This window comes from Paucilactobacillus kaifaensis (assembly GCF_005405145.1).
Taxonomy (GTDB): domain Bacteria; phylum Bacillota; class Bacilli; order Lactobacillales; family Lactobacillaceae; genus Paucilactobacillus; species Paucilactobacillus kaifaensis.
In genome coordinates, this window is sequence record NZ_BJDM01000003.1 from 1 (window position 1) to 55,765 (window position 55,765).

68 protein-coding genes, 19 tRNA genes, 1 rRNA gene and 2 pseudogenes (1 of these 90 cut by a window edge) are annotated in these 55,765 nt (G+C 38.3%); 82 read left to right on the forward strand and 8 right to left on the reverse strand.

Annotation, left to right across the window (positions count from 1 at the left end):
• Window positions 1-94 precede the first annotated feature (94 nt).
• The 20 genes from rrf (at window position 95) to FFM51_RS02640 (ending at window position 1,910) form a co-directional block, all read left to right on the forward strand.
• Window positions 95-211, forward strand: a 5S ribosomal RNA gene (gene rrf / locus FFM51_RS02545).
• Between the two features lie 6 nt (window positions 212-217).
• Window positions 218-290, forward strand: a tRNA-Val gene (locus FFM51_RS02550).
• A gap of 2 nt (window positions 291-292) precedes the next feature.
• Window positions 293-365 (forward strand) — tRNA-Lys (locus tag FFM51_RS02555).
• A 34-nt stretch (window positions 366-399) separates the two neighbouring features.
• Window positions 400-472: transfer RNA gene (locus FFM51_RS02560), tRNA-Thr, on the forward strand.
• A gap of 8 nt (window positions 473-480) precedes the next feature.
• Window positions 481-552, forward strand: a tRNA-Gly gene (locus FFM51_RS02565).
• A gap of 19 nt (window positions 553-571) precedes the next feature.
• Window positions 572-657: transfer RNA gene (locus tag FFM51_RS02570), tRNA-Leu, on the forward strand.
• Between the two features lie 5 nt (window positions 658-662).
• Window positions 663-736 (forward strand) — tRNA-Arg (locus tag FFM51_RS02575).
• Window positions 737-740: 4 nt separating this feature from the next.
• A tRNA-Pro gene (locus FFM51_RS02580) sits at window positions 741-814 on the forward strand.
• Window positions 815-852: 38 nt separating this feature from the next.
• Window positions 853-926 (forward strand) — tRNA-Met (locus tag FFM51_RS02585).
• A gap of 22 nt (window positions 927-948) precedes the next feature.
• Window positions 949-1,022, forward strand: a tRNA-Ile gene (locus FFM51_RS02590).
• Window positions 1,023-1,059: 37 nt separating this feature from the next.
• A tRNA-Ser gene (locus FFM51_RS02595) sits at window positions 1,060-1,149 on the forward strand.
• A 7-nt stretch (window positions 1,150-1,156) separates the two neighbouring features.
• Window positions 1,157-1,230: transfer RNA gene (locus FFM51_RS02600), tRNA-Met, on the forward strand.
• A gap of 4 nt (window positions 1,231-1,234) precedes the next feature.
• A tRNA-Asp gene (locus FFM51_RS02605) sits at window positions 1,235-1,309 on the forward strand.
• Window positions 1,310-1,313: 4 nt separating this feature from the next.
• Window positions 1,314-1,386, forward strand: a tRNA-Phe gene (locus FFM51_RS02610).
• Window positions 1,387-1,415: 29 nt separating this feature from the next.
• A tRNA-Gly gene (locus tag FFM51_RS02615) sits at window positions 1,416-1,486 on the forward strand.
• Between the two features lie 6 nt (window positions 1,487-1,492).
• Window positions 1,493-1,566: transfer RNA gene (locus tag FFM51_RS02620), tRNA-Ile, on the forward strand.
• A 7-nt stretch (window positions 1,567-1,573) separates the two neighbouring features.
• Window positions 1,574-1,661: transfer RNA gene (locus FFM51_RS02625), tRNA-Ser, on the forward strand.
• A 6-nt stretch (window positions 1,662-1,667) separates the two neighbouring features.
• Window positions 1,668-1,739, forward strand: a tRNA-Glu gene (locus FFM51_RS02630).
• An 18-nt stretch (window positions 1,740-1,757) separates the two neighbouring features.
• Window positions 1,758-1,831: transfer RNA gene (locus tag FFM51_RS02635), tRNA-Met, on the forward strand.
• Window positions 1,832-1,835: 4 nt separating this feature from the next.
• Window positions 1,836-1,910, forward strand: a tRNA-Asp gene (locus tag FFM51_RS02640).
• A gap of 175 nt (window positions 1,911-2,085) precedes the next feature.
• On the opposite strand, the gene FFM51_RS02645 is transcribed toward FFM51_RS02640, so the two are convergent.
• Window positions 2,086-2,574: a hypothetical protein gene (locus FFM51_RS02645; protein WP_137597108.1), complete on the reverse strand. Its 489-nt coding sequence runs from the start codon at window positions 2,572-2,574 to the stop codon at window positions 2,086-2,088.
• A 93-nt stretch (window positions 2,575-2,667) separates the two neighbouring features.
• Between FFM51_RS02645 and FFM51_RS02650 the strand changes: the two genes are divergently transcribed.
• The 3 genes from FFM51_RS02650 to FFM51_RS02660 all read left to right on the forward strand — a co-directional run bounded on the left by FFM51_RS02650 (window position 2,668) and on the right by FFM51_RS02660 (window position 4,956).
• A complete protein-coding gene (locus FFM51_RS02650; protein ID WP_137597109.1) occupies window positions 2,668-3,408 on the forward strand; it encodes an MBL fold metallo-hydrolase in 741 nt (246 codons plus the stop codon).
• 307 nt (window positions 3,409-3,715) lie between these two features.
• Window positions 3,716-4,117, forward strand: coding sequence for a transcriptional regulator SpxA (spxA, locus tag FFM51_RS02655; RefSeq protein ID WP_137597110.1), 402 nt, complete (start codon window positions 3,716-3,718; stop codon window positions 4,115-4,117).
• Window positions 4,118-4,251: 134 nt separating this feature from the next.
• Window positions 4,252-4,956: an adaptor protein MecA gene (locus FFM51_RS02660; protein ID WP_137597111.1), complete on the forward strand. Its 705-nt coding sequence runs from the start codon at window positions 4,252-4,254 to the stop codon at window positions 4,954-4,956.
• A gap of 196 nt (window positions 4,957-5,152) precedes the next feature.
• Here the strand turns inward: FFM51_RS02660 and FFM51_RS02665 are convergent, their stop codons facing one another.
• The 5 genes from FFM51_RS02665 to FFM51_RS02685 all read right to left on the reverse strand — a co-directional run bounded on the left by FFM51_RS02665 (window position 5,153) and on the right by FFM51_RS02685 (window position 8,586).
• The gene (locus FFM51_RS02665; protein WP_137597112.1) at window positions 5,153-6,322 is read right to left on the reverse strand and encodes a tyrosine-type recombinase/integrase; all 1,170 of its coding nucleotides are present in this window, start codon (window positions 6,320-6,322) and stop codon (window positions 5,153-5,155) included.
• 180 nt (window positions 6,323-6,502) lie between these two features.
• Window positions 6,503-7,129: a hypothetical protein gene (locus FFM51_RS02670; protein ID WP_137597113.1), complete on the reverse strand. Its 627-nt coding sequence runs from the start codon at window positions 7,127-7,129 to the stop codon at window positions 6,503-6,505.
• A 117-nt stretch (window positions 7,130-7,246) separates the two neighbouring features.
• On the reverse strand, window positions 7,247-7,759 hold the full coding sequence (locus tag FFM51_RS02675; RefSeq protein WP_041093995.1) for an Ltp family lipoprotein: 513 nt from the start codon (window positions 7,757-7,759) through the stop codon (window positions 7,247-7,249).
• 97 nt (window positions 7,760-7,856) lie between these two features.
• Window positions 7,857-8,261, reverse strand: coding sequence for an ImmA/IrrE family metallo-endopeptidase (locus FFM51_RS02680; RefSeq protein WP_137597114.1), 405 nt, complete (start codon window positions 8,259-8,261; stop codon window positions 7,857-7,859).
• A 1-nt stretch (window position 8,262) separates the two neighbouring features.
• The gene (locus FFM51_RS02685) at window positions 8,263-8,586 is read right to left on the reverse strand and encodes a helix-turn-helix domain-containing protein (RefSeq protein ID WP_137597115.1); all 324 of its coding nucleotides are present in this window, start codon (window positions 8,584-8,586) and stop codon (window positions 8,263-8,265) included.
• Window positions 8,587-8,861: 275 nt separating this feature from the next.
• Between FFM51_RS02685 and FFM51_RS02690 the strand changes: the two genes are divergently transcribed.
• From FFM51_RS02690 to FFM51_RS02910, 51 genes and pseudogenes are all read left to right on the forward strand, one after another.
• Window positions 8,862-9,044 carry a hypothetical protein gene (locus tag FFM51_RS02690; RefSeq protein ID WP_041093989.1) on the forward strand — a complete coding sequence of 61 codons (183 nt, stop codon included), beginning with the start codon at window positions 8,862-8,864 and terminating at the stop codon, window positions 9,042-9,044.
• Window positions 9,045-9,055: 11 nt separating this feature from the next.
• On the forward strand, window positions 9,056-9,211 hold the full coding sequence (locus FFM51_RS08755) for a hypothetical protein (protein ID WP_157869568.1): 156 nt from the start codon (window positions 9,056-9,058) through the stop codon (window positions 9,209-9,211).
• A 51-nt stretch (window positions 9,212-9,262) separates the two neighbouring features.
• Window positions 9,263-9,976 (forward strand): phage regulatory protein/antirepressor Ant, encoded by a 714-nt coding sequence (locus tag FFM51_RS02695; protein ID WP_137597116.1) that lies wholly within the window; start codon window positions 9,263-9,265, stop codon window positions 9,974-9,976.
• A gap of 37 nt (window positions 9,977-10,013) precedes the next feature.
• Window positions 10,014-10,301, forward strand: a complete 288-nt coding sequence (locus FFM51_RS02700; protein ID WP_041093986.1) for a hypothetical protein — start codon at window positions 10,014-10,016, stop codon at window positions 10,299-10,301.
• Window positions 10,302-10,589: 288 nt separating this feature from the next.
• Complete coding sequence (locus FFM51_RS02705; protein WP_137597117.1) at window positions 10,590-10,790, forward strand: hypothetical protein; 201 nt, start codon at window positions 10,590-10,592, stop codon at window positions 10,788-10,790.
• Window positions 10,790-11,425, forward strand: a complete 636-nt coding sequence (locus FFM51_RS02710; RefSeq protein WP_137597118.1) for a DUF1351 domain-containing protein — start codon at window positions 10,790-10,792, stop codon at window positions 11,423-11,425. Before FFM51_RS02705 ends, FFM51_RS02710 begins: the two co-directional genes overlap by 1 nt.
• Window positions 11,426-12,145, forward strand: coding sequence for an AAA family ATPase (locus FFM51_RS02715; protein ID WP_170999557.1), 720 nt, complete (start codon window positions 11,426-11,428; stop codon window positions 12,143-12,145).
• A 2-nt stretch (window positions 12,146-12,147) separates the two neighbouring features.
• Entirely contained in the window at window positions 12,148-12,756 is a 609-nt protein-coding gene (locus FFM51_RS02720; protein ID WP_137597120.1) for a DUF669 domain-containing protein, read from the forward strand.
• Window positions 12,757-12,772: 16 nt separating this feature from the next.
• Window positions 12,773-13,612, forward strand: coding sequence for a conserved phage C-terminal domain-containing protein (locus FFM51_RS02725; RefSeq protein ID WP_137597121.1), 840 nt, complete (start codon window positions 12,773-12,775; stop codon window positions 13,610-13,612).
• A 66-nt stretch (window positions 13,613-13,678) separates the two neighbouring features.
• Window positions 13,679-14,914 (forward strand): replicative DNA helicase, encoded by a 1,236-nt coding sequence (locus FFM51_RS02730; RefSeq protein WP_137597122.1) that lies wholly within the window; start codon window positions 13,679-13,681, stop codon window positions 14,912-14,914.
• Complete coding sequence (locus tag FFM51_RS02735; RefSeq protein WP_137597123.1) at window positions 14,914-15,318, forward strand: hypothetical protein; 405 nt, start codon at window positions 14,914-14,916, stop codon at window positions 15,316-15,318. Before FFM51_RS02730 ends, FFM51_RS02735 begins: the two co-directional genes overlap by 1 nt.
• Window positions 15,319-15,321: 3 nt before the next feature.
• Window positions 15,322-15,462 carry a hypothetical protein gene (locus FFM51_RS08760; RefSeq protein ID WP_170999549.1) on the forward strand — a complete coding sequence of 47 codons (141 nt, stop codon included), beginning with the start codon at window positions 15,322-15,324 and terminating at the stop codon, window positions 15,460-15,462.
• A gap of 180 nt (window positions 15,463-15,642) precedes the next feature.
• The gene (locus tag FFM51_RS02740) at window positions 15,643-15,870 is read left to right on the forward strand and encodes a YopX family protein (RefSeq protein WP_223875879.1); all 228 of its coding nucleotides are present in this window, start codon (window positions 15,643-15,645) and stop codon (window positions 15,868-15,870) included.
• Between the two features lie 193 nt (window positions 15,871-16,063).
• Window positions 16,064-16,648, forward strand: coding sequence for a DUF1642 domain-containing protein (locus FFM51_RS02745; protein ID WP_137597124.1), 585 nt, complete (start codon window positions 16,064-16,066; stop codon window positions 16,646-16,648).
• On the forward strand, window positions 16,635-16,955 hold the full coding sequence (locus FFM51_RS02750; RefSeq protein WP_137597125.1) for a hypothetical protein: 321 nt from the start codon (window positions 16,635-16,637) through the stop codon (window positions 16,953-16,955). Before FFM51_RS02745 ends, FFM51_RS02750 begins: the two co-directional genes overlap by 14 nt.
• Window positions 16,939-17,637: a hypothetical protein gene (locus FFM51_RS02755; RefSeq protein WP_223875880.1), complete on the forward strand. Its 699-nt coding sequence runs from the start codon at window positions 16,939-16,941 to the stop codon at window positions 17,635-17,637. Before FFM51_RS02750 ends, FFM51_RS02755 begins: the two co-directional genes overlap by 17 nt.
• Window positions 17,637-17,789: pseudogene (locus FFM51_RS02760) on the forward strand (DNA-methyltransferase); the annotation flags it as partial. The gene FFM51_RS02755 and the pseudogene FFM51_RS02760, both read left to right, overlap by 1 nt.
• A gap of 359 nt (window positions 17,790-18,148) precedes the next feature.
• The gene (locus FFM51_RS08765) at window positions 18,149-18,313 is read left to right on the forward strand and encodes a hypothetical protein (protein ID WP_170999550.1); all 165 of its coding nucleotides are present in this window, start codon (window positions 18,149-18,151) and stop codon (window positions 18,311-18,313) included.
• Window positions 18,297-18,470 (forward strand): hypothetical protein, encoded by a 174-nt coding sequence (locus tag FFM51_RS08770; protein ID WP_170999551.1) that lies wholly within the window; start codon window positions 18,297-18,299, stop codon window positions 18,468-18,470. The genes FFM51_RS08765 and FFM51_RS08770 overlap by 17 nt, the downstream gene beginning before the upstream one ends.
• 3 nt (window positions 18,471-18,473) lie before the next feature.
• Window positions 18,474-18,929 carry a RusA family crossover junction endodeoxyribonuclease gene (locus tag FFM51_RS02765; RefSeq protein ID WP_137597126.1) on the forward strand — a complete coding sequence of 152 codons (456 nt, stop codon included), beginning with the start codon at window positions 18,474-18,476 and terminating at the stop codon, window positions 18,927-18,929.
• Window positions 18,929-19,174 (forward strand): hypothetical protein, encoded by a 246-nt coding sequence (locus tag FFM51_RS02770; RefSeq protein WP_041093414.1) that lies wholly within the window; start codon window positions 18,929-18,931, stop codon window positions 19,172-19,174. Before FFM51_RS02765 ends, FFM51_RS02770 begins: the two co-directional genes overlap by 1 nt.
• A gap of 89 nt (window positions 19,175-19,263) precedes the next feature.
• Window positions 19,264-19,710 carry a hypothetical protein gene (locus FFM51_RS02775; RefSeq protein WP_137597127.1) on the forward strand — a complete coding sequence of 149 codons (447 nt, stop codon included), beginning with the start codon at window positions 19,264-19,266 and terminating at the stop codon, window positions 19,708-19,710.
• A gap of 213 nt (window positions 19,711-19,923) precedes the next feature.
• Complete coding sequence (locus tag FFM51_RS02780) at window positions 19,924-20,130, forward strand: hypothetical protein (protein WP_137597128.1); 207 nt, start codon at window positions 19,924-19,926, stop codon at window positions 20,128-20,130.
• Window positions 20,131-20,394: 264 nt separating this feature from the next.
• Window positions 20,395-20,679 carry an HNH endonuclease gene (locus FFM51_RS02785; protein WP_137597192.1) on the forward strand — a complete coding sequence of 95 codons (285 nt, stop codon included), beginning with the start codon at window positions 20,395-20,397 and terminating at the stop codon, window positions 20,677-20,679.
• 3 nt (window positions 20,680-20,682) lie between these two features.
• Window positions 20,683-21,201: a hypothetical protein gene (locus tag FFM51_RS02790; RefSeq protein WP_137597129.1), complete on the forward strand. Its 519-nt coding sequence runs from the start codon at window positions 20,683-20,685 to the stop codon at window positions 21,199-21,201.
• A 314-nt stretch (window positions 21,202-21,515) separates the two neighbouring features.
• Complete coding sequence (locus FFM51_RS02795; RefSeq protein ID WP_137597130.1) at window positions 21,516-21,836, forward strand: P27 family phage terminase small subunit; 321 nt, start codon at window positions 21,516-21,518, stop codon at window positions 21,834-21,836.
• Window positions 21,833-23,515 (forward strand): terminase TerL endonuclease subunit, encoded by a 1,683-nt coding sequence (locus FFM51_RS02800; RefSeq protein ID WP_041093419.1) that lies wholly within the window; start codon window positions 21,833-21,835, stop codon window positions 23,513-23,515. The genes FFM51_RS02795 and FFM51_RS02800 overlap by 4 nt, the downstream gene beginning before the upstream one ends.
• A gap of 18 nt (window positions 23,516-23,533) precedes the next feature.
• Window positions 23,534-24,682: a phage portal protein gene (locus FFM51_RS02805; RefSeq protein WP_137597131.1), complete on the forward strand. Its 1,149-nt coding sequence runs from the start codon at window positions 23,534-23,536 to the stop codon at window positions 24,680-24,682.
• Window positions 24,669-25,433 carry a head maturation protease, ClpP-related gene (locus tag FFM51_RS02810; RefSeq protein WP_137597132.1) on the forward strand — a complete coding sequence of 255 codons (765 nt, stop codon included), beginning with the start codon at window positions 24,669-24,671 and terminating at the stop codon, window positions 25,431-25,433. Before FFM51_RS02805 ends, FFM51_RS02810 begins: the two co-directional genes overlap by 14 nt.
• Window positions 25,408-26,649 carry a phage major capsid protein gene (locus tag FFM51_RS02815; protein WP_223875883.1) on the forward strand — a complete coding sequence of 414 codons (1,242 nt, stop codon included), beginning with the start codon at window positions 25,408-25,410 and terminating at the stop codon, window positions 26,647-26,649. The genes FFM51_RS02810 and FFM51_RS02815 overlap by 26 nt, the downstream gene beginning before the upstream one ends.
• 27 nt (window positions 26,650-26,676) lie before the next feature.
• Complete coding sequence (locus FFM51_RS02820; RefSeq protein WP_041093429.1) at window positions 26,677-26,883, forward strand: hypothetical protein; 207 nt, start codon at window positions 26,677-26,679, stop codon at window positions 26,881-26,883.
• Between the two features lie 11 nt (window positions 26,884-26,894).
• The gene (locus tag FFM51_RS02825) at window positions 26,895-27,200 is read left to right on the forward strand and encodes a phage gp6-like head-tail connector protein (protein WP_137597134.1); all 306 of its coding nucleotides are present in this window, start codon (window positions 26,895-26,897) and stop codon (window positions 27,198-27,200) included.
• A complete protein-coding gene (locus tag FFM51_RS02830; protein ID WP_137597135.1) occupies window positions 27,190-27,582 on the forward strand; it encodes a hypothetical protein in 393 nt (130 codons plus the stop codon). The genes FFM51_RS02825 and FFM51_RS02830 overlap by 11 nt, the downstream gene beginning before the upstream one ends.
• On the forward strand, window positions 27,579-27,986 hold the full coding sequence (locus tag FFM51_RS02835; RefSeq protein WP_137597136.1) for a hypothetical protein: 408 nt from the start codon (window positions 27,579-27,581) through the stop codon (window positions 27,984-27,986). The genes FFM51_RS02830 and FFM51_RS02835 overlap by 4 nt, the downstream gene beginning before the upstream one ends.
• Window positions 27,983-28,375, forward strand: coding sequence for a hypothetical protein (locus FFM51_RS08775; protein ID WP_223875881.1), 393 nt, complete (start codon window positions 27,983-27,985; stop codon window positions 28,373-28,375). The genes FFM51_RS02835 and FFM51_RS08775 overlap by 4 nt, the downstream gene beginning before the upstream one ends.
• Before the next feature lie 18 nt (window positions 28,376-28,393).
• Entirely contained in the window at window positions 28,394-29,005 is a 612-nt protein-coding gene (locus FFM51_RS02845; RefSeq protein WP_137597137.1) for a major tail protein, read from the forward strand.
• Window positions 29,006-29,076: 71 nt separating this feature from the next.
• The gene (gpG, locus tag FFM51_RS02850) at window positions 29,077-29,391 is read left to right on the forward strand and encodes a phage tail assembly chaperone G (protein ID WP_137597138.1); all 315 of its coding nucleotides are present in this window, start codon (window positions 29,077-29,079) and stop codon (window positions 29,389-29,391) included.
• Window positions 29,392-29,426: 35 nt separating this feature from the next.
• Window positions 29,427-29,588, forward strand: a complete 162-nt coding sequence (locus FFM51_RS08780; RefSeq protein WP_170999552.1) for a hypothetical protein — start codon at window positions 29,427-29,429, stop codon at window positions 29,586-29,588.
• Window positions 29,589-29,621: 33 nt separating this feature from the next.
• Entirely contained in the window at window positions 29,622-34,142 is a 4,521-nt protein-coding gene (locus tag FFM51_RS02855) for a phage tail tape measure protein (RefSeq protein ID WP_170999553.1), read from the forward strand.
• On the forward strand, window positions 34,142-36,253 hold the full coding sequence (locus FFM51_RS02860; protein ID WP_137597140.1) for a distal tail protein Dit: 2,112 nt from the start codon (window positions 34,142-34,144) through the stop codon (window positions 36,251-36,253). The genes FFM51_RS02855 and FFM51_RS02860 overlap by 1 nt, the downstream gene beginning before the upstream one ends.
• A gap of 14 nt (window positions 36,254-36,267) precedes the next feature.
• Entirely contained in the window at window positions 36,268-38,931 is a 2,664-nt protein-coding gene (locus FFM51_RS02865; RefSeq protein WP_170999554.1) for a phage tail spike protein, read from the forward strand.
• A 13-nt stretch (window positions 38,932-38,944) separates the two neighbouring features.
• A complete protein-coding gene (locus tag FFM51_RS02870; RefSeq protein ID WP_137597142.1) occupies window positions 38,945-39,244 on the forward strand; it encodes a hypothetical protein in 300 nt (99 codons plus the stop codon).
• Window positions 39,237-39,551: an XkdX family protein gene (locus tag FFM51_RS02875; protein ID WP_137597143.1), complete on the forward strand. Its 315-nt coding sequence runs from the start codon at window positions 39,237-39,239 to the stop codon at window positions 39,549-39,551. The genes FFM51_RS02870 and FFM51_RS02875 overlap by 8 nt, the downstream gene beginning before the upstream one ends.
• Window positions 39,552-39,666: 115 nt before the next feature.
• Window positions 39,667-40,116: a hypothetical protein gene (locus FFM51_RS02880; protein ID WP_137597144.1), complete on the forward strand. Its 450-nt coding sequence runs from the start codon at window positions 39,667-39,669 to the stop codon at window positions 40,114-40,116.
• Window positions 40,106-40,411 carry a hypothetical protein gene (locus FFM51_RS02885; protein WP_137597145.1) on the forward strand — a complete coding sequence of 102 codons (306 nt, stop codon included), beginning with the start codon at window positions 40,106-40,108 and terminating at the stop codon, window positions 40,409-40,411. The genes FFM51_RS02880 and FFM51_RS02885 overlap by 11 nt, the downstream gene beginning before the upstream one ends.
• Window positions 40,408-40,644, forward strand: a pseudogene (locus FFM51_RS02890) (phage holin); the annotation flags it as partial. The gene FFM51_RS02885 and the pseudogene FFM51_RS02890, both read left to right, overlap by 4 nt.
• 20 nt (window positions 40,645-40,664) lie before the next feature.
• Window positions 40,665-41,513: an N-acetylmuramoyl-L-alanine amidase gene (locus tag FFM51_RS02895; protein WP_137597147.1), complete on the forward strand. Its 849-nt coding sequence runs from the start codon at window positions 40,665-40,667 to the stop codon at window positions 41,511-41,513.
• Window positions 41,510-41,656: a hypothetical protein gene (locus tag FFM51_RS08785; RefSeq protein ID WP_170999555.1), complete on the forward strand. Its 147-nt coding sequence runs from the start codon at window positions 41,510-41,512 to the stop codon at window positions 41,654-41,656. The genes FFM51_RS02895 and FFM51_RS08785 overlap by 4 nt, the downstream gene beginning before the upstream one ends.
• 737 nt (window positions 41,657-42,393) lie before the next feature.
• Complete coding sequence (locus FFM51_RS02900) at window positions 42,394-43,227, forward strand: homoserine O-succinyltransferase (RefSeq protein ID WP_223875884.1); 834 nt, start codon at window positions 42,394-42,396, stop codon at window positions 43,225-43,227.
• Between the two features lie 20 nt (window positions 43,228-43,247).
• Entirely contained in the window at window positions 43,248-44,522 is a 1,275-nt protein-coding gene (locus FFM51_RS02905; protein ID WP_137597149.1) for an O-acetylhomoserine aminocarboxypropyltransferase/cysteine synthase family protein, read from the forward strand.
• An 87-nt stretch (window positions 44,523-44,609) separates the two neighbouring features.
• The gene (locus FFM51_RS02910; protein WP_137597150.1) at window positions 44,610-45,641 is read left to right on the forward strand and encodes a competence protein CoiA; all 1,032 of its coding nucleotides are present in this window, start codon (window positions 44,610-44,612) and stop codon (window positions 45,639-45,641) included.
• A gap of 42 nt (window positions 45,642-45,683) precedes the next feature.
• Here the strand turns inward: FFM51_RS02910 and FFM51_RS02915 are convergent, their stop codons facing one another.
• The gene (locus FFM51_RS02915; RefSeq protein ID WP_137597151.1) at window positions 45,684-46,319 is read right to left on the reverse strand and encodes a DsbA family protein; all 636 of its coding nucleotides are present in this window, start codon (window positions 46,317-46,319) and stop codon (window positions 45,684-45,686) included.
• Between the two features lie 271 nt (window positions 46,320-46,590).
• Between FFM51_RS02915 and yjbM the strand changes: the two genes are divergently transcribed.
• From yjbM to mgtE, 4 genes are read left to right on the forward strand one after another with little or no spacing between them, the layout of a single operon-like run.
• Complete coding sequence (yjbM, locus tag FFM51_RS02920) at window positions 46,591-47,280, forward strand: GTP diphosphokinase (RefSeq protein ID WP_137597152.1); 690 nt, start codon at window positions 46,591-46,593, stop codon at window positions 47,278-47,280.
• Window positions 47,281-47,292: 12 nt separating this feature from the next.
• On the forward strand, window positions 47,293-48,102 hold the full coding sequence (locus tag FFM51_RS02925; protein ID WP_137597153.1) for an NAD kinase: 810 nt from the start codon (window positions 47,293-47,295) through the stop codon (window positions 48,100-48,102).
• A complete protein-coding gene (locus tag FFM51_RS02930) occupies window positions 48,099-48,983 on the forward strand; it encodes an RluA family pseudouridine synthase (protein ID WP_137597154.1) in 885 nt (294 codons plus the stop codon). The genes FFM51_RS02925 and FFM51_RS02930 overlap by 4 nt, the downstream gene beginning before the upstream one ends.
• Before the next feature lie 21 nt (window positions 48,984-49,004).
• Entirely contained in the window at window positions 49,005-50,351 is a 1,347-nt protein-coding gene (mgtE, locus tag FFM51_RS02935; protein ID WP_137597193.1) for a magnesium transporter, read from the forward strand.
• 161 nt (window positions 50,352-50,512) lie between these two features.
• Here mgtE and FFM51_RS02940 read toward each other — a convergent pair whose 3' ends face one another.
• On the reverse strand, window positions 50,513-51,544 hold the full coding sequence (locus tag FFM51_RS02940) for a lactonase family protein (RefSeq protein WP_137597155.1): 1,032 nt from the start codon (window positions 51,542-51,544) through the stop codon (window positions 50,513-50,515).
• Window positions 51,545-51,746: 202 nt separating this feature from the next.
• On the opposite strand from FFM51_RS02940, the gene FFM51_RS02945 reads away from it, so the two are divergent.
• From FFM51_RS02945 to FFM51_RS02960, 4 genes are all read left to right on the forward strand, one after another.
• The gene (locus FFM51_RS02945; RefSeq protein ID WP_137597194.1) at window positions 51,747-52,826 is read left to right on the forward strand and encodes an AI-2E family transporter; all 1,080 of its coding nucleotides are present in this window, start codon (window positions 51,747-51,749) and stop codon (window positions 52,824-52,826) included.
• A 10-nt stretch (window positions 52,827-52,836) separates the two neighbouring features.
• Window positions 52,837-53,685: a methyltransferase domain-containing protein gene (locus FFM51_RS02950; RefSeq protein ID WP_137597156.1), complete on the forward strand. Its 849-nt coding sequence runs from the start codon at window positions 52,837-52,839 to the stop codon at window positions 53,683-53,685.
• Window positions 53,686-53,878: 193 nt separating this feature from the next.
• The gene (locus FFM51_RS02955) at window positions 53,879-54,391 is read left to right on the forward strand and encodes a tRNA (cytidine(34)-2'-O)-methyltransferase (RefSeq protein WP_137597157.1); all 513 of its coding nucleotides are present in this window, start codon (window positions 53,879-53,881) and stop codon (window positions 54,389-54,391) included.
• Window positions 54,392-54,455: 64 nt separating this feature from the next.
• Window positions 54,456-55,765 carry the 5' portion of an FtsK/SpoIIIE family DNA translocase gene (locus tag FFM51_RS02960; protein ID WP_137597158.1) on the forward strand. The gene runs 982 nt beyond the window's last position, so only the first 1,310 of its 2,292 coding nucleotides appear in the window; it begins with the start codon at window positions 54,456-54,458; its stop codon lies beyond the right edge, outside the window.

Genomic DNA, 55,765 nt, shown 5'->3' on the forward strand with positions numbered 1-55,765 from the left:
GGACTTAACCACAAAGTGGTGTAACGGTTGGATGTAGAAAATTCGATATTATTTAGTTTTGAGAGCGCAAGTTCTCACGCACGTGAGTGCATAGTGTGGCGGCGATGGCCAGAAGGATACACCTGTTCCCATGCCGAACACAGAAGTTAAGCTTCTGAGCGCCGATAGTAGTTGGGGGATCGCTCCCTGCGAGGGTAGGACGTTGCCATGCTTCAATGGAGGATTAGCTCAGTTGGGAGAGCGTCTGCCTTACAAGCAGAGGGTCACAGGTTCGAGCCCTGTATCCTCCATTGAGCCGTTAGCTCAGTTGGTAGAGCATCTGACTTTTAATCAGAGGGTCGACAGTTCGAGACTGTCACGGCTCATTGCCGATTTTTATTGGCAGGCATTATGTGTAATGCCGACTTAGCTCAGTTGGCAGAGCATCTGTCTTGTAAACAGGGGGTCGAAGGTTCGAATCCTTTAGTCGGCATTAGTAATGCGGAAGTAGTTCAGTGGTAGAACATCACCTTGCCATGGTGGGGGTCGCGGGTTCGAATCCCGTCTTCCGCTTTGCCAATTCTATAATTATGCCGGGGTGGCGGAATTGGCAGACGCACAGGACTTAAAATCCTGCGGTCAGTGATGACCGTACCGGTTCGATCCCGGTCCTCGGCATTTTTGCACCCATAGCGCAACTGGATAGAGTGTCTGACTACGAATCAGAAGGTTGTAGGTTCGACTCCTACTGGGTGCATTTTCGGGAAGTAGCTCAGCTTGGTAGAGCACCTGGTTTGGGACCAGGGGGTCGCAGGTTCGAATCCTGTCTTCCCGATTGAAACGTTTTGTTTATTCATTAGTTTCTTTGTTTTTCGCGGTGTAGCTCAGCTGGCTAGAGCGTCCGGTTCATACCCGGGAGGTCGAGGGTTCGATCCCCCCCGCCGCGATAGGCCGGATATATGCGAGTTTGGACCTTTAGCTCAGTTGGTTAGAGCAGACGGCTCATAACCGTCCGGTCGTAGGTTCGAGTCCTACAAGGTCCATAGGTTACTTGGACGCTGTAGCATATTTGGTTTTTATGGAGGATTACCCAAGTCTGGCTGAAGGGAACGGTCTTGAAAACCGTCAGGTGGGTCAAACCACGCGAGAGTTCGAATCTCTCATCCTCCTTTATTATCGCGGGATGGAGCAGTCTGGTAGCTCGTCGGGCTCATAACCCGAAGGTCGCAGGTTCAAACCCTGCTCCCGCAATTTTGGTCCGTTGGTCTAGTTGGTTTAGGACGCCTGCCTGTCACGCAGGAGATCACGAGTTCGAGTCTCGTACGGACCGTTATGGCTCGGTAGCTCAGTCGGTAGAGCAACGGATTGAAGCTCCGTGTGTCGGCGGTTCGATTCCGTCCCGCGCCATTGGTTTTTCTTTATTTTATAGACTTTATGCGGGTGTAGTTCAGTGGTAAAACCACAGCCTTCCAAGCTGTTGTCGCGAGTTCGATTCTCGTCACCCGCTTTTTATGGGCCTATAGCTCAGCTGGTTAGAGCGCACGCCTGATAAGCGTGAGGTCGATGGTTCGAGTCCATTTAGGCCCATATTTTTGGAGAAGTACTCAAGTGGCTGAAGAGGCGCCCCTGCTAAGGGTGTAGGTCGCGTAAGCGGCGCGAGAGTTCGAATCTCTCCTTCTCCGTTTTATGACCCGTTGGTCAAGTGGTTAAGACACCGCCCTTTCACGGCGGTAACATGGGTTCAAATCCCGTACGGGTCATTTTCAATTTTATATTATCGCGGGATGGAGCAGTCTGGTAGCTCGTCGGGCTCATAACCCGAAGGTCGCAGGTTCAAACCCTGCTCCCGCAATTTTGGTCCGTTGGTCTAGTTGGTTTAGGACGCCTGCCTGTCACGCAGGAGATCACGAGTTCGAGTCTCGTACGGACCGTCTATTTATTAGTCTTACACTTTGCTGTAAGGCTTTTTTATTAAAAAAAAAGCAATAGGCACTCGTCTTTTGAAATAAAAGATCGTACAAATGTTAATACAAAAGCAGCTTTCCACTAAAGTCCGGTGTAACACGACTCTGATGGAAAGCTGCTTTCTTAAAAAATAATTTGCTGCTATTGTACAATACTGTAATTTTGCTGATAAAAATGATTTTGACTATCATTGAATAAGTTTATTTTTTGATAGCTTTTGCTCTTTATCCATTGATCTAAGCTACTTGATGTCCTCCAAATGGTTAATAGCAAACTTTCGTTGGTACGGACCTTATTTTCGCATAAATAAGCAGCTAGCATTCCTGAGGGCAGGATGGAGGTCAAAATATTATGATTAACGGCAGCGTACCAAATTTTTTGATTATCATTGTCCAATTTTAAAAATTCAAAGTGAAATAATCCAGTAAATTCATCGTTACCGATATGACCTAATAGGCGATAGTTAATTGGTGTTTTAAATATGGATGGTTTGCCGGATATATCAATTAATTGTAATTGGTTGTCTTGTGGAGTTGCTTGCAATAGCCTGAAGTTACGATCAGTATTTTGGGCCATTATTTTGGTTAATAACTCTTCACTGCCAAAGGTTGCGCTAATTTGTTTTAACATTATAATCATCCTCCTAACCAGATTATAGGAGTTTTATAAGTTAAAATAAAATGATACTATCTAGGTGTGTCAACAATATAAATGGAGGAAAATATGAAAATTACAATTTTAGGATTTTATGGCGGCTATCCATATGATAACCAAGCAACGTCGGGTTATTTGATTCAAACAGAAAACTATAATTTATTACTAGACTGTGGCAGTGGCGTACTGCTGAAATTAGAACAAGTTCTCGATCCACTTCAATTGAATGCCGTTATTTTATCACATTATCATGCTGATCACATCGCAGACGTGGGTGTTTTACAACACTACTGGCAACTAAATAATGGAATAAAGCAACAACCTATTTTACCAATTTATGGACATAAAGAAGATCAAGCTAATTTTTCAAAACTGAATTGGACCAACGCTACTGTTGCAAAAGCTTATGATCCAGATTTAACTTTAAAATTGGGACCCTTTGATGTTAATTTTTTGGCAACCAAACATCCTGTAACTGCTTATGCAATGAGGTTTACTGAAAGGAAAACAAATCATAGTTTTGTTTTTACGGCAGATACTGCTTATATGGATGCTCTGGTTGCATTTGCTAGTCACGCAGATTTATTAATCACAGACACTAATTTTTTAGCGGAACCGACAGGTGCAAAGTGGCACTTGACTGCGGAAGAATCAGGCAGAATTGCTTCTGAAGCGGAAGTTAAACAATTATTGCTATCACATCTACCTCAAAATATTGATCCTAAAAAGTTAGTTACTAGTGCTAAAAAAGTTACAAATAGTAAGCTGATTGTGAAATATGCTGCTACTGGAAAGGTGATTGAAATCTAGTTTTTAAGTTATTTAAGTAATAATTGAAATAAATTCACAAAAAAATCATAATTAAAATCTTTTTGAATCAATTAGTGAATAAACGATTGTAGTCAACTGAATAATGGACAAAAACACGTTAATGAATGCATATAAATAGCTTATTATACATTATTCAATAAAAAGTGTTTTAAAAAGTTTGACTTTCATTTCAATGATTTTTAAAATCAACTATCTTTTTTTTTCTTTTTGTTGTATAATTAAAAGCGTAGCAGGGAATTACATCATAGTTAATTACAGCTATGGTGGTTGAAGGAGGCAAACTGATATGGTTACACTTTATACATCTCCAAGTTGCACATCGTGTCGTAAAGCACGTGCTTGGCTGCAAGAACACAATATTCCTTATAGAGAACGGAACCTTTTTTCAGAACCATTGTCAATGGATGAAATTAAAACAATTCTTCGAATGACAGAAGATGGCACTGAGGAAATCATTTCAAAACGTTCAAAGGCTTTTCAAAAATTACACGTTAATTTAGATGATTTACCAATGAAAACATTATATGAATTGATTCAAAAGAATCCGGGCTTGCTTCGTCGCCCAATTATTATTGATGATAAGCGATTGCAAGTTGGCTATAATGAAGATGAAATTCGACGATTCTTGCCACGTGAAGTGCGGGCGCTAGAGTTGGCAGAAGCACAACGACAAGCCAATTTATTTTAAATGATAAATGTCTGATGCATGATTATGTGTGTCAGACATTTTTGCTTGTGCTTTCCTTTACTTTTTAGTAAAAACGGTTAGAATATACAATAAATAAGAAGCATTTTGTGCGGATCGAAAGGGGTGCTAGTTCAATGGAAATGGAACGAATTAACGAAAACACGATTCGTGTGTTGATCGGAAATGATGATTTGACACAACGAGGGATTACTGTCCTTGATTTGTTGGGAAATCATCAGCAGATCGAAAGCTTCTTTTACAGTATTTTAGAAGAAGTTGATACTGAACATCAGTTTCAGGACAACGACTCGGTTACTTTCCAAGTTTTACCAAATCGAAACGGGTTAGAATTGTTTATTAGTAAGAATGGGATTGATGAAGAAGTCATTGCTGACCAAACTGATGACGATCAAAATTTGCAAACAGATGACATTTCTGATTTTCTAAAACGGCAATTAGAACAAACCGATGCTAAGCATTCAGATCAACGTAAAAGTGCAATTGGTGCTGATGAGTTGGATGAGGCAGTTAATAACCAAGAATTAGAGAAGAGTATTACAGTTATTAAGTTGTCTGACTTTGAAAATATGGTCCAAATTGCGCGTGTATTACATTTAGAAAATGCGATTTCCAATTTATATACGTATCGCGACGACTATTATCTAGAGATTATTTTCTTTGTTGATCAAACAACACCTGAAACAATTAAAGATGAACTAGCAATTGCTTATGAGTACGGTGATAAGGCAAATGTCACTGCGGATGTTTTAAATGAACATGGTAAGAAGGTTATGGATAACTCAGCCCTTGAGCTGACGCGATTTTATTTTTCTAAGTGATTTGGGAATTATCTGGAGTCACAAGGATTGATATACCGCGGTTTATCAATAGTCAATAATTCCAAATAGTTCCACTTTTTCACCTATAAAGTGAGAAGTTGGTGGGGAACGTAAACTTTTACACACTTTCTTACTCACCTTAGTCGCTCAATCCTTTTTCATGGAAGGGATTGAGCGATTTTTTTGTTAGCAAAAATTACCCAAACACGGACATATTTTTTACTATTTCCTTCGCTCGTTTTTCCGTACCTGTGTCATATTTGAGTGTCATATCAAGATGAGAATGTCCCATAATATTTTGAACATCAACCGGATCAGCAGCTTGTGGCATTGCAAAAGTAGCAAATGCATGTCGCATTAAATGTGGATAGATGTGGAACCCAATTTCATCAGAGACTAAATCAAAATGATGGTTGATAGTTGTATAGTTCATTGGTCTGGCATCACGATTAACAAAAATAAAGGAGTCTTTTTTTAATTGCTTATCACACTCCGAATAAATTTGACGTGAAGCATTAATCGCATTCTGTAAAATCTTGTGTACTTTGGGGGTAATTGGAACATCACGGTATGAACGCTTATTTTTTAGTGTATTCCCGTCTGGTGCTGCAAGGGTTCTGGATATTTCTACTTGAACGTGGTCCAAGAATACATATTGAGGTTGCATACCCATAATTTCACCGTGTCTAAGTGCCAATAGGGACAGGTAAAACATTCCAAGACCAATTGGGTCTAATACCCGATTGGCTGCGTCTATGGCCTCAAAATACTTATCTTCGGTAATCGATAAGTTGCGTTTGTGTTTATCAGTATCTTTGACACGACAACGCTTAATTCGATTGATTGGAATTAACTCATCTTCTACTGCTTCGTTTAGCATAATACTAAAATTATGTTTGATAGTACTAATTGTCTTAGACGAGTAGCCAATCTTGGTTGACGATTTACCAACACGTTCGATTTCGTATAATGAATTCAAATATTCTTGGAACTCATTACGATTAATGTCTTCCAATTTAGTATTACCATATCGTGGCAAAATGTGATTATTAAAAATCATGTCATAGTCACGGATAGTATCTGGTTTCCAATCGTTTACGTCTGTATGCCGTTTTCGCCAAAGATTAAAGTATTCTTGAACACTGACATGTTTGGCGGTTCCATTGTTTAACATTGCCTGATGAATTGCTTCATCAGCCCATTGGGTAGCTAGTCGTGAATTTTTTAAACCTTGTTTTTCGAATAAAAGTTGATTGCCTAGAATTGTTTTCTTAAATCTAACACGATAACGTTTGTCACCATCTTTAGTTTTATAGCTTCTAACTCGTGGATCACGTTTCAATTTTTGTTCATCTAAATATTTCATTTTATTTATCCTTTCAAATTAGACCGAGCTAAGGCAATTTTTTTGGATAAATGTTTGTCAGGTCACTTCCTTTCAGGTATACTAAATAAGTCAGAATCAGATACTCTTGTAGTGTCAGGTTTGTAAGCACACTCTCAAAACTTTGGTCGGGGATGAGGGTGTGCTTTTTTTATTGGTGAATTAATTGTTTGCCATATTATCGTACTGATTTGAAACAGTTTTATCAGCATCAGAATAATCAGATGCAAAATCATTATAGCTACCAGATGGAGAAGTAACGGTATCGCTAAAAGATTTCAAATCGGTATATGCTTTTTTATACGCCGTGTAATTATATTTATCGTTCTTGTGCTTTTCCATGGTATCAAGCAGTTTCTTTTCTGATTTGACATCACTATCAATTGAATAAACATCATCAATGTTGTCAGTCATTATATTGCTGACTGTATCAGTGGGGTCATAATCATCACCAGAGTTATCAATAGCAGTGCCCCATGCTTTATAAACTGTATTTCCTAAGTCCTCACAATTAGATCCAATTACTGCATATTTTGATGTAAACTTATCCGACGCAGCTTTAAAGGCATGCTCATCCTGTTTTTCCTGAGCTTGTGCTACCCGTTCTTGATGTAACTCAACGGCACCAGCCCCAAGAAATCCAACGATGCCAACCGTAATACCTGTGCCTAAGACGATTAGTGAAGTTTTAATTTTTCTTTCTTTTGCATAATCAATTATCAACATTACAGTACCGACAATAGTAACAACAATCCCAATAACACAAATAAATCCTAAAAACGTAGACATAAATTTCACTCCCAATAGTTTCACCGAGTTTAATGTCGTCTGTGTTAGGGACAATAAATAGATTTTAATAATGAGTGAATGCATATGTAAATCCACCATAGTGGTGGAATGAATAATTTAATTTCCTAAATGTTGAATAGCATAATCCGCTTGTTCTGCTGTAAATTGTTCACCAGCAGTTGAAGTTAATTGTTCACGGATTGCATCTACAGACATAGCTTGATCATCTTGATAACTCTTTGCTTTGGCAAGAGCATTTTTATCCCAATTAACACCCTTCAAATTCTTCATTGCATAATTAGCAGCGTCTTCTGAAAAGCCTTCACCAGAGTCAGAAGTTAATTGTGCTTTAACAGATGCTTCCGACATATCCATTGTTGTTGCATAGGATTGAGCTTTGATTAGAGCATTTTTGTATTCTGTTGGCACTTTTTCTGATGAGGATGATGATTTTGCAGATGATGATTCGCTAGAGGATGAGCTACTGGATGTTGAACTTGATCCATTTCCCATTTGTGAACCCACACCAATAACGATAATAATAATTAAAACCCAGAACCAGAAACGTTTGTAGAATGGTTTCTTTTGTACATAAGTTTTTCCATCTTCACCCTGAATTTTTTTAGACATAATATACCTGACTCCTTGAATTTTATTTAACCAATGAGACCACTTCATTAATTAGGTAGGCGGCTTTTATTGTCGTCAGCCATTCGGACAATACATATTAATCATTACTATATAAAACTTGTTCAGCAGCATCTCGTAGATGCTCAGGAACGGCGAACATTTCCATAAATGAATCGACGTCCACGTACTCATCTGGTTTATCTTCTAAATAATAGGATGCTAATAAATTTAATGCAGTAATGTTAGCTTTTAATTCAATACCATATCTTGATGGTGTAAAATACAAAGCTCTCATTGAATGATCACCATTAACAATGTGCCCAATTTCATGAGCAAACTGTAATGGTATCTGTCGTTTATCCTTGTAATTCGTATTAACTATTATGGTACGTGACTCTGTGTTGGCAGCAGCTACAGTACTAGAATCTAAATGCTTTGTTAGAATAAACCCTATATTATGTTTCATAGCATAATTACATAAATCTATTACGATATCGTCCATATTATTTACCTCTTAACAGCCGTTTAATTAGTTCTTTGTCTTCATCGGGTATTGGTTTCCCATCAAATGTCATGATTACATCATCTGAATCATCTAGAGCAGCACCTAGGTCGATTTTAGTTGGTTCAATATTTTCTTTTTCACCAGTTAATTCCTCATATGTTGATCCGACTATCCGTGCTACTTCTTTTATAGTTGCCTTGGTGGGAACATGTGTCTTCCACCCATAGATAGCATTTTCGCTAAGTCCGGCTTTAATCGCAACTTCTTTTACATTCATTCCATGAATTTTTGCAAGTTTTTGAACTCTTTCAAATAGTGTCATTTGGGCATTCCTCCAAATAACTGAAAATAAAAAGTATTATATTCGTACAAATGTATTGACATAAAGTACGAACGTCGTTATACTTTATTCATCAGCTAAGGTTATTAGCTAATAAGCAAAACAAAACGAACATGTTTAAACGTTGGCAGACGTGAGTTACATGACTTTTAATTGCTTATTTAACTGTGCACTAATTGTACGACGATAATACTTTTTAGTCAATAACTTTTATAGCTGAAATTATTAATTAAAAAAGGAAGTAGGTGAACACATACATGTCAACACTTGAGAAACGGTTTAAGAAACGATTAATTGACAAAGAAATGAAGCAAGTTGAGGTTGCTAGACATTTTGAATGGTCGGATCAATATCTACGTCAATTAGTTACCGGAACAACTATGGGACCAGCAGCCGAGAAAAATTTGCAGAAGGTCAAAGAATATTTAGGAATGAAGTAGGGGGAATGGATGTGAAAAAAGTAATTACAGTTGAAGAAGAAAATGAATTAGCAGCATCACTGGTTGAATTTGTACAAGAACACGAATTGACCACGTCACTATGGCAACATTTATCAACTTTGGTAATTAAAGAATTTCAGCAAAACGCAACAATAAAAAAAGAATGACCACCAATATTTTGGAGTAACTAATTATCTCAAATAGAAAGGAGCACCACAATGAACGATTTAGTAATTATGAAAGAACAGCAAGCAGTAACAAGCAGCTTGCAGGTATCGGAAACGTTTGGAAAGAATCATCATGATGTCTTAGATGCCATCGACAATCTCACTCAGGAAAATCACGGAGTGAAAAATATGTTTTCAGAATCCCTATATACGAATAGCCGTGGCAGACAATATCGGCAAATCTTTATGAATCGCGACGGTTTTACATTATTGGCTATGGGATTCACTGGTACACGGGCATTAGGATTCAAACTTAAGTACATTGATGCATTCAATCAAATGGAACGACAGATTGAACAAACAGGTGGTTACCAAGTACCAACAAATATGGCTGAGGCATTAAGACTTGCAGCTGATCAGGCTGAAAAAATTGAAGTATTGAAGCCTAAAGCATTATTCGCTGATGCAGTAGCAACTAGTCACACATCAATTTTAGTTGGCGATCTAGCCAAGATTTTAAAACAGAACGGAATTGAAACAGGTGCACGTAGATTATTCAACTGGTTACGAGAACAGCATTACTTAATTAGTCGCAAGGGCGCTGATTATAATTCACCGACACAACGTTCGATGGAATTAGGGTTATTTGAAATTAAAGAATCAACACACATCAATGGTGATGGAGTAACAGTTACTACTAAGACACCAAAAGTTACTGGCAAAGGGCAAAGCTACTTTATCAACAGATTTTTACAGGCAAACTAGGTGAGACATATGGGCAGAAATAAAGAAGGTGATTTAAATGTTCAACATTGAGTTCAATGATCAAGCAAGTAAATCATTTTTAGAAACATTTACTCAGCAACTATTGGACAGTATGAAACCCCTAATCGACAAACAACGTGACCATGATGAAATTGTTAATCAAACTTATTTACAAAAAAATGTATTTCACTGTCGTGCTGAGACTATGGCAGCAATTGTGAACACAGCAGGGTTTCCACGAATGCAGTTAGGCGACAAAGAAAATTACAGCTACTCCCTTAAAGCAGTTGATGAATGGGTTAAGAACAATCAACTGCGAAATTAAACAAATGACCGAGCTAAGGCAATATAGGGGGAATTAATTATGTACGTGTTAATCGGAATATATTTACAGAAAATTATAGCAACAGGTGTATGGATTGCTGTTGGATATGGAATTGGAAAGGTTGGAAAAGATAAATTGTTTGGAGAAGGTGAAAAATGATTAACGAAAATTATTATCTTATTCAAACAAATTTAATCTACAAAAAAACCGACTTGAGCGGCAACTCAAATCGGCTAGATATGAAAAATATGATTAACAGAATCTTAGCACGATTGGGGATGTCACGCAATGGGACTCGATAACCCAATTACAAAAGGTGTTGCCGATGAGTTCTGGGATGGTAACGGTCAACCAGCAAACAACAAGCGGGAACTAGCTGACGGAACGTCGTTCTACGAAGATGACTGGATCGATGGCGCACGCGATTATATTGCAAAGAACGGATTAACAGATTTTTTAGATTTGTGGTCAGAAAGGGTGAATAAATAATGAATTTAGAACCAGTAGTATTTGATCGATTTGAAGCGACTAAGAAGAACTTAGGAAGTGTGTTAGATAAGTACCGGGATTTAGTTGTGACTGACGCTAAGCAGGCTAAAAAAGTAAGAGCTGGGTTAAACAAGCTTACTAAAGATATTGATGATCGAAAAAAGGAGCTTAAAAAGCCTTACGTTGACGCATACAAGGGTATGGAACAGCAAGTAAACGAACTCAAATCAATGATTCATGAAGTTAAAGAACCAATCGATGCACAAATCAAAACAATTGAGATGGGCGAAAAGCTACGCAGGGAAACGAGAGTTAAAGATTTGATTGCCGATATGGCATTTAGTTACCAAATCGACCCAGATAAGGTCGAGGTTAAATCGAAATGGTTAACCAAATCAATAAGTGATATTGAGCTTAAACGTGAAATTAGCGAGCAGTTAACGCTCATGAACCGGTTTAGTGTTGGCAAGCTACCAGACGGCATAAACAAGCAGTCAGGACAGTTTATTAATGATGATGGTGAGATTGTTTATAAATACAGTGTCAGCCTTTACGTCACCGATGATGAGCTAGAAACGGTAGCTAGTTGTTTAGATGAAAATGAGATCCATTACATGCAGAACAAGGAGGGATAAATATTGGAAATTGTAAATGCAAAAAACATTAAACGAAACAAAAATTGGCGAGTGATTATTTACTCCAAGCCGGGTGTTGGTAAAACATCATCAATTAAGTATCTCAAAGGTAAGACGCTCGTGTTGGATTTAGATAATTCAGCCAAAGTGCTTGAGGGGTTGGATGTTGATGTTATCCAATTTGATCGTTCAAAGCCAGAAGAAGAATTGATTGAGTTCTTGAAGCAGGCGACTGAGTTAACTAAAAAGTATGACAACTTAGTGATTGATAATATTTCATCGCTTGAAAAGGATTGGTTTGTTGAAAAAGGACGTGCTTCACATAACGGCATTAGTAACGAACTGCAAGACTACAGTCAATGGACGAACTACTTTGCTCGCATCATGATTGTTGCTTACTCGTTAGACAACATCAATATCCTCACAACGGCATGGGAAACACAGAATGACGTAACTACCGAGACTGGCCAAACATTCAGCCAGTACGCGCCGCAAATTAGAAAGAGTGTACGTGATGGTTTGTTAGGTATGGCTGATGTGGTCGGTCGAGTAGTTATCAATCCTAAGACTGGTGGCCGTGGTGTGATTCTACAAGGCAATGACGGAATCTTTGCCAAGAATCGATTAGATGACAGAACGTCAGCACCAATTGAAGAATTGTACAGCTTTGGATCAGAACAAAATAAAACAACAAAAAAAGAAGAAAAGGCAGGTAAATAATCATGACTAAACATACACCAAACTATTCAAACATTCAGGAACACAGTTATGGACCACTTCCAGAAGGAACTTACGAGATGGTAATCAACAAAGTGCAGGAAACAGCTACAAAAAGTGGTGCAGAGTCATTACAAATTGACTTGATTGTACGCAACGATTTAGATGGTGTGCCTGAACTGAAAGGTACTAATGCACAATATCATAATCGCCATGTATTTAATGATAACTGGAAACGTAAAACAACTAAAGAATACGATTTAGACGGCATGGATAGCATTTTGAAAGCTGTTGGCTGGCCAGATAAAAAAGCGGTAGATTATCCAGATGAATTTATCAAATTCATGTCGCGTAAGCCAGTTAAAGTTTTTGTAAAAACTGAAGATAATACTTATCAAGGCAAGACGACAGAAGTTAATCGAGTAGCTCCATGGAATTACAGTACCACTGATTTCCCAAACGTAGCACATAAATTTAAAACAGATGATATTAATGATGCAGCTAACAATGCACAAGCAGGGATGAACCAAGCTAGTACACAAAACGGTGCCAATGATCCGTTTGCTAATAATGGCAAGCCAATCGACATCTCAGATGACGATTTGCCATTCTAAATTGGGGTGATGATCAATGGCCAAACAAGGTTGGATAAAGATCTACAGAAAAATAACTGATTCGCTTGTTTGGTCGGATCCTAATCTCCTGAAGATGTGGATCTTATGCCTAACTAAAGCGAGTCACGAAACAGGATCGTTTAATTTCAACGGTAAAGAAATACTTTTGCACAGCGGTGAATTCGTCACAGGGCGCATAGCAATAGGCAATGAGTACAACTACGGTTCACCAAACCGCCATCAAATTTCTGCTGACTCTGCATGGAGATTGCTAAAGAAATTAAAAAGTATGGAAATGTTGCACATCAAAACAACTACTAAATACAGCGTGGTTACAGTGATTAAGTGGGACGAGTACCAAGAAACTGCACAGCACACCGCCAACACTCCGCCATCAAACCGCCAACACTCCGCCACATACAAGAATGTAGAGAATGCTAATAAAGAACACTCTTTGTCGGGCAAACCCGACAGCACAAAAATTGATTTTGAAGATTTCTTTAATTGGTTTAATAAAAAAACTGGACGGCATTTTAAAAATGTTAAAGGTAATCGAACAAATATTAATAATCGAATTAAAGAAGGATACACCAAAGCTGATTTAGCAAAAGTGGTCGAATATAAAGCAAGCCAGTGGAAAAATGATCCAGAAATGAATCAATTTTTACGACCTAGTACATTATTTATACCAAGTAAATTTGAAGGATATTTGAATGATGCTAATTCGGCTAATAATAAGCACAAAAAGGCCGAATCTACAGTAGTTGATGATATAGGAAATAAAGAAAAGCAGAAGGAACAAGCAGATGAGGCTACTAAAAAATATTTAGCAGCACATCCAGAACTACAAGAATGAACTTGCCTGAACCACATGGGCTAAAAAAGAAAGAAAATTCCGCTAAAGAAAGAAGGACGTAGCAACGTGAATAATGATATTGAGGGTTCGATCATCATAGTTCTACTTAATGATCCACATTTAATTAACACTGTTGCAGTTAACTCAGAGTGGTTTGTTGATCACAATTACAAAGCTGTTTTTGATGCAATTGATGAGTTGGGGGGATCAGATGCCGAATTAATGAATATATATGGCAAGGCCAAGATGATTTATCCAGATCTTACACTATCTTTTCACGAGTTAATTAAGCTACAAGGGCAGTTTATTACTGCTGCTAATTTGTACAGCAATGTCAAATATTTGCACAAGTTGGCTGTTAAACGTGATGTTGATGTAGCTGTTAGAAATTATCAGAAATCACCATTTGCAGAAACAGAGCAAGGATTATTGGATGCTCTTAATAATTTAAAAAATATTGGTGAAGTTGAAGATAGCGGTGATATCAAGAAGACACTGGAAGACCTGCAATATCGTTTAGACCATGAACAGCCTAGTGGCATTAAGACTTATAAGAAGTTGGATACATTGCTGGCCGGTGGATTATATGGATCCATGTTGTTGACGATTGGTGCTCGCCCATCTGTTGGTAAGACAGCATACAGCGTCAATCTGGCCTATGAAATTTTGAAACAAGATCCAGAAATTCATTTGGATTATTTCACCTTAGAAATGAGCAAACGAGAAATGATAAATCGTTTTGTTTCAAGAGACACTGGTTTTTCTAGTCAACTATTACGTAATCCAGCATCTGAATTGAATGATATTCAAAAAGAAATTGTAAAGCGTGGGATGGGATGGATTGTAAGACACGATTTGCATATCTATGACAAGCTACCAACACTTGATGGAATCGTTCAGACGATTAGACGAAATGCTGCTCAAATGGATAAGGATAAATATGTTGCGATCATAGACTATGTAGGCTTGATATCTGTTTCTGGTAATAAAGATCGTTGGATTGAGGTTGGCCAAATTACAAGAGAACTAAAAATTACGGCTAACGAGTTTGATGTTCCAATCATTGCATTAGCACAACTAAATCGTGGCATTGAATCAAGGAACGATAAAACACCACAGCTTAGCGATCTAAGAGAGTCAGGTTCTATTGAACAAGATAGTAACGTTGTAGGGTTCCTATATCGTCCATATGAGGAGCAACGAGAAGTTGAACAACTAATTATCCAGAAGAACCGTGAAGGCTCTCTAGGACGAATTAATTACCATTTTAATGGTGAAGAAATGTTATTTCAGGAGTTGTGATGAATATGGCATACATGGACTATAACGAATATAAAGAATTAATGAAGTCAGCTAACTACAAAGAGAGCTTAGCGGTCAAGGCAATGCTAGGAAGAGCAAAATATTATTCCTACGTTCAGAAGAAGCTGCAAGCAACGTTTAACAAACATCCTAGTGATTCACTTCAAAAATTCATCAGGCAATATGACACAAAACGGATTGAAGACGTATGGCAGGCATTCTGGATAGCTGAGCAAGAGCATGAACAAGGGTGGCAATTTATTGAAGATGGTGAAACGTATCTGTCTGCTTTACTCATCAAATATGAGGGCGATATAAGCCGCGCTAGTGAGTCTGAACAGTTAAGCAATGATTTAGTCGTATTGCTAGACAGATTGGACACAGAGCAACGACAAGGGGAATGAAGCATGGATCACGAGATTAACAGTTATGTAATAGTCATTAAGACACAGCCACGGGTAGTATTTCTAGATAAACAAAAAGCCACAGACTATGCCGACAAGTATAAAGGCACAGTAGAAGTGGTTAAGTTACGAATTGGAGGATAGCACATGTTAATTAAAATATTAATGTTTATTGCAGGCTATATAACTTTTGTACTGTTTTTGGGCAAGCTGCTGAGCATGAAGTGATACGCGATGTAGTAATTAAACGTGCTAAACGGATGCACATTAAACTGGAGGGTATGTGATGGAAATTAGACCAAATTATGTTTGGAGATGGCGAAGATGATTAAGTTTAGAGTGTGGGACAACGAGTGCAAGGTAATTAGGGAATATGACGAATTGAAAGGGTTGACCTTGGATGCCTTAGATGCAAGTTATTTTAAGCTTGAACAGTTTACCGGCCTGAAAGACGTGAACGGCAAAGAAATTTATGAAGGCGATATTGTTCACTGTGAAAATGATTATCAAGGCACTGATTACACCGGAAAAGTTATGTTTTTCAATGGTTGATTCTGCGTTTGGACAGGTGGATTTCGTAATTATGTTTGGGACGATATGATTCCAGAGATTATTGGTAACACTCACGAGAACATGGAATTGTTGGAGGTAGACGAATGAAGCACGGACACAAACGATCAGCAATCAGGAAAAAGAAACGGCGCATGGCGCAACATGCCAAAGAACATCTTGAGGAGGCAGATAAATGAACGATGATATGATGCCGATTCAAAAAATAGAAAGTATTACATTCGAATTAAAAAATGGAGGCAGGCAAATGAAAATGACAGGTGAAGAACTAGCCAAACAGTTTGGCGAATTAAATTGGTTTGATGGTTACTACAGCGGCAGTTCACACATTACGTTTAATTTAGTATCAAAACAGGAATACGAAGTGCCAACCGCAAAAGTCAAAGTGCCAGCGTGGTTTGATGAATGGGTCAAGAGAGACACTGACAAAACAAACTTAATTTATTGTATTGTGACCAACCAGACAGAAAATAGAAAACTAGATGATACCGGTTATGACGATAAGCTTAATTTCATCAAAGCCATCATAAACGGCTACAAAGTTGAGAAAGAACAGCTGTACAGAATTCCATTACCAAATTTGAAAACATCAGATGGATATCAACAATATTTGTCAAGGAAAAGTAAACGAAACGGTCATTGGTTTGCGAGTCGCAGACAAAGTAATTTAATTCAAACGTTTACGAAAGCGGAGATTGAGCAAGTGCCAGGGGCATATAAGCAAGATGCTGTGGAGGTTGAAGCAGATGAAAATAATTAGCTTACAGAGTGTTGGATTAGGTGCCTATGAGCAAGATGGCATTACTGGTAATATGTCGCCAACTCCAATGGTGAAAATGATTGGATTTCCATTTGATACGAACCCGTATGGGCCGACAAGTGAGGACACACCAAAGGTTGTCTCAATCGAATTAGCGATTGACAGTATGCTGCCAAGAAATACTACTGATGATGGTTGGATAGGCTATTCCGATTTGTATTACAAGGTAACCACATCAGATGGTCATATTAGATTGTTGCCTGAGCAATCGTATATCGCTGAATGGGTGGATGATGACGAAAATTAATATGGAATTGCTCCATGTGTTGGAGAGTGACTATGGGAATCTTTCCCATGTCCCAGAAGATGACAAACGACTAGCAGAATTACGTAAGCCGTTCATGGTTGAAAGAAGTCAAGAAGACCGCCAATCGTCACGTGTGGTGAAGATCAATCAAGCACTGGACAAATATATAGCATTAGGTGTTAAGAACGGCTGGTCAAAGGTAGAGACACTTTACTGGCTTAATAAGTCGGGACCGCTTCGAATCAATGTGACTAATTCACAAATCGAAAGACGTATATCGTTTAGGCCAATTAGTTTAACAAGAAAGCCGATGGACTTTGATCACAACGATCAGTCGCATATTGACAAAATCATTTTGGATAAGAAAGCACACGGAAAGTCGTTTGATCAGATTACAATGATAATTAATGATCTAGGTTATGGAACGTTTGTAGATGCACCATATGTTAATCGTCGGTATCGTAAGTTGATACCAAAATCATCATACAAAAGCGTTCCGGAATTAACTGGTGAAGAAAAGCGAATCGTTGATGTACAGATTGAGGTAGCTATGAACACTGAAATGAACATCGACAATCTAGTTCAGTATTTGAATGGCTTGTCTAAGATCAAACATGAAGTGATACGTGATGTAGTAATTAAACGTGCTAAACGGATGCACATTAAACTGGAGGGTATGTAATGGAACTTTTTAACGATAATTTTCAAAATTACAAACGTTATGGCATTCCCAAAGCTCAGTTGGTTATCGCAGATATTCCGTACAACATTGGGAATAATGCTTATGGGTCAAGCCCTGAATGGTACGAGGGCGGAAATAATAAGAACGGTGAAATATTGCTGTTGTGAAGAGGAACCGTAAATGTTAAAGCCGTGTCGAATTACAGCGTGAGGGAGTTATTTAAATGGAAAAGAGGCTGAAAAATGAAAACAAGACAGCATGATTTCGACCCGGCTAACAATTTAGTCGAGGACTTGAAATTCAAACCGAAACCAAAAGCAAGCAAGCTAGTGTTGTTTTTCAGATGTTTATTAATCGCGATTTGTATCTTTGGGGATGTGTCCGCATTAATTTGCATCTATTGGTTCGTGTTATTCGGATGGTTCAACACAACCGCGTTCATGTTCATACCGCTAATATTTTTCAGTTGGTTAATATACGACACGATTAAATATATCCGAGGTGACAGACGATGAGGTATGAATGTCGCAATATGTTTGGCGGTGAAGTAATTGCCACATTTAGGACATACGAAAAAGCAGAAGAGTTTATCGACGCATCAGCGGACTACCCAGACTGGTGGACTGTTCCTGCAATGACGATTGTGGAGGTGTCAGAAGATGAAGAAAGCAATTAATGGAATCTTCCTAGCCTTGTTAGCAGGCTCAATCGCAATCTTAACTGGGTATGCTGCTTATGTATTTTTGCATGGACTAACAGACCTAGGCTGGTTATTAGTGGCATGTGATATTGTAGCAGCTGGTACATTTATATTGTTTTGGCGAGGTGATTAGCCGTTGCAATATGAACTGACAATACCAGGCGAACCAGTTGCACAGGGCAGACCTAGATTTGTTTCTCGTGGCAAATTTGTAACAACATATGATCCGCCAAAATCAAAAGAATATAAAAAACACATCGTTGATGTTGTTGCTCAGACGTGGTCAAACAAAGCATTGGATGAACCGTTATCCGTGATGATTAAAGTTTATAGACCAATTCAAAAATCAACGTCAAAAAAGCTATATGCTTTAAAAGCCACAGGAGACGTTCTACCGATTAAAAAGCCCGACGTAGATAATTACACTAAAGGTATATTAGACGGTCTGTCACAGGCTAATATTTGGACTGACGATAACTTGGTGTGTGAGGTTATTACGCAGAAGCAATATAGTGATAATCCACGAGTTGAAATTGTAATTAAAGAGATCAATTCAATTAATGAATTTGAATATCAAATGGAGGAACCATAATGAATGAAATTAAAGACAACACTATTGATGTAGAAGCAGTATTAGCAGATGTTCACCCAACGAATAAAGGAGTTACTAAGATAACTCTTGAAGTTGATACAGCAATGTTAGATGGGCATATTGGTGAGTTAGCCAATTTAATTAATTCAAAGGTTACTCTAGCAATTACTCCAAACCAAACAGAGCTAGATACTGATGAGCGACGTGAAGCGGACGGACAAACTGAAATGGAATTGGATAAATAATTGCATAAAAAAAGACGCTCCCAATTAAGGAAACGTCACCACTCAAAATTAACTTACAAATTTAATTATAACACAAGGGGTGGCGTAGATTGGGAAGTCATAACAGTTTCCAGTGGCTTAAAACATATCTGGATAACGAAGAAGAGATTGCCAACATTGAGCTAGATTTGAGACGAACTGAAATCGAGCTATCCAGATATACTGATGGTGATCTCAGGAATATCAAGCTGAACAAGAAGTCTAATGCTTCACAGCTTGAAGAGATAATTGCTGAATACAAGAAGTTGCTAGAACAGGATTACAAGATTAAAGACGAAGTCATGAACTTGCTAGATCGGTTCAGTGGAATTGAGAATACTATATTGAAAGAGAAGTATATCAATGGCAAAACATTGATGGATATTGCAGACATACCAGACATTGGCTATTCATATCAGACTATCAAACGTGTTCATGCAGAGCTAAAACGCAGATTGGTTTGGTTAGATATGTGGGATATGCCAGAAGAAAACAAGAATCAAATTAAATTGTTCTAGGTATCATTAAAGTAGCACCCTTAATGGTGCCGACATCTTGCTTTACAGGGTTTATATTAATAGCATGCAAATTTGATTGAGGACGGCAAAGTATTATCAATATAAATCGTGCGTTGCTCAAATCAGATTAAGCAAATTCAAATTGCAGAGTTGCATCAACAGCTACATCGGGTTCGATTCCTGATGTGGTTTTTATTATGGAGGCAAACATATATGGATAAGGACGATATGCTGAAACATATCGAGATGGACATTAAGGGTATTGTGTTCGATCAGGAAATGAGAGAGCAATCCATTTCACTATCACGTGAGTATTTAACAATGTATCAAACCGCATTGAGTGATACAAGTGATACAAATCTAGCGAGACAGGTGGCGTTAGATGCTATGACAGCGATGTTCAGAGGGCATGATAATTGATTATCTATCTAGGGCAAACGTTGGTTTATCAAAAAATATTAATTGGTAATAGCAAGTTGCCAACGCTACGCGATATGGTAATTATATTATTGATGACAAGTAGATCTAAATAATGTACGTAACAATGATTGATTGTAATAGACAAGATGTTGCCATTATTGACTGCATAAGAGAACAACAATGATAGGGGCTAGATAGTTGGAATTACAGACTGATACACATTCACATCGAGCAGAGTTCTACAACTCAGTTAAGTGGCACAGCATGCATGACTATGTGTTACGTCGCGATAACTATGAGTGTCAGTGGTGCAAAGCAGAGGGACGTGTGACTAGACAGGGTGATGTGGATAACCATGGTAGGCCAATCATATTGGAAGTAGACCACATCAAGGAACTGGAATACTATCCAGAGTTAGCGCTCGACCCAGACAATCTACGTACGTTGTGTAAAGACTGCCACAACAAGAGACATCATCGAATGAACTACTCAACTCATAAGCATGTTAACAAGGATAACAAGTGGAGCAAAGACGAAAGGTGGGACTGAGCAATGGGGTTAAGGGATCTATTTAAATCAATGCATGTTCATGATTGGCAATGGGCAGGCAAACACATTGAAGACAAGGATAGCGATATAGATGAACAATATGAAGTGTGCCTTAAGTGTGGTGCCAAGCGCAATCACAGACTCAACATTGAACATGCTGATGGTTCACATACATTAGTTGGTTGTACTTACGATGAGTACAAATTGTATAAGGAAATATCTAAGCACGACGAAAGTGTAGACAAGACTAAAGTCTCTAGCGATAAGTCCATAATGGCCGGACACGTTATAGGCAAAGGGGAAGTATTGATTAGGTTGGATAACACCAACAAGTTGCCTCTAGTATATGTAGACAGAGAACGGGCAGTCATTGTTTCGTGTGAGTTTAAGTATGTCACGTCTACATTTGATGGACCTGGCAAACAGTATTATCTTGTTAGTTGTTATCTTAAGTCAGATGATCAACCAACATTACACAAGATCAAGGTTGATGTAGTAACGGGCAAGACATACTTTAACTAACAATAGGAGGCACAGCATGTCAGAGGTAATCATCTATGTAGTCATGAAGAGGACACACACAGGTATAGTCAACACTGATAGAGCATTCGACAGTATGCATCATGCTAAGAACTATGCTCGTCAGCTCAATTTGAGTCAAACAGCAGAGTCAGAATACTATGTGGAAAAATGCTTTCTCAGGCAGAAACAAAAATAAAAATTGTCATACCCCCGGGGTCAAAAAGTTTGAATGAAAATTTGAAATGGGAACCGGTGGGTAGGACTCGACTCCACAAGAAAACATTAAAAAAATCTACACGAGGGGGTGGGTGTAATTGACGTTATCAAATGTTGAAAAGTATTTTCGCGAAAAAAGTGATCCTGAGAATTACATTTTGCAAGAAAAAATATCTAGATATTTAAACTTGAGAAAGATTTATAACAAACTAGATAACACTATAAAAGCTGATGGTGTAGTAATCGTTGTAGAGAACGGCTCGCAAAAATATGTAAAACTTAATCCTGCAATTGCAGAAAAGCAAAAGCTAAACGTCCAACTGTTGGATTTAGAACGAACAATTTATTCATCTATTAATATAGTATCAAAATCACATCCTAAATCGCCCCCTAACGAAAGCAAAGGTGGTCTAGTATGATTCATCAGAAATACGTAGATGAGTACATACAGGCTTATAATAGTGGGCAAATTAAGCTTAACAAAGAGCGTATCATGTTGATTGAATATTTACAGAAATATGTGCTCTCAAATGATCAACTTTATTTCGATGAAGAGAAAATTAATGATTGCGTTGCTTTTACCGAAAAGTGGTTTTTCCCAACAGTTTTGTTTCAGAGATTCTTATTTGCATTTGTGTTTTTGTATGATACAAGAACTGATGATGTTTATTACGATGAACATTTTTGGGTGCTGGGTCGTGGCGCAGGTAAGAACGGTTCGATTAGTGCATTGAGTGCATTCTTTATCAGTCCGCTTAATAATGTACCTGGTTACAACGGTTCAATTGTCGCTAACTCAGAAGAGCAAGCCAAAACTTCAATTACTGAAATTTATAACACAGTACAAGGCAGTGAGACGCTTAGTGATATGTTTAGGGCTAACAAGTCTGCTATCGAGGTTCCTGACACTAGTTCTGTTGTCACTTATCAAACATCTAACGGCAAAACGAAAGATGGACTGCGTGATGGGTTTGATGTGTTTGATGAAATCCATATGTATGCTGACGATTCAGGTGTGCAGGTTTATGAGTCTGGATTAGGTAAGGTGCCAGAGTCGAGGCAATTCGAAGTTGGCTCTGACGGCTATGTACGTGATGGCTATCTGGATAAGAAAAAAGACATTGCATTGCAAGTTATGCAAGGAGAATTACCACCAGACACAATGTTTCCGTTTTGGTGCAGACTTGATGATGAAAGTGAAGTTGACAATGTTGATATGTGGGAAAAAGCCAATCCAATGTTGTCTAAGCCATTAACATCTTATGGCAAAACTTTGTTTAGAAAAATCAAAAAACAATATGTAAAAATGCAGTCTGAACCAAGTATGCGCGAAGAATTTTTAACTAAGCGGATGGATTTGCCACTTAAAGACCCTGAGAAATCCGTTGCACCATATGATCAAGTTAAGGCTACCAACCAAATAATTCCATATGACAAATTAATAGGCCATGAAGCTATAGGATCTGTTGACTTTGCTAGTATACGGGATTTTACAGCCAATGGTTTAACTGTCAAGTTGGATGGAAAACAATATTATTTAGGCCACCAATTTGCGCGTAAAGGTTTTGTAGATCGTTATTATGGTTATTCAACTAACCCGGCTGACCGCCCTAAAAACGTCCCTCCAATCGGAAAGTGGGAACAACAGGGACTAATTACTATCTTGGATGAATCAACAATCGATCCACAAAAAGTTGTCGATTGGTTTGTTGAGCAACGTGAAAAATACTTAATTAAAAAGGTAGTACTAGATAACTTCCGGGCAGATTTGCTACGGAAGTTTTTTGAAGATGCAGGTTTCGAAGTTGTTGTAATTAGAAATCCTACCGCTATTGACGGACTGCTTGCTCCAAGAATTGAAAACGGATTTGCCAGTGGGCTATATGTTTGGGGCGATGATCCATTACTACGATGGAACACTCAAAACGTACTAGTAACTATTGATTCACGAGGTAATAAGAAGTATGGCAAAAAAGAAGAAATCAGGCGAAAAACTGATGGCTTCAAAGCGTTTGAATACGGACAGTATCTAGTTGATGAGTTGCCAGACTGGGATATTGGTGCAGAACTAGATATGATTTCTGATATTGATTTTTAATTGAAAGAAGGTGAGTTAATGGCAATATTTGAGAACTTCATGGAGTTATTTCAAAAGCGGCAAGATGCTAGTTATATGTTTGATGTTGATTATTTAGATGATGTTGGCGACAAGATATATGCCAAAAGAATGGCTGTTGATAAAGTTATCAACTTTATTGCAAGAGCTGTTAGCACAACTGAATTTAAGTTTTACAACGGCACCAATGATTTAAAATCTCCATGGGATTATAAACTCAATGTGAGACCTAACACTGATTTATCCGCGGCTAATTTTTGGCAAGAAGTTGTTTACAAATTGATTAAGGATAACGAAGTGTTAGTCATCAAGAATGATACTGACGATTTACTGATTGCTGATAGTTTTGTTAGACACGAGTCTGCTAATTTTCCTGATATCTTCGATGGAGTAACAGTTAAAACTTACCAATTTAAACGTTCGTTCAACATGGATGAAGTTTGGTATATGACTTATAACAATGAAAATTTAGAACGATATGTTAGTGGCCTTTGGGGTGATTATGGACGCTTACTTGGTCGATTAATTGAAATTAATCTTAGAAATAATCAGATACGAGGAACCGTTAAAGCCAACATTGCTCAGGGAACACAAGAACAGAAACAAGCATTACTACAGAAATATGTTGATAAGATATTTAGTTCGTTTAAAAAGAATAGCGTTGCAATTGTGCCAGTTACTGATGGGTTTGAGTATAACGAAGTATCTGGTACCGCAGGCGAGAAAAACCAGTCAGTTGATGAGATTAGTAAGCTGCTGGCAGGCTTCACTGATGAAGTAGCCAATATTTTAGGTGTTCCGCCAGCTTTAGTGCACGGGCAGAATGCCGAGGTCGACCAGAATAGTAAGTCGTTTATCCAGTATTGCTTAAAGCCTTTGCTGAATAAGATAGATGATGAGTTGAACGCTAAACTGTTTACACAAGCTGAATACGAGTCTGGTAAGCACGTTGAAACGGTAGGAATTGATCGTCCTGATATGTTTGATGTTGCAGAACCAATAGACAAATTAATCAGTTCTGGTGTGGCTAATCCTAATGTTATCTTGCATGAGTTGGGTTTAGCTAAACGTCCTAATGGTGACGAGTATGTGATTACTAAGAACTATACGACACAATCGAAAGGTGGTGATTTAGATGACAACAATTAATGTTAAAGGCCCAATTGTAGCTGACGGTGACAAGTGGTTTTATGATTACTTCAAAATGCCTGCAACTGCTCCAAAGGATATTAACGACTCATTGCCTGAGGATGGTTCGGATGTCGATGTAGTGATTAATTCTGGCGGTGGAATGATTGATTCTGGTAGTGAGATTTATACTGCATTAAAGAGCTACAAAGGCACGGTTAATGTTCAAATTGTAGGAATGGCTGCTTCTGCTGCGTCAGTAATTGCTATGGCAGGTGATCACATTGCTATGAGCCCAACTGCTCAAATGATGATTCACAACGTGCAGTCTAGTGTATATGGTGATTCAGTTGACCATCAGAAAGAGGCCGCAGTATTAGAAACGTTTAACAAAAGCATTTCGGCTCCGTATGTTGCAAAAACTGGTATGTCTCAAGATGATGTGCTGAGTATGATGGATAAGACTACTTGGTTAAATGCCGATGATGCAAAGGCTAAGGGCTTAGTTGATGAAGTTATGTTTGACGAGACGGAACCAGAATTACAATTAACGGCTGCGTATAACGCTGGCTTAGTTGCTCCGGACGTGATTAACAAAGCACGTGAGGCTTTAGTTGACAAGACTAAGAGTAGCAAAGCCAGTGAACAAGTTATCACAATTGATGACAAAGCACTTTCTAAAATAGTTGCTGAACAGATTAACGTACTTGAAACAAAATATAAAAATCAATCAAACGAACAGTCTGATACATTTCAGCCGTTCGTTTTTTAGTTCAAATAAAAAGGAGAGAAACACAATGACAATGAAATTAAATACTAAGGAATTTTCAAACTTTGCCGAAAAGCGAAGTGCATATGCAGATGCTGTAAAAAATAGTGCAGACGCAGAAACACAACAAACTGCTTTCTCTGCAATGATGGACGCTTTAAGTGAAGACTCAATGAACGAAATTACAAAACAAGTTAATTCCAAGGCTGCTGAAATGTTTTCAGCACGTCAAAACGATAGCAAAATCACGAACGAAGAAGTTGAATTCTTCAATGCAATCACTACTGATGTAGGCACTAAGGAACCCAAATTATTACCACAAACAGTTATCACAGAAGTATTTGATGATATGGTTCAAGAACATCCAGTATTAGGATTGATTGGACTACAAAATCAAGGTATTAGTTTGAAAGTTATTCAATCTGATGCCAAGGGTGCAATTGTTTGGGGTAAGATTTTCGGTGATATTCAGGGACAGCTTGACGCAACATTCAACATTACCGAAGCAGACCAAAGTAAGGCCACTGCATTTGTTGCATTACCTAAAGATATTGAAGATTTCGGGCCTGCATGGATTAAACAATATGTAGTTACGCAAATTACGGAAGCTTTTGCAGCTGGTGCTGAATCGGCATTCATCGTTGGTGATGGTAACAACAAGCCAATCGGTTTAAATCGTCAAGTTCAGAAAGACGTAACAGTAACAGGTGGTGTATATCCAGAAAAGACATCAGCGGGGACACTGACTTTTGCTAACACCAAGACCGCTGCTAAAGAACTGGCCGGACTAATCAAACAGTTATCAACTAAGGAAGATGGACATCCGGTTGTTGCTAAAGGCAAGACCGTATTGTTGATGGCTCCGGGTGATTCATTAGATGTAGAAGCACAGTTCATGGTGCAGAACTTAGCCGGCCAATTTGTGACAGCAATGCCATTTGGACTTACAACTGCTGAATCTGAATTTGTACCAGAAGGAAAAGTTATTGCATTCGTTCAAGGGCGTTACAATGCTTATCAAGCTGGATCATTGAGCATTCAATCGTTTGACCAGACTTTGGCAATGGAAGATATGGATTTATACATTGCTAAACAGTTCTTCTTTGGTAAAGCTAAAGATAATAATGCTGCTGTAGTTTATGATTTGGCACTTGCAACTCCCGGAACAACCACTAATGAACCAACAACCGGTGGCGAAGAAGAAACTGCAAAAGCCTAGTAATTAAAATTTGGAGGTAATTGATTTATGTATACAGTGATTCGTAAGTTTAAAGATGGCAACCCTAAGGCAGAAGGACATATCTATGAAGTTGGGGATGAATACCCATTTCAAAAATATGCTGGAGCAACTACCAAGGCACGTATTGCTGAACTAACAAAAGAAGAAGGGCCTAATGATAGTTTTGATGGGCCTGTTATTTTGGAAGTGGATTTAGACGAAAAAGAAAAGTAGTAGGTGATTAAATGGCTGATCAAGCACTCAAAAATGCTGATCTTGCTCAGCAATTAAAAACGAAGTTACGTATTTTTCATAATGTCGATGATCAACGATTGGACAGGATGATTGAAGTTTCTAAGCAAGTAATTGCGCGTGATACAGGGTATGAAGAAATAGACGACCCTAAATTCATTGAGTTAGTTTTAGAACGATGCCGCTATGACTACAACGACTCGTTAGAATTCTTCAATGCTAATTTTCAATCAAATTTGTTGAGTCTTTCATTAGATGGTTATGTTCCTAGTGAGGAAGGTGAGACTGATGGCGATTAGACCACAATTTGAATATGAGCCACCAAAGATTAAGACCAGGGATATTAATACTCCGGTCTATTTTTATACTCAAAATTCAACGGGACCAGAGCCGGGTACTGATAAGGGTGATCAACTCTTTTGGTGCTTAGCCGAAGTTTACGATCCGAGTTCTAAGGATTTATCCATCCTAGATTCTCACAGTGTTAATGAGGGTGTCACAATTAACATCCCTGATCCACTAGGCGAGTATCTGCCGTCAAATAAACATTTGGCTGAAATAGATGACTACCGCTATAAGGGACAAGATGGCAAGCCTAAAACATGGGATATTGTTGAAGTTAGTCCTGACTTTCATGACAGTCGTTTTATCAAAATAATCCTAGGACGTGATGGATCATGAGCGTAAACATTCGAGGCATGGACGAAGTCTTAGCCAATATGGAGAAGAAGTTGGGATCTAGATCAGTGGCTAGATATAGTAACGAGGCGTTGAATGTTGCGGGTAGGTATATGGCTGTCCGCCTAAAATCGGCAGTTAGTTCATATCGGGACACTGGCGCAACGGTTAATGAAGTTACTGTGGGTCAAGCTCGTCTGAAAGGCGGAGTTCGAACAATTAAGATTGGTTGGGATGGTGGTGGCTCTAAGCAACGATATAGATTAGTGCATCTTAATGAGTTTGGCTATACTCGCTTTGGTCGTAGTTATAGCCCTCGTGGTATTGGTAAGGTTCAGAATGCTTATGAGAGTTCTAAGCAACCAATGAAAGCATTGGAAAAACACGAATTGGAGAAATTGTTATGATTCAAGACATGTTAACGAATATATATACCGAATTAACGAGTGATTCAGTTATTAAACAATTTGTTGGTAATCGGATCAGATACTATGACTATCCAGAAAATGAGGACACTAACCAAACTAAAATGATCATTAATCCATTGCGACCACCACAAGAACAAGTTGGTGGGAGCGATCAAGGTTTAACAACCAATTTTATTTTCCAAATTGACGTTCAATCGACAGACAGAAAAATATGTAAACAAGTACAGGCGGCCGTCAAACAACAGATGACTGCCTTACATTTTGCCCAATTAACAGATGGCTTAGACGAGTATTTCCCTGAAACAAAGTTATTCGTTGACGCTAGACGGTATGAGGGCAACACGGAAATTTATGACACTAATTATTAATAGAAAAGGGGAACTCAAATGTTAGTAGGATTTAAGAGATTGACAACACAAATTTTTGACAATGATGGCAAGCCAAAAGGTGATCCAATTGTTATTGAAGGTAAACAAAACAAAGGTGCCACAACTAAAGCGGATATTTCAGGCCTTTCAAAGGATCCAACCAAAGTTGCTGGATCAGACATCACCTATTACATCTCTCGTACGGGTGTTGGGGATGTTAAGGCTGATCTTGGTTTATTGGATGTTCCAGAAGATGAAGCCGATCTATTGTTAGGATGGTTAGCATCAGAAAGTGGCATTTCTTATTTAGGCGAAGCAACAGAAGCACCTTATGCATCAATGCTGCTTGAATCGTCTGATGGTCACGGTAATGTTGCATTACTTGGTTTCTTCCGAGGCACATTCTCACGTGACAAAGTTTCGATGGAATCATTGGACCCAGCAGAAACATTTAAACCAGAAGCAGACGACTGGTCATATTCTGCAATGGCATCTGATGCAGAAGATGAAACCAAGGGTCAGTACATTGGTAAATATGCTGGAGCAGATGAAGAAGCAATTACAAAATTGCGTGAACAAATTTTGCATACTTCCGAAACGACAACGGAACCAACGGCACCAACAGCTTAATTGATGATAGGAAGCCAACGGGATTATGACTTAGTTCATGACCCCGTTTTTTTGTAAGGAGAGAAAAAAATATGTCAAAACCTGTAAAAATTGATTTGATGATTAACGGAGAATTAAAACATTTTGAAGATGATTTTGTGCCATTTTCTAAGCATATTGAAATGCTAGAAATGAACGAAAAAGTTTCAAAAGGTGAAACTAGCCAAGTTGATTGGTTCAAACAAAAAGCTGCATTTGTCGCTAGTTTATTTCGCGATCCAGAAGTTACAGAAAAGTCGGTAATTAACGGACTAAGTGCTGCCACTGCAGACGATGACATGGAAACCGTAATTGCTGAAATGCTAGGTATAGACCCAAACGAAGTAGCGGAGATACCGATAGCGTAGCCTCCGCAAAAGAAGCGTTAGATGGTGCATACACGATGATTAAGTCAGTGCTTCAAGCCTTTCCCGGGTTCACCATCAATGACGTTTTAAACACAGATTATGGAAAGCTAATTAGCACTATTGAAGCAAAAGAACCAAAAGAGCAGAAAAAAGAAGATGAAGTTATGGACTTATTTGACTTTGTTAAGTCTATCTAATGGTTCAAATATTGAATGAGAGGAGGAAATGTTATGGCGGAACCATTAGGACAAATGGTCATTGAATTAGGACTTGATAGTTCAGCGTTTGGTAAAGGAATAACTGGGGCTAAACAGCAAGTTAAATATGCGATGGCTGAAATGAAGTCGGGTATGTCTGTAATGTCTGCTAGTGGTCGTCAGTTGGACGTATTACAACAAAAGCAACGTGGTTTGACTAATGTTATGACCGCACAGGAACGTGTTGTTAGGAGCCTAAAACAGTCCTATGACAATTCGTTTGTTAATGGGAAAGCAACTACTCAAACTGGTAAGCTAGCTACACAGTTACAAAATGCGACTAGTAAACTAGCTTCGTTCAAAACTCAACTTGCTAATAATGCTGGAGCAATGGCAAAAATGAGAGTTGAAACAACCGGTTGGACTGGGGCACTTAATAAAATTGGTCAAGGAGCCACTAGCGTTGGTACTAAGATGTCAGCTATGGGATCAGCGGTTAACAGAGTGTCTGGTCCAGTTGCACTTGGATTAGGACTAGCTGCTAAATCTGCAATTGATTTTGATTCTCAAATATCAGCAATGGGTCCACTGCTGACAAACGGTGGTGCTGTTACTGCTAAATTCAGGGCACAGCTTGATCAATTATCGAGCAGCTCAAAAAAATGGTCAGAGCAGTATGGTATTTCAACAACTGATATCAACAACGCTATGTCAGAGATGATAAAACGTGGTTTTACGACTAAACAAGTTATGGGGTCAATGCCGGCCGTTTTGGACGCTTCTAAGGCATCTGGTGAAAGCCTAGGAACAGTTATGCAAGCTACAGCTTCTATTGTTGAACAATTTGGTTTAAAGACTAATTCTGTTAAAGGAACCATGAAGAATACTCAAATGGTTACTGATTCACTAACCTATGCAGCTAATGCAACCGCTGCTGGATTTGGTGATATGTCAGAGGCTATGAGCTACGTTGGACCGGTTGCCAAAGGTCTTGGCCTAAGTGTTCAAGAAACAGCTGCTGCTATTGGTATCTTAAGTAACCGTGGTATTGAGGGACAAAAAGCAGGTACTAACTTGCGAGGGATGTTAACTTCGTTGGTTAAGCCTACTAAACAAAATACTGCTGCGTTCAAATCTATGGGTATGAGTGCTAAAGATCTGAACGAGGATTCACATAATTTACCTAAGTTAATTGACGATATTTCCAATGGCACCAAAGGGTGGACTAAAGCTGAGCGTACTCATGCTATTGCACAAGCTTTTGGGCGTGAAAACCAAGCCGCTGTTAATGCGTTAGTTGAGTCTGGTTCAGACAGTTTGCGTAAACTAACTAAGAATACAGAGGACGCTGGTGGTGCAACCAAGAAAGTTGCTGATCAATTAAATGATACTAAAGCTAACCAGATTAAGAGATTCCAGTCATCTATTCAAGTATTAGGTATTACGATTGGTGAGAAACTGTTGCCAACATTAACGCCGCTTGTAAAAGAGGCTACAGACGTTGTCAACGGATTTGCGCATATGGATTCGGCCACACAAAAAACTATTATCCATATGGGATTAGCAGTTGCAGCCGCTGGTCCATTGCTTAAAACACTGGGTGGAATCACTAAAGGATTTGGTCTTGTATCTACTGGTGTTGTAGGCGTGATTGCCAGAATCTCTGGTTGGTCAGCTAAGAATGCTGTATTGAAAGGTTCATTAGACGCAACCGCTGCTGCTACATCAAGCAACAAAACTATTGTTGATAAATTTGGTAATGCATTAAATGGCACAAGCAAAACATTGACTACAGTTAATGGAACAACGGCAACTGCTAAAACAGGATTCCAATTATTTGGTAAGAGTTTGACAGTTGCGCAGGGTGGCGTTGGTGTATTAGGAACTGCGTTAACACCATTGGGAGCTACATTAATTGGAGTTGGCGTTGCAGTTGCCGCTGGTGTTGCAGTTTGGGAACTTTGGGGTAAGAAAGCCTATGAATCTGCTAAACGTACAGCGGAATGGGGATCTGATGTTGGTACTGCTGCTGACAAGTCTCTTGGCAAGTTTAAGTCATTTGAAACTACTGCTGGCGCTTCTCTTAACAACTTTTCAATAAATGGAAAGAAATCGGCCAAAAGTGTTTCAAAGGCTTTTGACGATATGGCAAAACAGGTTGATAGTGACGCAAAGAAAACTAATAGTGGTCTGGAGAAGTCTCTAAGCAAGTTGCCAACAAGTGTGCAAGCGTTGGTCAGAAAAGGCATTGAAGAAACAGAAAAATCAAATACTAAGGCTGCTAGTTCTGCTAAAAAAACAGCTGCCGAGGTTAACACGATTATGGAACATTCTGCTAAGGACCATTACAAGCTAACCAAAGACGAGGGTATCATGGTTGGTAATGCTCAACAGAGTATGGCCGATCAAGAACTCAAAGTGCTTGGCATTTCTGGTAAGAAGAAAAAGGCCATCTTAGCCGCCATGAATAATGACGTAAGTAAGATGACTAAAGATCAGCTTAACCAGACTCGAATTGATCTGGAAGATTCGTTGGATAAGGAAGCTGACAGATATACTAAACAGAAGAAAGTTTTAAAAGATTACTACAAGGACGGCACTATAAGTTCTAAGGAATACAAAGCTGCCGTCAAAGAATTAGGCAGCACGCACAAACAGACTGATGATCAGATTGTTGCTGGTCTGTATAACACAATGAAAGCCTCTGGCATGAGTACCAACTCAATGAAAGCTGAGTTCTCATCGCTGGGTTACACCTGGTCTAGTGTTAAAAAGATCATTGATGATCAAGCTCAGAGTGCATCTAAGTCTGGTAGTGCTTTAGTTAAGACAACTACCGGAATGAGTAAGAGTGTTAAGGCCGCCGCCAATACTTGGAATGAATTAATTTTCGATCCAAAAACTGGGAAAGTCAGCACTAATGCACAAGAAGAAATTAACAAAGCCACAGGTAGTTCCAAAGATTGGAATGCTATTATGTTACTTGCTAAGAAAGGACATCTATCCACTAATGCTACTGAGATGGTTGCCAAAGCAGCCATTGAAAAAGGCAAGTGGGATTCCATGACGTGGAAAGAGCAGAAAGCACTAATCCGTTCTGAGGGCGGAGAAAAGATTACCGATTTGCTTATGCAAGGTGGTATGTGGAATCAATTAACGCTCAAACAACAGGAAGCCATTGTTAATTCTAAGGGTGGAACTGATCTTCTTGGTTCCTTATCAAAGATGGGTGTTTGGAATAGCATGACACTTAAAGAGCAGAAGATTGCATTTAACGATGCTGGTTCACAATCCAAAATTGTTAAGGCGGTTGGAAGTGTCAAAGATTGGAATGCTCTAACGCCTAAACAGCAACAATTACTGGCAAGCAGTAATAGTCCCGAAGTTGTTGCTAAGGGAATCAATAACGTTGATACCTGGAACCAACTGCCAGTTCCTGTAAAGAACCTACTAGCCAACGATTCCAAAGCGGCTGCCGTATTAAGACAAGCTGGCATTAACATTGATCAATATGCTTTGAAGAAGCCAGGAGAAAAGAAACTATCTGCAAACAGTCAAGATTTAGACTCAAAATTAGCTGGAGCGAATGCAAAGATTCAGAATTTTAGTTCTGGTAATGCCAATAAGAATTTAACTGCTTCTAATAACACCGGAACAGGTACTGCTAGTGCACACAATACTATTCAATCAAGATTCCTTGGGCCTAATGGTACAAAGAACTTATTTGCCAGCAATAATGCTGGTGGTGGTTCTTCAAGCGCACACAGCACAGTTCAGAATAGTTTCTTAGGCCCAAATGGAACTAAGAAACTATTTGCATCTAACAACGCTGGTAGTGGAACATCTAGTGCACATAGCACAGTTAGCGGTTTTATGGGAATGAACGCAACCAAGAGTATTAAAGCTTCAAACGGAACCGGTGGTGGTATTAGTTCGGCCAGATCCTCTATTAACAGTGTTCATGGTAAATCAGTAACAATTACAGCTGTGTTTAACGCCGTGGCCCACGGAACAAAAGCCTTACTTAAAAAGTTTGGTTTGAAAAATGGTACTACTAACTTTCAAGGTGGATATGCCACAGTTAATGATCAATTAGGCGGTACGTTCCGTGAATTGGTTAAGCTCCCAACTGGGGAAACATTTATCCCACATGGACGTAACGTTACTATTCCATTGCCAAAAAGAGCACAAGTTATTCCCGCAACTAGAACAGCTAAGATGTTTCCGGGATTACCGCAGTTTGCTAAAGGACTAAACGTGCCTACTAGTTCTGATATTATTCAACAGCCTAAAGAAGTTATTCAAACTTTGACCGTATCTGATAATCAAAGCTCAAATAATGCTTTGGTTGCGCAGAATAATCAGCTAGTAGCACAAGTTAAAATGTTAGCCAGTGGCATTACTGATCTAATCAAAGCTGTAGCTGACCAGAATAGCAAACAAGTTGTAATTACAATGAATGGTGATGTTATGGCCGATGGATTAGCACCGTTAATCAGCAAACGCCAAGATAAGATATCGGTCAGAGAAAACAGATTGCGAGGGTTTAGATAATGTCAAAATTGCAAGTTTGGTTCGATGGCATTGAGATTACTCAATATCTACAAGTTAAGATGGGGAAAGACGAAATGCTATTGCCAGAACGTACAGATGATGTATTGAGTCCTGGTAATATGATTGGCTCTCGTTTACGTTCATCCAAAGTAGTGAAAAGAACAATTGAAATGCCGTTTATTATGACGGGAGATTTGAGAAACAAAACAGATAAATTAAAAGAAGCATTATATGTAACAGAACCAAAAAAGTTAATTATGAGTGACAGAATGGATCGTTATTATTTAGCGATTCCAGATGGCTCCATTAGTTTGCCAGAAAGTGACTCAGTTGATTGGTCAGGCACAATTAAGTGGTTGTGTTATGATCCCTATGCTTATGACATGCGCGAGGATGAATTTGAGTTCAGCGACACAGCACAAACAGTATCGTTGTCATTGGATTATCGCACTAAGATCCAAGGCGATTTGGATAGTAATCCTAATACAATTTATGGTGCTGAATGGCACGCGATTGAAAACCGCGCACCAGACAGCTTTTGGTGGGAGTGGGAACAATACAATTACAATCAAGTCCAAATGTTAGACGGGATTACTGGTAGTTATCAACGTACTCAATTGGAGAACTCAACTCGTTTAATGATGAAGTTTAACGTGCTGGAATCAATTAATAATTCTTATCCGGGTATCTGGCAACGCTATGGTATTATTGATGTGGCTGATAAGATTGCATGGCTAAAAGCCAATCTAACTAAGTTCACGTTTAATGTTTGGTCATACGGTCAAGGTGCCTCTGGATACGGTGTTAGAGTTCAGTATTGGAACGGCACAGAGTGGACGGGTACACAGGTTAACACAGCTAGTTCACCGTCAAAAAATTCGTATACATTCACGGCTGCGGAAGTCGCCAGCTATTTAGATGCTGACGGCTATTTTTATGCACTCAGTGGAACTAATGACACAGATGCAAACACGGCTAGCACAATGTATCTGGATTACACAAACATTGATGTCACACTGACATTACCAGTATCGGATGCACTAGTTGTTACTAATGATGGGCCGTTACCAGTGCCGATTAGATTTGAGTTAACCAATCATGGTGACAACGGGTTCTTTGGAATTACCAATGATACCGAGTCAATTTTATTGGGTAAAACTAATGACGTGGATGGTGGGATTGTGGAAAATTCTGAGAGGCTCTTTACCACTAAGCAAGACAACTCCATTGGGCTGTCACAGTGGACTATCAATGATGGGGTATTAAACAATTTGAATGAAACACCTGTGCAAGCCGGTAAGTTCCATCCACCTTATGAAAAACGTTGGCGTTTGCGTAATAACGGTGGTTATGACTATTGGGGTAACTCAGCATCTAATAATCGTGGTTGGCATGGGCCAACAATTTACACAGAATTTGGTGTCGATAGTAAAGGTGCCACTGGTGCAGTTAATTTCACATCTCGTGCATACGTAAATATTATGTCAACAAATATAAAACAAGGTGGATTGACACAAGTTAATATAAGCGGTTCCGACCGTGAGTTTATAGCAGGTGTTCAGTTGTGGAAACCTAACAACGGCCACGGCGGTATCAAGATTAGAATTGGCAAACACTGGGCTTACATTGACGAGAATAATGCCCGCTGGGATAGGTTTTTCGGTTCAATTCAGATTGATCGACATGGCAATACTTATACAATTACAGTTCAAGATATTGAGGGTGGCACAGGCGCTAAACAGACAATCACTTTTGATGATCCTGACAGCGCCAAAATAGTTGCCAATGGTTTCACGTACTGGAAAGCTATGTGGGGCAATAAAATTAACGATATTTCTTGGCAAGACTTTTATGATTTCTGGTTTCAAAAAGACAATGTTGAAAACTATGTTGACATTCCTAACACATTCAATGATGGAGATTCAGTGGTAATAGATAATGACCAAGGGGCAGTGGAAACGTCTGTGAATGGATCGTTGTTCTTGGGCATGCAAGAGATTGGATCCAAATCAGTTATGGCCTACCAAGGTACAAACATGATTTCATTTATGTATTCCGATTTTGCTAACCGGCCAGATGTTAAAGCTTACATTCGCAAACGTTACTTATAGAGAGGGGTAGAAAATTGCAAATATATGTATTGGATCGGTCAAAAAACGCACTAGCAACTACTGCCAAAATCTACGACGATACGCACCACAAAGCGTTAACGGCTGGTAGTTCAAGTTTTGAGTTTACAATTGATAAAACAGATAAAGCAGCTGAATTTATGGTTTCAGGAAACTATATAGTATTTCAGGACGACCGGGGGAAACCTTGGTCGTTTTCTATTCTCAACTATGATGAAACCCAAAATACTAAGATAGTGTATACAGAGGACGTTGGAATTGAATTAATCAATAAAGCAGTGGATATTTGGACATATACAGACCCACATCCTTTTGAATATTACTTTGATATTGTTACTGATGGCACACCTTGGGAGCTTGGGGTTAATCAGCTTGAAGGACTTACCAGAACATTAACATACGATTCACGGGGTACTGGATTAGGGCGCTTGCTATCAATTTTAACTGCATTTAATAACGCGGAGTGTACATTTGATATTCAAATGCAAGGAACTGTTCCAATTAAGTATGTAATAAATGTTTACAAAAAGATTGGATATGTTCAAGACAACATTCAAATTCTGTATAATCGCGATTTAAATGATATCAAAAAAACAGAAAGCAGAGCTACTTTTGTTACTGCACTTTCTGGGGTTGGTTCTGTTATTCAAGACACCAACGACACAACGGAAACGGATGTTAGTAAGCCAGAAGAGCATGTAGACTTTGCTGACATGGAATATGATGATGGTGCTTTTGTAACAACCAAGGGAGACAAGTTCTTAAGAGCCAAGACAGCAAATGCTCAATTTAATCCTGGTGATCAAGGCTATGTTGAGAGCTTTTATGAATACGACACAAGTAGCGAATCAGAGTTATTTAATAGGACATTTACTCAATTGCAAAAACGTTCGCAACCACAATTCACTTATGAGGCAGATATGCAAGTTATTGACCCAGCACTTGATATTGGTGACACCGTTAAAATGATTGATCACGACTATAACCCTGCACTATATTTACAGGCTAGGGTTTCAACTTTGGATAAGTCATATACCGACCCGTCTAAAGGGGGAGCCACGTTTACTAATTACACGGTGTTAACTTCATCAATTCAAGCACAAATTGCTGCGTTAAGACAAAAGGTTAACGGCATTAGAAATGGCGATACTTATTTTGTCTGGATAAGATATGCTGATGATGACCAAGGAACTGGAATTTCAGCATCACCAAAGGATAAACTCTATGTGGCCTTAGTAGCCAAAAAGAATCAACCAATTGCATCTAATGACCCCACTGACTATAAAGGCCACTGGATGTTAGTAAAGGGAGCTAATGGAACAAATGGGTTAGATGGAACGGATGGAAATAGTGCATATTTGCATATGGCTTATGCCAATAGTGTTGATGGGAAAACCGACTTTACTACCGATGAAGATCAAGCACATAACCGTGACTATTTAGGGACTTACTCAGATGACACTTCTGCACAATCAAGCGATCCGAGCAAATACGTGTGGCAGTTAACTCGTGGAGCTCAAGGACTGCAAGGACAACCCGGTTCTAAGGATGTACCAATTGTAACTGTGTCATCTGTTGAGCCAGCTAGTTCAAAAAATGGTGATATGTGGTATCAGCAAATTACTGATGCTAACGGTACAAGCATTACCGGGTTCTTTGTACGTCAATCAGGTAAGTGGGTGCCATCAACAATTGATCAATCAGTGTTGGTACTGACTAAGTTAGTTTCAGTGGAAATTGATTCAGCCACTTTAAATTCACCAGACATCACGGTGCCATTTGATTATTTTGATGAAATGCAAACTGAGTTTAAGGGTTCAATGGAATTTAAAGATGGCATGCTGAAACATATTTCTACGATGACTGGTGGGGGCATGCTCAAGACGGTTGTAAGACCAACGGGTTACACATTGGATGCTTATGCCAATCAATCCGAGTACACGAAAAACAATTCATACATTCACACTGAATTGTATGCGGACAACATTAGCTTGTCTAATGCCAATACAAAAAAGAGTGGGATTTTAGATTCTAACGGTATTAGTGGGACACTCAATGATAGTACTGATAGCTCAATTGGTATGAATATCAAATGGTCCGATGTGCAGAAGTATCTGCCAGAAATGGGTCGGGACGGATCGAAGAGAGCTTTTAATTGGTTTGACATGATGAGTTCGGTTCAGTCACATCCAAATTTGTTAAAAAATTCAAGCTTTAAAGATGGATTAAATAATTGGGAGAATAGTAAAGGATGGTTTACCTATCCAAACGATCTAGGAGTTCATCAAGGAAACGTAGTTGCAATGTCTCATGGAAATAATTCAAATTTGTGGCTTGGACAGATGGTTTCTAATGTGTTAGGAAATCAGAAAATGTCATATAGTTTCTGGTACCATCAAGAAGGGGACAAGAATACAGATGGTGGGGTTGAATTGAGATTCGAGAATGACGATGCATCTAGAAAGAGCACTTTCAAATATGCAATTGAAAGTACAGTCCCTAGCAGTGAATGGGTGTATATTGAGATATTACCAGTTATTTCACCAGACTGGGCATCTAAAGTACACTTCGCATTCTACAATCGTAATAGTCAACATATGTTAGTGGCTCAACCAATGTTGTGCTACGGTGATCATGTTTGGCCATACCAGCCAACATAGAAAGGATGATTAGATGAATTATATTACAGCCTATTTAACCAAAAATACAGCTGATGAAGACGGTAATTATTATGTTCCGATATTAGTACCAGACACCTCTGAACTAGCTCAACCAATTACGAAAACACCAATCCCAGATGACTTATCTGGTAAGGGCGTGCGTTTTGATTGGCTAACTCACACATGGCTGGTCAGTACCGAAGATCCAACCGTTGCTAAAGTAAACAACTTTGAAACTACGTTGAGTTCATTAGAACGGCAGAATGCCAATATGGCATATCAATTGATGATTGGAGGAGACACCAATGAGTAGTTTTCCCAGTTATTTAACGATCAAGAGCTATTATGATAAAGGCTATTGGAAACTTGATCAAGTGACCAAAGCAGTTGAATTGAACCGGATCACCACTAATCAATACGAAACAATCACTGGTAGCGAATATCCCAATAATCATCTGTCTACCGCGGTTGAGGTAGATTCTAAAGATATTCCTGAATCTATGAAAATTAGCAGTCCAGTTAGTGACGGGTTTGCTCCTGATAGCACGGTACCAGATAGAACCACATCTACTAGTGTGGTTGCCGATACGGATTCAGCTGAGAAAGCGCAAAGAAATTGAAATACTGGCACGCACTAAAACGGCTGGTTATATTACTACAGTGCCAGAACAGGAACAACCAGCCGAAGCATAGTAAATAATAGGGTATGACCCTATTTAAAAAGGGGGAATGCAGATGTTGTATAACTATTTTAAAAATCATTTCTGGTTTGAAACTGGTCTGGAATTTGTTGGTCAGGCTATCGTCTTCGTGTACATGCAGAATGAATTTGATACAGGTGGCTTTGACCCGTTCTCACACATTGTTAGACATTTTGGTGATCCTTGGATGACCATTTTGCTCAGTAGTGTCGGTGCTATATGTATTGGCTTCGCTATTTGGGATGTTCATTGGTTGCGCGCTCGTGAAGTCATGGCTGGCTTAGCTCAATTTGTGGCTACACTTATCTTCGTTGGCTTTCTCTGGCACGCAATTAGTATGCCAATTAAATCACCTGATGCATTGACCGCTACTCTGTATTCATTCATTGTCGTTTTTCGAATTGGTAATAACCTGGTTAAGCCATCAATACTATTTAGGTCTGATTTGAAGGGCTTAAAAGGCGGTGTTAAACGTGACAAATGAATGGATTGTGGCAATCATGGTTGCCTTAATCACAACAGCCGGCACAATTATCGGAAATGTTTATTTGAACCGTGGTAACGTCAACAAGGCTAAGGCTGAAAATATACCTGACATCTATGACCAAGCTCAGAAGATGATGGATACAAACATTGAGTTGAATGATCAATTGAATCAGCGTAATGCCGAGTCAATCGAGCTTAAGAACACGATTGAGCAATTGAACCACACGGTTGAACAACTGCAAAAACAGGTGACAAAGTTGCAAACAGAACTTAACAAGAGGGAGACAACATGAAAAATATTAATTGGAAAATCAGAATTAAAAGTAAGAAGTTTTGGCTGGCTTTAGTGCCGGCTGTTTTATTGTTGGCACAAACTGTAGCTACACCGTTTGGTTACAACTGGGACATTACAGGTTTAGGTGTTCAACTCACGGCTGTAGTTAACGCTGTGTTTGGTTTATTAGCATTGCTAGGGATTGTAGTTGATCCCACGACTAGCGGCGTGAGTGACAGTGAATTGGTATTAAAGAAAGGAAGTAACAAATAATGGCTTATACAATTGATAAAAGTTTTGCATTAGCGTCCAAAGAAGGTGCCAGCCAAAAGGCTAGCAATAAGTATTTGATCTTACACTCAACTGCTAATGTGGGTGCCAGCGCTAAAAACAACGCTGCATATGAAAAACGTACGTGGAACACAGCTTATGTTCACTTTATTGCCGGTGACGGAGTCGTTTATCAAGTTGGTACACCAGGATATGTGGCTTGGGGCGCTGGTCCCAGGGTTAACGGTTTATCACCAGTGCAGATTGAGATGGAAGAATCTGCAGACGTTGCCAAACAACGGCGTATTTATAATACTTATATTGAGCTGGCACGCGATATGGCTAAGAAATATGGTATTCCATTGACTCTAGATACTGCCGGTAATGGTGTTAAAACTCATAACTGGGTATCGCAGAATCTGGGTGGTACCGATCATAGTGATCCTTATGGCGCGCTTAAACGGATTGGCGTTGATAAGACACAACTGGCTAAAGATATTGCTAATGGCGCTGGCAGTTCTGTTGCTACTAAGTCTGCAACTACAACATCATCCAAACCAGCAGTAAGTAAACCAGCAGCCACACCATCAACTGGAATTAAGTGGATTGCACAAACTGGAACATTCACAATTACTGATCCAGCGGGTATTAAATTGCGATCTGGTTCTGCAAGTGTTAAATCTCCACTTTTGGCCGTACTGAAAAAAGGCAGTGTGGTTAAGTACAATGCTTACGGATATTCTGGTGGGTATGTCTGGATTCGTCAACCTCGCGCTAATGAATATGGGTATCTTCCTACTGGTAATGCTAACGGTAATAAACGAGTAAACAAGTGGGGTGTATTTAAATGACAATAGTTAGTGGAAGAATAAAAAAAGAAGATTTATTGATTAAAGAGATTAATACACAATCTTCTAAAATAGCAAACCAAGATGATAAAATTAATCTTGAAAATGCAAGCCACATTGAGAATGCATCAATCAAAACAGAATAGATTAATTAAGCCTCTAGCTCATTGCGAGTTAGAGGCTTTTTTGTGTGGGTAATATTAAATAAATGGCAAATATTGCAAAGTTGAGTGTTTTATTTTAGCTTACTTTTGAATTTAATAACAAAACTAAAAGTAAAGGTCGGTTTCTTGTTCATACAAGGATGATTGCATTATAATAGTAGAAACAGGATCATATGTATTAATTGCCTTAGCTCGATTATGCATTCACATTCATTATATGCGTGAATATATGCAGTGGGAAAAAGTGGGTACTTTTGTCTATTAACGTTGATTTAACAGCATATTAATGTAACGCGATTCTACTTTAATAAATAGGTTTAGTTAACTCTACTCATTTGAGCAGAGTTTTTTTTAGGAAAAAGATTGACTTTCATAAATATGATGTTAAGATTAAAAACAAGTTAAAAATTAATGGCAATAATAAAGAAGAGTAGCGACTACTCATTTATCCAGAGAGTTTCGGTTGGTGAGATGAAACAAATTGAGTTAGGCGTGAAGATGATCTTTTAGCTAGTGATTTGGTGTGTTAATGCTGATGAGCCGTTTGCAAGCGATATTTTGCGGAGTATAGTCTGTTTTGATGTACTTTTTGAGGTATTAATTGTGAAATTAATATAAATATGGGTGGTACCGCGAGGCCTTCGTCCCTAAATGTCGTCATGGCATTTGGTGGATGAAGGCTTTTTTTGTCGATAAATGGAGGTGCTAGTTTGACAAAAGTGCAGCAAAAATATGCTAAACAGTTTGTATTGAATCGATGCAACGTAGCTTCAACTAGAACATTAAATTTATTGGTGCTAAATATTATGCCAAATAAATTAGAAACTGAGGGACAGATTTTAAATCTTTGTACTGATTGTTCGCAGAATTTAAGCTTTACCTTTTTATATCCGCGAACACATCATTTTAAAACAAATATTTTACCTTATTTGAAAAAAACATACGCGACATTAGATGAAATTAGAGATGATTATTTTGATGGGTTAATCATAACTGGTGCTCCTGTTGAAAATCTAGATTTTGCCGCAGTAGACTATTGGAATGAGTTCACTCAATTATTAGATTGGGCACAAACACATGTTAAACAACGTTTATTCATTTGCTGGGCTGCTCAAGCCGCATTGAATTATGAATTTGGCATAAAAAAACACAGTGTTGAGCAAAAAATATTTGGTGTTTTTGAACATCGTATTGAGCAACCGGACTCCTTGCTAACGGGATTGAGCAGTATCTTTTATTTACCGCATTCAAGAAGAACAACTATTGAAACAAGTGACGTCTTACAACATGCCGAATTAAAACTTTTGCTTGATTCAAAAAAAACTGGTCCTCAACTTATCACTACCAAAGACCATCGTGATACCTTCATTACTGGTCACCCAGAATATAATACAGATACATTGGGTGATGAGTATTTTCGGGATTTGAAGCAAGGAATACAAATTAAATTACCAGAAAATTACTTCTATGCGAATGATCCCAGCAAAAAAGTAATTAATCGCTGGCATAGTGCCGGTACCCAAATTTTTACTAATTGGTTAAACCAAATTTAAATTAAATCGGAGGAATTACAATGACAAAAAAATTAAAATTTGAAACTTTACAGGTAACAGCAGGTCAAACAGTTGATGAAACAGGTGCACGGGCAGTACCAATTTACCAAACCACTTCATATGTATTTAAGGATGCTGCTCAAGCAGCAGGACGATTTGCACTAACCGACGCTGGTAATATTTACACGCGCTTAACTAATCCGACTACTGACGTATTTGAAAAACGAGTGGCAGCACTTGAAAATGGAACATCAGGGGTAGTATTAGCGACGGGATCTGCCGCAATTACTGCCGCAATTTTAAATGTGGCTGATGCGGGAGATGAAATTGTTTCTGCTAGTACAATTTATGGTGGAACCTATGATCTCTTTAGTGTGACGTTAAAGAAGTTAGGAATCACGACGCACTTTGTTGATCCTGATGATCCTGCTAATTTTGCCACTAAAATTAACGCAAAAACTAAGGCTTTATACGTTGAAAGTATTGGTAATCCTGGTATTAATTTAGTTGATTTTGAAGCAATTGCAAAAATTGCTCATGAAAACAATCTAATTTTGATCGTTGATAATACATTTGGAACACCATATTTGATTAAACCACTGGATTACGGTGCGGATGTTGTGGTTCACTCAGCGACTAAATTCATTGGTGGTCATGGAACGTCAATGGGTGGAGTAATCGTGGAAAACGGTCAATTTGATTACGCTAAAGGAGATCGCTACCCAGGATTTACAGCACCTGATGACCAATATAATGGACTTGTCTGGAATAATTTACGGCCAGGAGCGTTCACAACCAAGGTTCGAGCACAGGTACTGCGCGATACCGGTGCGGCTATTAGTCCAACGAATTCATTTCTGTTTATCCAAGGTTTGGAAAGTTTATCATTGCGAGTAGAACGACATGTTGAAAATGCACGAAAAATCGTTAAATATTTAAATAATCATCCGAAGGTGGCCTGGGTTAATTACCCAGAGCTAGCTGATAGTCCATATAACAGTTTGGCCACTAAGTATTTTCCTAAAGGGGTTGGGTCGATTTTCACAATTGGCTTAACCGGTGGTGAAAAAGCCGGCAAACAACTGATTGGGAGTCTTAATCTATTCTCACTATTGGCGAATGTGGGGGATGCACATTCCTTGATTATTCATCCTGCATCAACTACCCACGCGCAATTAAACGAAGATGAGCTGCAACAAGCTGGGATTACTCCAGATTTAATTAGGTTATCTATCGGAATTGAAAACGTTGATGATTTAATTGCTGACTTAGATCAAGCATTAGCAAAAATATAATTTTAAAAAGACTGGATGAAATTACTCCAGTCTTTTTAATTGGAAATATAAAATTACCCGTATGTGAATATTGTAGGGGTGATTAACATGTTAGTGGCAATGGAAAACAGAAAACTAGTAGTTGCTAATGCTAGTACACAAAAAGGTTGCTTTACATGTCCAGCTTGCAACCAAAAAGTTTATTTACGTCGTGGGACAATAAAAATAGCCCATTTTGCCCATACTAAGGGCGCAGATTGTGTGGCTAGTGAGGGTGAAACGCGCGAACATTTACTCGGGAAAAAACAGCTTTATAATTGGGCCAAACAACATCATTTTGAGCCAGTTTATGAGGTATATTTACCGAAAATTAAACAACGACCAGACCTTTTGATTAAAATAAATGGTCAGTCTGTGGCATTAGAATATCAGTGCAGTCCCATTTCACTTCAACGTTTACAAGAGCGAAATGTAGGGTATCATAAACTAAAAATGCCAGTATGGTGGATTTTAGGAAGTCCTTATCAAGACCGTCACTTAACAGCAAGTAAAGTAGCTCAATTTACACAGCTTATTTTTAATAAATTTGATTTATTATTTTGGAGTACAGGGAAACGCAAGTTTATGAATGGGGAAAATTATTTGTATGTGGATTTTTGTCAGCCAAAGCATGCAGCACCAAGACAGGTAGTGGTGCAGCAAACTAAAAGAATTGAACAGCAAATAATGGCTGGCAATCAGCGGCTATTGCCGATTGTGCAGCAATGTTATCAGGCTGGGCATCTATTTGTCGGTATTCCAATTGTGGGACACCATATTGATAAGCAGTGGCCATGCACGCTTTACGGTTTAACTATCTGGCAAACACAGGTTTTACTAGCATTAGAAAAAGTAAAATTTTATCACCAGTGGTCGTTAGAAAATTGGTTTGCATGGTTAAACCAAATTGCTCCAGAACAATGGCTGACATTCCCTTGTTTATTGCCAATTGATCAAGTTAAGTTGAAATATTTAAAGGAATTTACGATTCAATTGCAAAAACATCAGATTATTACTGTAAATACATGTGTGTGCTATATTAATTCGCCTAAGTGGTTTAATGACAGTCTTAGTAAGATCAATTATATTAACCAGCATTAGATATGGAAATAAAAAAGACGGCCTTAGCCGTCCTTGAAAGAACTACAAAACATGTAAATCAGGATTATTTTGGTGGAGATAAAAATCAGCAAATTCTTGAGCTGATTTTTGCAATTCTTGGGTCTTATGAGTGCAAATATCTGCCAGTGTTTGGTAATCAAAATTTTCAATTAGGACACCATAGTCTGAATGATCTGCATCAAAAACAACGGCAGAAGAAGGTTTGGTAACTCCCATATCATTGGCCATCTTTTGATCAGCAATGAAAGCTTGGTGGGCTAATTCAGAACTTCGATCTTCCATAAACATATCAATATCTAGACTTACGGCTTTGGCAATCTGTGCACTAAGTTCTGTTGTATACTCGTCCTGTTCGCAGACCAAGTGTTGTTGCAATTGAAGTAAAAAGCTACGGCCTTTTTTACGACCTTGAAATAGGGCTGCCTTATAATCCATGATAATTTGGAATAAAATATCTGATGCATTGTTTCTTAGTGCTAAATCATGTGGGTTTAAGCCATGTGATTCGAGTGTCGCTGTAATGGTTTGTAGGTTAAGTAATGGGATGAACTGATACGAAACATTACCATCCAACTTTCCATCGAGCCTCAAAACATCGTGTTCACACCGCATGCATTTTGTTTCCAGGGGGTTAACAAACAAATAAACTTCTAACAAGATAGATCCTCCTCAATAAAACAGTCAATTAAACTATGTATTCATGTTCTTAAATTGTTGCACATTAACCTTACCAAACATTCAGCAAAAAACAACTGAAAAGCTTGTGAAATTAGTGAATGTATTCTTAAAATCAATATTCGTATTTTGCCAAATATTGGTGAGAATGTAAAGAAATATGCAGTTAATCTAGCTTGTGAAAAACTTTCAGTTAATTAAAATTGGTATTTATATGATAGAATGGTATTCGAAGATGAGGGGGAAAACAAGCATGGCAGAAAACTGGCGACATTTTTTGTTACCTTATCAACAAGCAGTTGATGAATTAAAAATTAAATTACGTGGTATGAGAAAACAATTTCAAGATTTGAATCAACATGCTCCAATTGAGTTTGTGACAGGTCGAGTAAAACCTGTGGATAGTATCAAAGAAAAAATGGTTCGTCGACATATTGAACAGGACCGATTAGAACAGGATATGCAAGATATTGCTGGATTAAGAATTATGTGTCAATTTGTTGAAGATATCTATCAAGTAGTTGATTTGTTGCGTCAAAGAAGCGACATGACTATTCTAGAAGAACGAGATTATATTACCAATGCCAAACCGAGTGGCTATCGCTCATATCATATTGTGGTGGAATATCCAGTACAACTAGTTTCCGGTGAAAAGAAGTTATTAACCGAGATTCAAGTTCGGACGCTATCTATGAATTTTTGGGCAACAATTGAACATTCACTTAATTACAAATATCAAGGCGATTTTCCAAACGATTTGAGTGCTCGATTGCAACGGGCTGGTGAAGCAGCATTTAAGCTAGATAATGAAATGTCAGAAATTAGAGAAGAAATTCAAGAAGCACAAAATTTATTTTCATATGGTAAAAGTAATTCTTGGAGTATCCAGGAAAATCAAGATCATGAGCAAACAGATGATACGGGCCAAACGGGCCAAAGTTAAGAGGAAAGTACTATGAAAGTTGCAATCTATAGTAATCAAACAAACGATTCTAATAAAGTTACCAGCCGAATTAAAGAACTTTTGGTGGATACTGGTATCATCATTGACGATGTTGCGCCGGATATTGTTTTATCAATTGGCGGCGACGGAACATTATTATCAGCATTTCATCACTACCGGGATCAGTTAGAGCATGTGCGCTTTGTTGGAATTCATACTGGTCACTTGGGTTTTTATACTGATTGGCGCGATTTTGAGGCAGACAAGTTAGTTGAAAGTTTGAAACAAGATAATGGACAGCGAGTCAGTTATCCGTTAGTTGATGTGGATATTAATTATACTGACGGAACTAAAGAACATTTTGTGGCATTAAATGAATCCATTATCAAAAAAATTGAAAACACAATGGTCTGCGATATCTATATCAAGGGACAGTTATTTGAACGATTTCGTGGTGACGGCTTATGCGTCTCAACCCCAACGGGATCGACTGGATATAATAAATCAATTGGAGGAGCAGTAATTGATCCGAGCTTGGTGGGATTACAGTTAAGCGAAATTGCATCAATTAATAACCGAGTATTTAGAACACTGGGATCACCCATTATTGTGGGAAAAGATCAATATTTGGATCTGGAGCTACGAACTGAAGATCGGTTGATTGTAAGTTGTGATCAGTTACAAGCACATGGATTAAATGAAAAACGATCAATTGCAACTATGCATTATCAAATCTCAATGAGTAAAATTTATTTTGCACGGTATCGTCATACTAATTTTTGGGAGCGTGTTGATGAGGCATTTATTGGAGGATTAAAGTGAGATTTTCTTGGACGTATCATGATCAGGCACCCATCAAAGTTAGAACTTTTTTGGGGAATCATGGTGTAACTAGAGCGCTTATTATCGTCGCCAAATATCATGGTGGCGATATTTTAATCAATGGAAAGCACGTCTGGACAATCGATTTAATGCATATGGGGGATCAAGCTACATTAGTTTTACCTGATGAAGTTGCCAGTGATAATGTGGAGCGTAGTGACGATCCGATTGATATTTTGTATGAGGATAATGATTACTTAATCTTAAATAAGCCGGCAGGTGTGGCTTCTGTCCCAGCTCATCATGTTGCGGTTGCAGATAGTTTAGTTAATCGGGTGAAGGGTTATTATCAGCGACAACATTATTCAGATCAGGTTACTCATATTGCTACACGGCTCGACAAAAATACAAGTGGGATCGTTGTTTTTCCCAAACATCATTTCGCGCATGCTGCGTTTGATCAACAATTGAAGCAACACCGAGTTGTTAAAAAGTATCAAGCAATTGTCTCAGGAAACATTAGTGTTGAACATGGATTGATTGATGCTGCCATTCGACGTGATCCAGATTCGTTTGTTAAACGGCAAGTAGGTCGTGACGGAAAGAGTTCGCAAACTGAATACTGGAGTGAAAAAAAAGGCGATAGGGCGGAACTGGCAACGGTTTTGCTACATACTGGTAGAACACATCAAATTCGGGTACACTTCAGTTATTTAGGACACCCGTTGGTGGGGGATGACATGTATGGAGGACCGGACTGGATGAGTCGCCAGGCATTACATTGCAGTAGCTTAATGTTTTATAGTCTATTTCTTCAAAAAGAAATTGAAATAGTATGTCCGCTGCCAGCGGATATGGATAATTTTATTGCCCAGATGTGAAGTAGGTGAGCTCTAGTGGATATGAATGAAACAGATAATTTAAAACAAAATATGATAACTGCGTTGGAAGGTCAAAAGAAAGCTGCATTTCGTAGTCAGTTTTTGGAGTTGCATTTTTATGATCAAATGCACTTGTTTACGACGCTTTCAGGTCAGCAACGACAAATTATTTACCGCTTTTTGACTCCTAAAGAATTAGGGGACATGTTTGACGAATTTGCAGTTGATGAAACTACTGTTATTGATTATCTGAAAGAAATGACGCCTCAATTAGCCGCAACTGTATTGTCAGAAATGTACACTGATAACACAGTTGATATTTTGGGACAAATGGAAAAATCTGATTTGGCAACATATCTGAATTTAATGCCCAAAGATGAAATTCCTGAAATCCGTAAATTACTTAACTATGATGATAAAACTGCTGGAGCATTAATGACAACGGAGTATGTTGCTGTTGATCAAAGTAAGACAGTTAGTACTGCAATGCAGATAATTCGCCATCAGGCTGAAAATGCGGAAATTATTTATTATTTATATGTACTGGATGATGCCCAAAACTTAATCGGAGTTGTGACCCTTCGTGATTTATTGGTCAGTGACAAACGGACGGAAATTCGATCTATTATGAATCCAAATATTTACAGTGTGCTGGTTGATGATGACCAAGAAGATGTAGCACAAAAAGTACGAGAATATAATTTTTTGGCAGTTCCTGTTGTTAATCAAACTGGACATATGCTCGGAATCATTACAGTTGATGATATTATTGATGTTATTGATGAAGAATCTGCTGAAGATTATTCTGGTTTGGCTGGTGTCAATGTTGACGATACAAAGGAGAGCCCTTGGTTAGCAGCGCTTCACCGGTTACCGTGGTTAATTACACTATTGGTATTAGGAATGTCGACTGCAAGTTTAATCAATCATTTTGATAGTTTAGTCAGCCAAGCCAGCATCTTAGCTGTATTTATCTCACTAATTACCGGTACTGCCGGAAATGCAGGGACACAAAGTTTGGCGATTGCTATTCGCAAAATTTCTGTTGAAAATGATCGTAAGATTTGGCGGTTAATTAGTAATGAAGTTTTGACTGGAGCTTTGATTGGTATTGTAACTGCAGTTGTGATTACAATAATTGTCGGTGTTTGGAAACAAAACTTTATTTTAGGTAGTGTGATTGGTATTTCAATGCTTGTTGCGATTATAGTTGCCAATTTAGCGGGTAGTTTAATTCCAATTTTAATGGATAAAATTGGAGTTGATCCTGCAGTTGCAAGTGGTCCCTTTATTTCAACTGTATCCGATTTAACGTCTGTTATGATTTATTTTTCGATTGCACAATTATTTTTAAACTACTTAGTTTGATGATGCTCAAAAAAATGGTGATCAATTTTAATAAATGGAGACTAAGTTGCATAATTGTAAGTACAAAATAAAATATCACTCGTATAGGTGAACTTTTAACTATACGAGTGATATTTTATTTTGTACTCTAATTATTAATAGGTTTTGAATATTAATTTCAATTATGGTTTGATTTTGACACAAACACCCTCAGGACAACGAACATCTTTTTGTAGGAGTGTTAAGCGACCAGTGACTGAATTTCTTTCAAATAAGGTTAAGTTGTCTGTTTCTTGATTAGCGCAAACAATAAACTTTTCTAACCGATCAAAGGAAAAATCGCGCGGAAATGATCCTTCTGTACTAATCGACTGAATTAATTCAACTGATTGATCGGATAAAACTTTAAATACTGCAATGGTATCTTGACCACGATTAGAGGTATAAATGTACTTACCATCAGCAGAAATGTGAATTGCTGCAGCTCCATTATGAGCTGTCCAGTCTGTGGGAATTGTTGAGATTGTTTGTTGATGTGTAAATTCTCCCAGAGATTGGTTATATTTTAAGACTTCTAATTTACTACTTAATTCTCCCAATACATATGCAGTGTTTGGATTAACGGGATTAAACTTAATATGGCGAGAACCAAATCCAGGTTCATTATGGTACTGTGAGACAGCCGTTAACTTACCATCAGCAGAAATGTCATAAACTGCCACTAAATCCATTCCAAGATCGCAAACAACCAGCCGGTTATCTGGAGTTAAGTCGCAATAATGGACATGTGGAGCATCCTGTTCTTTCGCTGGACCTGTTAAGCCTTGATGGGTTACCTGATCGGTTTGTGTAATACTGCCGTCATCATTGATTTTAAAAACGGTAATGGTTCCTTGATGATAGTTACCACTAAAGACCAGCTGACGTTGTTCATCAATTGCAACATAGGCTGGAGGCGAGCCCGCTCCTAAAACTGAATTTAGCATTGTAACTGGGGTGGTGTCTAGATTGTAAGCCCCAATGCCTCCTTGACTACCGTCTTTAACAACGGAATATAGATTATTGGCAGCAGAAATTCCTAAATAAGTGGGATTTTGCGCGTTAACCAGTAGACTAGCTTCGGATAATTGGTTAGTATTAGTATCTAATTCTATTGTGTAAATTCCTTGGCTAGATTTTCTTGTGTATGTACCGATTAAAAAATTTTCTAACATTAGTTTTGCCTCCTATTGTTCTACTTATAATATAACAATTGAAACAGTTCAATGCTAGTCAGTGGAGAAACTATGTTACACTATTAACAAGAATTTTTGGCGATTGGAGTAGATAATATTGAAAGAAACAAACCCACAGCCACCTAAAAAGGTGAATTCAGTTTTGAATCTAATCAAAAGTAGCCGCATTGTTAGTGTTCTTATGGTTGTTTTGCTAATTTTACTAATTCTGTTAATTAGTAGTAAGTTACCCTGGTTATTTAGACCATTGCAACAATTTATGAGTATTGTTGGCTTACCAATCGTCCTTGCTGGTGTTTTTTACTATTTATTAAATCCATTGGTGGACCGGCTTGAGCGACGTTTTAAAATTAATCGCACGTTAACAATTAGTGCCGTTTTTGTGATCGTAATACTACTGCTCGGTTGGGGAATTTGGAGTATCATCCCGGTCATTAATCAACAGATTCAAGCAATGATTCAAGCATTGCCATCATATTTAAAACATATTAGTAACGATATTAATGGTTTAATTAGTCAGCCAATGTTTAATCGTTTTCAAGATCAGGTAAATCATTTAAGTGATTTAGCATCAAAAGAACTGTCACAACGTTCGAGTGCGTACGTTAAATCGACTGTTAATTCGTTAGGAAATGTACTTGGTACTTTGACCACTGTTCTGGTGGCGCTGGTTACAATGCCATTTATTCTATTTTATTTATTGCGTGATGGTAAACAACTTCCTAAATATTTAGTGCAATTTGTCCCTAATAAAATGAGACCGTCATTTTTAACTGTACTAGGAGAAATCAATCGACAAATTAGTAATTATGTGCGCGGTCAACTAACAGTTGCGTTTTTTGTGGCAATTATGTTTTGGTTGGGATATTTAGTGATTGGATTAAAATATGCGTTAACAATTGGGATTATTGCTGGTATTTTAAATATGATTCCATATCTTGGATCGTTTTTAGCAATGATTCCAGCTATTTTGGTTGGGGCTTTTGTTTCGCCTTGGATGCTCGTTAAGGTACTGTTAGTATTTGTGGTTGAACAAACCATTGAAGGCCGTGTTTTATCGCCACTAATTTTGGGAAGTAATTTAAAGATTCATCCAGTTACAATTATTATTGTGCTACTTGCTTCTGGCAAAATGTTTGGTGTTTTAGGAGTTATTTTTGGAATTCCAGGGTATGCGGTATTAAAAGTTTTGGTTGTGCACTTATTCAATTGGTACCAAGCCAATTCCTCATTATATGAACAACCAAAGACTAAGGAATAAAGGTGCAGTTGTGAAAAAAAGAGAAAAGAGTCAAAATTTTGTTGGTCAGCATTTAAAATTATTTAGATGTCCTATTTGCCAATCACCGATGGAAGCAATTAACGGTAATAGTTTGGTTTGTGAGCAAAATCATTCAATTGATTTTAATAAGCATGGCTTTTTGTACTTTTTGCAGCGTGCGGTTGAAACGGAATATGATCAATCAATGCTAAGCGCTCGTAGAAACTTATTAACAGCTGGCTTATTTCAACCAATAGTTGAGCAATTGGCTCAGCAACTACCTAAAAAATCACAGATGATATTAGATGTTGGTTGTGGTGAAGGGACACCATTAGTAAGTTTAGAGCGTTTGCGTCAGGATCAAGATACAGCGATTGGCTTTGATATTTCTAAAGATGGTATTAATTTGGCAACACAATTATTGTCGAATGCATTTTTTTGTGTTGCTGATTTACGTAAATTGCCATTTATGAACCAAAGTTTTGATGCAGTGATTGAAATTTTTTCTCCTTCGGACTATGGGGAATTTAACCGGGTTTTAAAACCAGGGGGAACATTGCTTAAAGTTATCCCTAATGCTGAATATTTAGTAGAATTACGGCGGTTACTGTATCCAAGTGGTGAACACGCAAAATATGACAATACAAACGTGATTGAACTGTTTAAAAAACATTATCCACAGACAACTGTTCAAACAATTAAGTATCAGTTTCAAGTACCAGCTAATTTAACGGCGGCAATTGTTAAAATGACACCACTCCATTGGGGTAAGAATGCACGGGAGTTAACTGAAACGCAATTAACACAACTGAAAACGGTGACTGTTGATGTCACATTGTTAAGCGCAGAAAATAGTTAAGATTTGAGAAAATTTGCAATTCTGCCATTGTAGTGTTACATTTTAGGTAGAAATCGTTTGGTAGTTGACATCGACTGGTTCGTTGGTGGTTACCAAGGAGTACTTCATTAAAGCAGCGTTTCGCCGTGCCCACACCGAGACCCTGCTTTTTTATTTGGCAAAAATTAATGAAAACTGATGAGGAGTAGGAATTGTGACTAACCATATTGTATTATTTGAACCGCTAATGCCAGCTAATACTGGTAATATTGCAAGAACTTGTGCTGGTACCGATACAAAATTACATTTAATTAAACCACTAGGCTTTTCGGTTGATGATAAACATATGAAACGAGCTGGATTGGACTACTGGGATAAAGTTGATATTACATATCACGAAAACTTACCCGAATTTATTGCTAGCGTTTCGGACATTAATAAACTTTTTATTGTTTCTAAGTTTGCTAGTCGAGATTATGCTAGCCCTAATTATTCTGCTGCAACGGGAGATTATTATTTTTTGTTTGGTAAGGAAACAACTGGATTACCAGAACCATTTATGCGTCGGTATCCGGAAAATGCAATTCGAATTCCACAAGATGATACTAAAATTAGGGCACTAAACTTATCTAATAGTGCTGCTATTGTGATTTATGAAGTTTTACGGCAGCAGAACTTTTTGCACTTACAGCGAGTGCATGAGTATGAGCACGATAAGTTAAAATAAAGTGAAGGTGCACTTTAAACTATGATAAAATTGAACAATTAGAACAATAAAGAGAGGGATTTTGGTGGCTGCAAAAAAAACAAGCAGAAAACGAAAAACAACAAGAAAAACCAATAACAAAAATAAATATGATTCTGCGCTTAATAATTTATTAGGAGTTGTAATCATTTTATTGGTGTTGTTGGGTCTCTTTAATTTGGGTGCAGTTGGAACGTTAGTTGCCAACATGTTCAGAGTGATTGTTGGGCAAACGTATCCAGTTATGTTAGTAGTAATTGCAATCTATGCAATTGGATTGACTTTTAAGGGACGCTGGCCGCGTTTTAATCGGCGGCTCTTGATTGGTGGGTTATTAGCTTATGTTGGACTCGTATTGTTATTTCATGGGGCCATGTTTAGTCAATTAGATCGCCACTCAGACTTTGCAACAATCACTTGGACCAATTTGAATCAGGATATTATTCAAGGCAGTTTGGATATGCCAGTTGGTGGTGGGATGTTGGGTGCATATTTGTATCAGCTATCCTATTTTTTGGTGTCTGATCTGGGGACTACATTATTAGCATGGTTGCTTGTTTTGATTGGCATAGTTATTTTCTTCAATCTACCAGTTACTAAAATTTTAAGTAGTATTGGTACTGTAATTGGTAAAGTGATGACTCAAATGAAGGTTGCTCAAAAAAATCATGAAAAAAATAAGAATAAGGCTCCCAAAAAGTCACGTGCTACTAAGGCAAAAGAACCGGTACAAGAAGAATTACTAGCATCGGATGAGCCTAAACGACCAATACCTGATTTTTTTAATGATGATAAGGCCGAGCCAAAAGATGATAAAACTCCCAATATAACCGTAGCCAGTGATTCTGAAGAAAGGGGCAGCAGTAAAACAGATGAGGGTGAGACAGAAGTTAAGCTGCAACCGGCACAAGAAAGTGAAAATGCTGACTATCAATTACCATCAACTAATTTGTTAACAAAAGTGCAGGCAACCGATCAAAGTAAAGAATTAAATGCCATTAAGGTGAACACGAAGACATTACAAGATACGCTCGCTTCCTTTGGAGTAGATGCGCAGGTTGAAAATGTTAATTTAGGTCCATCAGTTACTAAGTATGAACTACGACCTGCAGTAGGAGTTAAGGTTAGTCGAATTGTACACTTAGCGGATGATTTGGCACTTGCATTAGCTGCAAAAGATATTCGAATCGAGGCACCAATACCAGGGAAATCCTTGATTGGGATTGAGGTCCCTAATCGGCAAATTGCCACGGTCGGATTTCGCGATATGGTTGAGGCAGCACCAAAAAACGATAAAATGCTTGAAGTACCGCTTGGTCGAGCCGTTACTGGCCAAGTGATGACAGCTGATTTAAC

Bases quoted from the DNA above. Each gene is read 5' to 3' on its own strand.
- FFM51_RS02645 (WP_137597108.1), bottom strand. From the start codon at position 2,574: ATGTTAAAACAAATTAGCGCAACCTTTGGCAGTGAAGAGTTATTAACC.
- FFM51_RS02650 (WP_137597109.1), top strand. From the start codon at position 2,668: ATGAAAATTACAATTTTAGGATTTTATGGCGGCTATCCATATGATAAC.
- spxA (WP_137597110.1), top strand. From the start codon at position 3,716: ATGGTTACACTTTATACATCTCCAAGTTGCACATCGTGTCGTAAAGCA.
- FFM51_RS02660 (WP_137597111.1), top strand. From the start codon at position 4,252: ATGGAAATGGAACGAATTAACGAAAACACGATTCGTGTGTTGATCGGA.
- FFM51_RS02665 (WP_137597112.1), bottom strand. From the start codon at position 6,322: ATGAAATATTTAGATGAACAAAAATTGAAACGTGATCCACGAGTTAGA.
- FFM51_RS02670 (WP_137597113.1), bottom strand. From the start codon at position 7,129: ATGTCTACGTTTTTAGGATTTATTTGTGTTATTGGGATTGTTGTTACT.
- FFM51_RS02675 (WP_041093995.1), bottom strand. From the start codon at position 7,759: ATGTCTAAAAAAATTCAGGGTGAAGATGGAAAAACTTATGTACAAAAG.
- FFM51_RS02680 (WP_137597114.1), bottom strand. From the start codon at position 8,261: ATGGACGATATCGTAATAGATTTATGTAATTATGCTATGAAACATAAT.
- FFM51_RS02685 (WP_137597115.1), bottom strand. From the start codon at position 8,586: ATGACACTATTTGAAAGAGTTCAAAAACTTGCAAAAATTCATGGAATG.
- FFM51_RS02690 (WP_041093989.1), top strand. From the start codon at position 8,862: ATGTCAACACTTGAGAAACGGTTTAAGAAACGATTAATTGACAAAGAA.
- FFM51_RS02695 (WP_137597116.1), top strand. From the start codon at position 9,263: ATGAACGATTTAGTAATTATGAAAGAACAGCAAGCAGTAACAAGCAGC.
- FFM51_RS02700 (WP_041093986.1), top strand. From the start codon at position 10,014: ATGTTCAACATTGAGTTCAATGATCAAGCAAGTAAATCATTTTTAGAA.
- FFM51_RS02705 (WP_137597117.1), top strand. From the start codon at position 10,590: ATGGGACTCGATAACCCAATTACAAAAGGTGTTGCCGATGAGTTCTGG.
- FFM51_RS02710 (WP_137597118.1), top strand. From the start codon at position 10,790: ATGAATTTAGAACCAGTAGTATTTGATCGATTTGAAGCGACTAAGAAG.
- FFM51_RS02720 (WP_137597120.1), top strand. From the start codon at position 12,148: ATGACTAAACATACACCAAACTATTCAAACATTCAGGAACACAGTTAT.
- FFM51_RS02725 (WP_137597121.1), top strand. From the start codon at position 12,773: ATGGCCAAACAAGGTTGGATAAAGATCTACAGAAAAATAACTGATTCG.
- FFM51_RS02735 (WP_137597123.1), top strand. From the start codon at position 14,914: ATGAATATGGCATACATGGACTATAACGAATATAAAGAATTAATGAAG.
- FFM51_RS08760 (WP_170999549.1), top strand. From the start codon at position 15,322: ATGGATCACGAGATTAACAGTTATGTAATAGTCATTAAGACACAGCCA.
- FFM51_RS02740 (WP_223875879.1), top strand. From the start codon at position 15,643: ATGATTAAGTTTAGAGTGTGGGACAACGAGTGCAAGGTAATTAGGGAA.
- FFM51_RS02745 (WP_137597124.1), top strand. From the start codon at position 16,064: ATGAACGATGATATGATGCCGATTCAAAAAATAGAAAGTATTACATTC.
- FFM51_RS02750 (WP_137597125.1), top strand. From the start codon at position 16,635: ATGAAAATAATTAGCTTACAGAGTGTTGGATTAGGTGCCTATGAGCAA.
- FFM51_RS02755 (WP_223875880.1), top strand. From the start codon at position 16,939: ATGATGACGAAAATTAATATGGAATTGCTCCATGTGTTGGAGAGTGAC.
- FFM51_RS08765 (WP_170999550.1), top strand. From the start codon at position 18,149: ATGAGGTATGAATGTCGCAATATGTTTGGCGGTGAAGTAATTGCCACA.
- FFM51_RS08770 (WP_170999551.1), top strand. From the start codon at position 18,297: ATGAAGAAAGCAATTAATGGAATCTTCCTAGCCTTGTTAGCAGGCTCA.
- FFM51_RS02770 (WP_041093414.1), top strand. From the start codon at position 18,929: ATGAATGAAATTAAAGACAACACTATTGATGTAGAAGCAGTATTAGCA.
- FFM51_RS02780 (WP_137597128.1), top strand. From the start codon at position 19,924: ATGGATAAGGACGATATGCTGAAACATATCGAGATGGACATTAAGGGT.
- FFM51_RS02785 (WP_137597192.1), top strand. From the start codon at position 20,395: ATGCATGACTATGTGTTACGTCGCGATAACTATGAGTGTCAGTGGTGC.
- FFM51_RS02790 (WP_137597129.1), top strand. From the start codon at position 20,683: ATGGGGTTAAGGGATCTATTTAAATCAATGCATGTTCATGATTGGCAA.
- FFM51_RS02800 (WP_041093419.1), top strand. From the start codon at position 21,833: ATGATTCATCAGAAATACGTAGATGAGTACATACAGGCTTATAATAGT.
- FFM51_RS02805 (WP_137597131.1), top strand. From the start codon at position 23,534: ATGGCAATATTTGAGAACTTCATGGAGTTATTTCAAAAGCGGCAAGAT.
- FFM51_RS02810 (WP_137597132.1), top strand. From the start codon at position 24,669: ATGACAACAATTAATGTTAAAGGCCCAATTGTAGCTGACGGTGACAAG.
- FFM51_RS02820 (WP_041093429.1), top strand. From the start codon at position 26,677: ATGTATACAGTGATTCGTAAGTTTAAAGATGGCAACCCTAAGGCAGAA.
- FFM51_RS02825 (WP_137597134.1), top strand. From the start codon at position 26,895: ATGGCTGATCAAGCACTCAAAAATGCTGATCTTGCTCAGCAATTAAAA.
- FFM51_RS02830 (WP_137597135.1), top strand. From the start codon at position 27,190: ATGGCGATTAGACCACAATTTGAATATGAGCCACCAAAGATTAAGACC.
- FFM51_RS02835 (WP_137597136.1), top strand. From the start codon at position 27,579: ATGAGCGTAAACATTCGAGGCATGGACGAAGTCTTAGCCAATATGGAG.
- FFM51_RS08775 (WP_223875881.1), top strand. From the start codon at position 27,983: ATGATTCAAGACATGTTAACGAATATATATACCGAATTAACGAGTGAT.
- FFM51_RS02845 (WP_137597137.1), top strand. From the start codon at position 28,394: ATGTTAGTAGGATTTAAGAGATTGACAACACAAATTTTTGACAATGAT.
- gpG (WP_137597138.1), top strand. From the start codon at position 29,077: ATGTCAAAACCTGTAAAAATTGATTTGATGATTAACGGAGAATTAAAA.
- FFM51_RS08780 (WP_170999552.1), top strand. From the start codon at position 29,427: ATGATTAAGTCAGTGCTTCAAGCCTTTCCCGGGTTCACCATCAATGAC.
- FFM51_RS02855 (WP_170999553.1), top strand. From the start codon at position 29,622: ATGGCGGAACCATTAGGACAAATGGTCATTGAATTAGGACTTGATAGT.
- FFM51_RS02860 (WP_137597140.1), top strand. From the start codon at position 34,142: ATGTCAAAATTGCAAGTTTGGTTCGATGGCATTGAGATTACTCAATAT.
- FFM51_RS02870 (WP_137597142.1), top strand. From the start codon at position 38,945: ATGAATTATATTACAGCCTATTTAACCAAAAATACAGCTGATGAAGAC.
- FFM51_RS02875 (WP_137597143.1), top strand. From the start codon at position 39,237: ATGAGTAGTTTTCCCAGTTATTTAACGATCAAGAGCTATTATGATAAA.
- FFM51_RS02880 (WP_137597144.1), top strand. From the start codon at position 39,667: ATGTTGTATAACTATTTTAAAAATCATTTCTGGTTTGAAACTGGTCTG.
- FFM51_RS02895 (WP_137597147.1), top strand. From the start codon at position 40,665: ATGGCTTATACAATTGATAAAAGTTTTGCATTAGCGTCCAAAGAAGGT.
- FFM51_RS08785 (WP_170999555.1), top strand. From the start codon at position 41,510: ATGACAATAGTTAGTGGAAGAATAAAAAAAGAAGATTTATTGATTAAA.
- FFM51_RS02905 (WP_137597149.1), top strand. From the start codon at position 43,248: ATGACAAAAAAATTAAAATTTGAAACTTTACAGGTAACAGCAGGTCAA.
- FFM51_RS02910 (WP_137597150.1), top strand. From the start codon at position 44,610: ATGTTAGTGGCAATGGAAAACAGAAAACTAGTAGTTGCTAATGCTAGT.
- yjbM (WP_137597152.1), top strand. From the start codon at position 46,591: ATGGCAGAAAACTGGCGACATTTTTTGTTACCTTATCAACAAGCAGTT.
- FFM51_RS02925 (WP_137597153.1), top strand. From the start codon at position 47,293: ATGAAAGTTGCAATCTATAGTAATCAAACAAACGATTCTAATAAAGTT.
- mgtE (WP_137597193.1), top strand. From the start codon at position 49,005: ATGAATGAAACAGATAATTTAAAACAAAATATGATAACTGCGTTGGAA.
- FFM51_RS02940 (WP_137597155.1), bottom strand. From the start codon at position 51,544: ATGTTAGAAAATTTTTTAATCGGTACATACACAAGAAAATCTAGCCAA.
- FFM51_RS02945 (WP_137597194.1), top strand. From the start codon at position 51,747: ATGGTTGTTTTGCTAATTTTACTAATTCTGTTAATTAGTAGTAAGTTA.